The sequence below is a fragment of the Nocardia cyriacigeorgica NBRC 100375 genome, assembly GCF_000308555.1.
GTDB classification, from domain to species: Bacteria; Actinomycetota; Actinomycetes; order Mycobacteriales; family Mycobacteriaceae; genus Nocardia; species Nocardia cyriacigeorgica.
Window position 1 is genome coordinate 1 of the sequence record NZ_BAFY01000324.1, and the last position, 48,765, is coordinate 48,765.

The window sequence follows — 48,765 nt, forward strand, 5'->3', positions numbered from 1 at the left end:
CTGGGCCAGACGCCGCCGTACCCACGCTCGCGCTGACGCCCAGGCGGGCGAGCACCGCGCGGAACAGTCATGACGCCGCGCCGGGGACGCTCCAGCCTTGCCCTCGCCGCCGTGGCCGCGCTGCTGGTGACCGGCTGCGGGGCATCCGAGCCCGAGCCCGTAAGAGACCCCTACCCGGTCGATGGGTCGCTACCCGTGGTGGACACCTCGGGCTTGCAGCTGCCGACGCCGTTCGAGGAGCTGGAGGTCGTGGACCCCGGGTGGGACATCACTCCTCAGTACGCGGACGGGGTGTACCTGGCCGCCGGTGAACGCGACGGTGTGCTGGAGTTCACCGCCGTGGACGTCTACGGGGACGTGCTGTGGGCCGCGCAACGTCCAGCGAGCTGCACCGGGTTCGTCGTGACCACCGACGCGCACGGCCGAGCCCTCGCGATCCTGGGCGACCTCCAGATCACGGCCGATGCCCTGGCCGCGACGACTGCCACCGCCTACGACCTGACGACCGGGGAACAGGTCTGGGGTCCGGTCGAGGTGCCCGGCCCCTACCAAGGCCCCGGCCTGGTCTTCGCCGCACCTCCCGATGGCTTCATGGGCGAGACCGGCCCACGCGTCGCGCTCGATCCCACCACCGGAGACGTCGCGGCCGACGAGTCGAGCCCTGAAGGTATCCGCATCATCGGCGAGTACCACGGCATCGTGCTGCTCACCCACGAGGACGCTCTGATCGCGCGCGACACGGCCGACGATCACGAGCTCTGGCGCATCCCCCTCGCCGAGCACGGCTGGACAGCGGCGTCCATCAGCGCGTCCCTGCGCCCTGAACCGGGAGACGGGCTCGCGCTCATCGCCACCTCCGAGACCACCGGCGCGCTCCTCAACCTGGATCAGGGCAGCATCGTGAGCAGCACCGCCCGCGACGCCGCCGTAGACCCCACCACGGGGACCCTCGTCACCCTGGACGACACCGGCCTGCACGGCTACGACGCCGACGACCGACCGCTGTGGTCCCTGCCTGTTGCCGCCGAGACCACCATCGCCGCGATCGGCGGCGTCTTCCTCTACCTGCGAGAGGACGGGGCGATCCGGGTCCACAACGTCCTCACCGGCGATGTCGCCCAAGCCTACGAACCCGACGGCCAAGGACCGATCATCGTGCCCACCCACATCACCATCAACGGCGCTGCACTCCTCCTCCAGGAACGACGGCACCTGGTGGCGACGATCGCTGAGTCCCCTCTGAACGAGTCCTTCCCGACGTCCAGCCACGCGGGCATGTCGATCGTGGGCGCTCGGGTCGCAGACTCGACTTGAAATACCCCAGGGGGTATGAGACGGTAAAAATACCCCCCAGGGTATCGATGACATCGACGGAAGGATGAACAGTGCTCCTCGAACGCATCTACGACGAGGACCTGGCGCAGGCCGGGTACTTCATCGGCTGCCAGGCCAAGGGCGAGGCGGTGGTGATCGACGCGCGCCGCGACATCGCGGACTACCTGGCGCTCGCGGCCAAGCACGGCATGCGGATCGTCGCAGTGACCGAGACCCACATCCACGCTGACTACCTGTCCGGGACCCGCGAGCTGGCTGCGGCGGTCGGCGCCGAGGTCTACGTCTCCGGCGAGGGCGGCGCGGACTGGCAGTACGGGTTCGACGCCCGGCGTCTGTACGACCGCGACACGATCACGATCGGCAACATCACGATCCAGGCCCGGCACACGCCTGGTCACACTCCTGAGCACCTGGTGTTCCTGGTCACCGACGGCGCCTTCGCCAGCGAGCCCGGCTACCTCATCTCCGGCGACTTCGTGTTCGCCGGGGACCTGGGCCGCCCCGACCTGCTGGACGAGGCCGCGGGCGGGGTCGACACCCGCTTCGAGGGCGCGCGGCAACTGTTCACCAGCTTGCGTGAGGTGTTCCTGACCTTGCCGGATCACGTCCAGGTCCACCCGGGGCACGGCTCCGGCAGTGCGTGCGGCAAGGCGCTCGGCGCGCTGCCCTCGACCACGGTCGGCTACGAACGCGCGAACGCCTGGTGGTCGCGCCACCTGGCTGCCGACGACGAGCAGGGGTTCATCGAGGAGCTGCTCGACGGGCAGCCCGACGCGCACGCCTACTTCGCGAGGATGAAGAAGCAGAACCGCGAGGGTCCCGCCGTGCTGGGCGAGCGCGGCCCGGTGCCCGAGCTGGCCGTAGCGGAGGTGGCGCGGCGGCTGGAGGCCGACGAGATCACCTTCGTCGACACCCGCCCGCCGGCGCAGGCCCATCAGGGCACCGTTGCCGGCTCGCTCAACATCCCCGACGGCTCCAAGACCGCCACCTATGCCGCCTGGGCCTACGATCCCGAGGCCGACTCGCGTCCGCTGGTGCTGCTGGCCGAGGACCAGACCGCCGCCCAGGCGATCGCGGATCGGCTGCTGCGGGTCGGCATCGACCAGACCGCCGGCTACGTCACCACCATCGACGGGCTTCCCCGGTTCGTCCCGCCCCTCATCGAGCCGGCAGAGCTGGCAGGTTTCGATGCCGCGCTGCTGCTGGACGTGCGCCAGCGCGGCGAGTACGCCGCCGGGCACATCCCCGGCGCCACACAGCTCAGCGCCGCACGCGTCCTCTGGCACCAAGACGAGCTGCCGCGCTCCGGCACGATCGTGACCTATTGCCAGTCCGGGATGCGGAACACCGTCGCCGCGAGTGCCCTACGACGCGCCGGGCACGCCGTCGTCGAGCTCGACGGCAGCTATAACGCCTGGCGCGCATGGCAGGAGACCACCAGCGAGACCGCGCTGGCCTGACGCACAGCAGAACGATCGCATCCTCCGACGGGCGGTCGGCCCCAGCCCCTTCCATTCGCATCTCCGCTGCCCGCGGCCAGACCTGACGAGGAACCACCCCATGACCGATCCCTCCGCCGAGCTCCGAACGCTCACCGCCGAGGAGCTCGCCCAGTGGCGTCAGCTCCACGACGACCTCACGATCATCGACGTGCGGTCCCCGGCCGAGTTCGAGACCCTCCACATTCACGGCTCGTACAACGTCCCGCTGCCGCTGCTGACCGAACACGCCTCGGATCTGGCAGAGCGGCTCGGGCACCGCGCGGTACTCGTGTGCCAGTCCGGCAACCGCGCCACCCAGGCCCAGCAGCATCTCGCTGCCGCCGGCGTGCGGACGGCCAACGTGCTCACCGGCGGCGTGCCCGCCTTCGAGGCCGCTGGCGGCCAGGTGGTCCGCAGCGCAGCTCGCTGGGACATCGAGCGCCAGGGTGCGGTTCACGGCCGGGCTGATCGTCCTGGTGAGCCTGCTCGTGGCCGAGTTCCTCTGGCCGGAGTCCCGGTTCATCGCGTTCGCGCTCAGCGCCGGGCTCGTCGTCGCGGCGCTCACCGGCTCCTGCCTGATGGGCCGCATCCTCTCCCGCATGCCCTGGAACAAGGTCACGGCCAGCCCCACCGCACGGAGCGCGATCGCATCCATCCCGGTCGCGACCCAGGAACTGTGATGCCCTGGCGTGCTCCGACGTTCCGACGGCGTTCAACTGCAACGACCCCGCATCTAGGACCGGCATCGGCACGGTCGGCGTCACGACCCGCAGCACCAACCACGATGCCCGGTGAGCACGAGTGAGCGGCACCCTGATCCTCACCCTCGTGCTCGCCGTGGGTGTCGGGCTCGCGCTAGGGACGCTCGGCGGTGGCGGGTCGATCCTGACCGTCCCGCTGCTCACCTACATCGCGGGCATGCCCCCGAAAGAGGCCATCGCGGCCTCGCTGCTGATCGTCGGCGTGACCTCGTTGTCCAGCCTCGTCGTGCACGCCCGGCACCGTCGAGTCCGATGGCGCACCGGGCTCATCTTCGGAGCCGCTGGCATGGTGGGCGCCTTCGCCGGAGGACTCATCGGAGGCCAGCTCCCCGGTGCCGTGCTGATGGTGGCCTTCGCGATCATGATGATCGCCACCGCGATCGCGATGGTCACCAGAAAGCCCAGGCGCGACACCGACCAACCCACGGCCGATGCCGGGACCGAGCGCGCCCACTCGCTGCCGATGCTGCGGACCATGCTCGAAGGCATCGTCGTCGGCCTCATCACCGGGATCGTCGGCGCCGGCGGCGGCTTCCTCGTCGTCCCCGCCCTCGTGCTGCTGGGCGGCCTCAGCATGCCGGTGGCCGTGGGCACCTCACTGCTGGTGATCGCGATGAAGTCCTTCGCCGGACTCGCCGGCTACCTGACCACGGTGACCCTCGACTGGCCCCTGGTGGCCGCGGTCACTGCGATGGCCGTGCTCGGAGCGCTCCTCGGTGCGCGCCTGTCAGGACGCATACCAGCCGACGCCCTCCAGAAGGTCTTCGGCGTCTTCGTCCTGCTCACCGGAACGCTCGTGCTCGTGATCGAGCTGCCGCCGGCCTGGGCGATCGCCGCCGGAGGCCTCGGACTCATCACGGTGGTCCTCGTCCTCGTCTGCCGGCTGACCGCTCTCAACTGTCCCTTCGGCCTAGCCCGGCCGACCCCGGGCTGAACCACTTCACCTCACAACACACCGTCGCCGACCAGACTCCGGAGCCCCACCCTCATGACAACCATCGACCTCACCGAAGACGCATTCTCAGCCGCCATCACCGACCATCCCATCGTGCTGGTCGACTTCTGGGCCGCCTGGTGCGGACCATGCCGCAGCTTCGCCCCCGTCTTCGAGGCCGCGTCCACCGAGCATCCCGACATCCTGTTCGCCAAGGTCGACACCGAGGCCCAGGCATCCCTGGCCGCCGCCGCACAGATCACCTCCATCCCCACGCTGATGGGCTTCAAAGACGGCGTCCTGGTCTACTCCCAGCCCGGAGCGCTCCCGGCCAAAGCGCTCCACGACCTGATCGGCAAAATCCGCGACCTCGACATGGACCACGTGCGCGCGCAAATGCAGGCGTCCGACCCTCGCTAGAACAGGGAGCGCATCATTTCCGGGCTCAGAGTCGAGACATCGGCCGACACGCGGACGCGGGCGTCCGAGACTGCGCCCTTGCCGCTATGGGCCGCGATGCCAGTCGCCGGCGTGGCCGGGCTCGCGATGGATGCGGCGTTCCCCGCACTCGGGTGGTGGCCGCTGGCGTTCGTCTCGGTGACGTTGTCCCTGGTCACTCTCATCGGGCGACGGTCCTGGGGGGCGCTGCTGGTCGGGACAGTCTTCGGCGCAGCGTTCTGGTTTCCTCACGTGTCCTGGTCGGCGCAGTTTCTCGGGGAGCATCCGCTGAGCTGGGTCCCGTGGGTGGCCCTGGCTGGCGCGCTGACGATCTACACGGCTGTGCTGACGGTGCCGATCGCCCTCGCCTACCGATGGCTGCCGCGCCGGCGCAACGCCTTCGCGATGCGGCTGCTGGCGCTGCCGCTGCTGGTAGCGGGAGCCTGGACGATCCGCGAACTCATCATGGGCTCCTGGCCCTACGGCGGATTCCCGTGGGGACGGGTGGCGATGAGCCAATCGGAAAGCCCGATCGCTCCGGTCGCGTCATGGGTCGGCGTCTCCGGCCTGGGCTTCCTGATGGTCGCCGTGTGCGCCGCCGCGATCGAAGCAGTCCGTTGGATCGTGCGCGCGCAACCGGCACGCGGTAACGCCACCGAGCACCCGAGAACACCTCTCGCCTCGTGGGCGGCGTCGATCCCCGTGCTCGGTCTCGCAGCGGTGATGGTCCTGGTGCCGCAGTTCCCGACCAGTCACGCGGGCACCATCCGGGTGGGCGCTGTGCAGGGCAACGGCCCCGCCGCGTACGTCGATGAGCACGAACCGGGCGCGGTCCTGGAATCTCAGCTCGCCGCTTCCGCCCCTCTCGAAGACGAACAGGTCGACATCGTGCTCTGGCCCGAGGGCGGCGTCGACAGTGATCCCCTCGCCGACGAGGCCACCGCTCACGCGCTCGACGATGCAGCCGCCCGATACGACGCCCCGATCCTGCTCAACGCCGCCGCGGCAGACGGCCACCTCGTCTACAACACTTCCGTCCTCTGGACCTCGAACGGGCCGACGGCCGCGCACGCCAAACGCCATCCCGTCCCCTTCGGCGAGTACGTGCCCGACCGGTGGTTCTACGGCGCGCTCGTGCCCAGCCTGGTAGACCTCCTAGAACGCGAGTACGCCGCCGGCGTCGACACACCCGCCATCGAGGTCGACGGCGTAGAGGTGGGACTGGCGATCTGCTTCGACGTGGCCTTCGATGACGTCATTCACGAAGGCGCGCACAGCGGTGCCCAGGTGCTCATGTTCCAGACGAACAACGCCGACTTTCGCGACACCGATGAACACCTGCAACAGCTTGCGTTCGCGCGCATGCGCGCCATCGAGACCGGCCGCAGCGTCGTCAACCTCTCCACCACCGGCACCAGCCAGGTACTCGCCCCGAACGGCGCCACGCTGGCCGCACTAGCCGCGGACGAACCCGGACTCATGATCGCCGACCTTGAGCTCCGGGACGGGCTCACCGCCGCCGTCATGTTGGCGCAGTCGATCAATACGCTGATCGTCTCAGGCACTCTCGCCGGCTTTCTCGTCCTCGCCTTCCTCCTCCTGCGAGACCGTGCATCCTCGCGACACCATCGGGTGCTGGACTCCAGCCTACGAAGCAGCATCGGCCTGCACGAGTGCGCCGACGCGCATCGCCGAGAGCGCTTGTAGCGGAAGAACGCCGTTGCCGAGCGCAGCGATCTGCTGATTAGCCGTGAGTTGATGGATCGGATCAGTGATCCAACCACTGGGGAGACCCATCAACCACTCCACGAACTCGGGCGACGGCCGCGGTCCACTAGTCCTGTCTAGCAGCGCTGGCGCGATTCGTCCTGTCACATGCTCCCATCGGGCGATGGCGCGGGCGTAGCGTCCCCAGCGGCGAAGATGTCCTCGATCAGGAACCACAGCATCTCGGGTTCGCTGCTCTTGCTCTGCAAGCCAGCCGGCCCGTTTAGCGCGAGGTCGATGATCTGATGCGAGAGCGCGATCGTCCCCCGCCTCGCCCTCACCTGTTCCAGTGACTCGCCGCCACGAGTCGAGTCCGTGGCGAGCGGCGTCCTGAACAGTGCCCCGGCTGCGGGCGAGGATGAAGACGCGAAGCCTGGGATGAGGAGCGCCGACAAGGGACGCTGGTAGGCCGATCCATTGCGTGTCATACCGCAGGTCGGCCAGATCGCCGAGTACGGCGCCGACTGCCCGGAGAGGTCGAGCTGCGAGGTCTCCCAGACCCCACGGGTCGGGTTCCACTTCGCGAAGGGCTGCATCGCCGGGGGTTGCGTGGTCGGGATTGCTTTGCGCATCGTCGTCTTCTTCTAGGGGTGCGCGGACGGCGGGTGAGGACAGCAGGCCGCGCACGTTCTCGATGACGACGAGCTGGGGTTGCAGCGCGTCGATCGCGGCGGCCATGTACGACCAGAGCCCGGAGCGGGTGCCGGGCGCGAGGCCGGCGCGCTTGCCCACGGTCGAGACGTCCTGGCAGGGGAAGCCTCCACAGAGAACATCGACCGGCTCGACGGTGCGCCAGTCGATGGTGGTGATGTCGCCCAGGTTGGGGGCGTCGGGTCAGTGGTGGGCGAAGATGCGGGAGACGTGTTCGTTGTTCTCGGAGAACCAGATCGTCTCGCCATCCAAGGCGTGTTCGACGGCGAGGTCGAGACCGCCGTACCCGGAGAACAGTGATCCGACCCTGAGTGGGCGAGTCCGGTCGTGAGGGTCGTGCATGAGGGCTCCGGTTGACGGGTGATCCCGGTCGGACTTCACGCATGAGGTCACCACCGGGCTGGTCAGCGACCAGGTGCGCGACCACTCGAACCGCCACCGCTTGCCTCGTCGCCGATGCCGTGACCCGCGCGCGGCGCACCACCCCCGCGTACTTCGGAATCCGTGACTCAGGCGGCGCCGCCAGCTCTCGTTCGCCGGCCCACCGAGCCATCACACGTCTTTCAGACGAGGCCGTTTCGGGCTTTGTCGCATCTGATGCGACCGGTCTCGCGGGCTCACCTGCTCTCCGAGCGCGGCCGGAAGGAGCAGCCGAGGTGACGGTTTCGATGCGCGTGATGAGCGCGGGCGATGGATACAAGTACCTGTTGAAGTCCATCGCCGCGGGCGACGGCGACCGGAGCCTGAGCACGCCGCTGACCCGCTACTACGCGGAGGCGGGCACGCCGCCGGGCTTCTGGATGGGCTCGGGGCTGGGTCGTCTCGGGCACGGCGACCTGGTCGAGGGAGGGCAGGTCTCTGAAGCTCAGCTCGCGCTGTTGGTCGGGATGGGCCATGACCCGATCACGGGCGAGCCGCTGGGCCGCGCCTACCAGCAGTTCGCGTCGATCACCGAGCGGATCAAGCAGCGCGTCGACGCCCTCGACCCCGAGTTGGGGCCGGCGACTCGAGCGCAGGAAGTGGCCGCGATCGAGGCGGAGGAAGCCGAGCGCGGCACCCGCCGCGCAGTAGCCGGTTACGACTTCACATTCAGCGTGCCCAAGTCAGTCTCCACGATCTGGGCGGTCGCGGACGCCGGCACCCAAGCCCTGATCGCGGACGCCCATCATGCGGCGGTTGCAGAGCTGGTTGCGTTCCTCGAACGCGAGGTTGCCGCAACCCGCGTCGGTGCAACCGGGCCGGACGGCGCGGTTGCGCACGTCGACGTCGCCGGTGTCGTGGCCGCGGCATTCGATCACTACGACAGCCGTGCGGGCGACCCGCAGTTGCACACCCACGTCGTCGTCAGCAACAAGGTCCTGACCGTGCAGGACGGCCGCTGGCGGACCCTCGCCGGCCGGCCGATGCACTCCGTGGTCGTCGCAGTCTCCGAGCTCTACAACGCCGCGCTGGCCGACCAGCTCACCCGCGTCCTCGGCGTCGAATGGGAAGCACGCGAACGGGGCAGGGACCGGAACCCGGCATGGGAAATCGAGGGCGTGCCCGACGAGCTGGTGACCGAGTTCTCCACCCGGTCCCGACACATCGAGGCCGAGAAAGACCGCCTCATCGCCGGGTACGTCGCCAAGCACGGCAGGCAGCCCTCCGCGCGAACGGTGCTGAAACTTCGGGCGCAGGCGACGCTCGCCACGAGGCCGGAGAAGCAGGTCCGGTCGCTGGCCGACCTCACCGCCGAGTGGCGGCAGCGCGCCGGCCGGGTGCTGCGCCGGGACGCGAACGGCTGGGCGCGCACGTTCACCGCATCCACCGCAGACGCACCGCGGCGGGTGCTGCGCGCCGACGACGTGCCGCTGGATGTGGTGCGCGAGGTCGGGCAGACCGTGATGGAGACGGTGGGCGAGAAGCGTTCGACCTGGACCCGCTGGAACCTGCATGCCGAAGCATCCCGGCAGTTGATGGGGTGGCGGTTCGCCAGCATCCAGGACCGGGAGGCGATCACCGGGCTCGTGGTCGATGCCGCCGAGCACGCTTCGCTGCGGCTGACGCCGCCGGAGCTGGCGTCCAGCCCGTTGCAGTTCCGCCGCGTGGACGGCACCTCTCGGTTCCGGCCGCACGCCTCGACCCTGTTCTCATCCGAAGTCCTGCTGGCCGCCGAAGACCGACTCCTGGCGCGTGCCGCCACAACGGCCGGGCCGGTGGTGCCGTTGGAGACGGTTGAGAGGATCGCCCGCAAGCCCGACGCACGCGGCCGGGTGCTCGGCGAGGATCAGGCCGCGGCCCTTGCCGCGATCGCGGTCTCCGGTCGGGTCGTGGACGTGCTGGTCGGCCCGGCTGGGGCCGGGAAGACGACGGCGATGAACGGGCTCCGCAGGGCGTGGGAGAAGGAGCACGGCACAGGGTCGGTGATCGGGCTCGCCCCCTCGGCGGTCGCCGCGCAGGTCCTCGCCGATGACCTCGGCATCGCCACGGAGAACACGGCGAAGTGGTGGCAGAACCACCTCATGTACGGGACTACGTTCACGGCCGGGCAGCTCGTCATCATCGACGAGGCGAGCCTGGCCGGCACGATGTCGTTGGATCGGCTCACCCACGAAGCCGAGAAGGCCGGCGCGAAAGTCCTCCTGGTCGGCGACTGGGGCCAGCTCCAATCACCCGGCGCCGGCGGCAGTTTCGCCATGCTCGTGCACGCCCGCGATGACGCCCCCGAGCTGACCGATCTGCACCGCTTCACCAACGAATGGGAGAAGACCACCTCGCTCCAGCTACGCCACGGCCGTGCCGAGGCGATCGACGCCCTGATCGAGCACGGCCGGATCACCGGCGGCGACGAGGAAGCGATGATCGACGCCGCCTACACAGAATGGCGGGCCGATCTTGCCGCCGGGCGGGCGTCGATCCTGGTGACCGAGACCCACGCGACCGTCACCGAGCTGAACGCCAGAGCGCGGGCGGATCGGATCATCGACGGCACCGTAAACCCGACCCGCGAACTGCCGCTGCGCGACGGCACCGCGGTCTCCGAGGGCGATCTGGTCATCACCCGCGAGAACGACCGGCGGCTCCGCAACGGCCGAACCTGGGTCCGCAACGGCTCCCGCTGGACCGTCACCGGAGTTCGCGAGGACGGGTCGGTCATCATCCGCCCGGCCGGGCGCAGGTTCGGCGGCGGGATCGTCCTGCCGGCCGACTATGTGGCCGAGCACCTGGACCTCGGCTACGCGATCACCGCGCACCGCGCCCAGGGCGTCACCACCGACACCGCGCACGCGGTCGTCACCGCCACCACGACGCGGGAGAACTTCTACGTCTCCATGACCCGCGGCGCCCACAGCAACCACGCCTATGTCACCGTCGACCGAGAGGACGCAGAACACGCGGTGCCGCATCCCGGAGACAACCCGAACGTCACCGCTCGCTCGATCCTCTACGGCGTGTTGCAGCACATCGGCGCCGAGCTGTCTGCGCACGAGACGGTCGCTGCCGAGCAGGACCGCTGGGGCTCGATCGCGCAGCTCGCGGCCGAGTACGACACGATCGCGCAAGCCGCCCAGCACGACCGCTGGGCGACCTTGCTCGCCGCGTCCGGGATCACCGCCGAGCAGATCGAAGACGTGCTCGGCTCCGACGCCTACGGCGCGCTGTCGGCCGAGCTGCGTCACGCCGAGGCCAACCACCACGACCTCGACGCGCTGCTCCCGCGGCTGGTCGCCGCGCGGAGTCTGGACGATGCCGATGACATCGCCTCCGTCCTGCACGCCCGCGTGGCACGCGCCACCGCCCGGCCCGCCGGATCAGGCCGCACCCGCAAGGCCCCGAGGCTGATCGTCGGACTGATCCCGCACGCCGGCGGGCAGATGGCAGACGACATGCGGCGAGCCCTGGACGAGCGCCGCGAGCTGATCGAAGGCCGCGCCGACGCCGTGCTCCGCGGCTACCTCACCGATGAGGAGCCGTGGACGGCCGACCTCGGCGCGGCTCCGAGGGGCGACAAGCAGAAGGCGGCGTGGTGGCGTGCCGCTCGCACCGTCGCCGCCTACCGCGACCGCTACGGCATCACCGACGACCGGACCCCGCTCGGCCCGACGCCGGAGAGCACCAGCCAGAAGATCGACGCCATCCGCGCCCGCGCCGCCCTCAACCGCGCCCAGGCGATCGCTCACGAAGGCACGACGGCTGATGCGGTGCGGCCAGCGACCACATCACGCCCCGCACCGAGCTTGTGAACCCGTCCAGCGAGGGCGGCCGTCAGAGAGAGCGCCCCGGCGTGCCCGGCGACGGGTGCCGGTGCCCGAACTCGCGTCCGACCTCGGGCCGCGTCACAGTCCGGTCCGGGGTTCTGTCGGCGTCGAGTAGGTCGATCACGTCGCTGGGCTGGGTGACGAGCGAGGCGAAGCCTTGCTTGATGAGTTCGTTCGGCCCCGCGCTCGCGACGCTGGTCACCGGGCCGGGCACCGCACCGACGCCCCGGCTGAGTTCGCGTGCGGCGATGACAGTGGTCATCGACCCGGACCGAGGACCGGCCTCGGGGATCACGGTCGCACCCGAGAGCGCCGCCAGCAGGCGGTTGCGGGCCAGGAACCTGTGTCTGGTCGGTGCGGCTCCCGGCGGCAGCTCGCTCACCAGCAAGCCGACATCCCCAATGCGATTCAGCAGCTCGCTGTGCCCGGCCGGGTAGGGGCGGTCCAACCCGCCGGCCAGAACGGCGATCGTCTGACCGCTCGCGGCAAGCACGCTCTTGTGCGCGGCCCCTTCGATCCCATAGGCGCCACCGGAGACGACGACCCGTTCCTCATCGGCAAGACCCGCCGCCAGCTCGCCCGCGACCTGCTCTCCATAGGCGGTCGCAGCGCGAGCGCCCGTGATCGTGGCCCGATCGCTCAGCGCCGTCATCAAGAACGAGACCGCACCGCGAGTCCACAGCAGGTACGGCGCACGATCGCTCAGGTCGTTCAGGCCGGCGGGCCATTCCTTGTCGGCGGGGATGAGCGTGCCGAATCCATGCCGCTCCGCCTGAGCCATCTGATCCAGCAGGCCGGGTGTGACCCGCGCCGTCAGTCGTTCGCGCCACATCAGTGTGTCGGCGCGTGCCAGGCCGGGCACTTCGTCGTCGGACTCGATCAGCCGCAGCGTCTCGACCCCGCCGTGACGGGCCAGGACGTACCCCGTGATCGGGTCGTTCGGCTCGGCGATCATCGACAACGCGACCCGCGCCATCCGCTCACCCTGCACCTGCTCCGCCAACGTGGCCATGATCGGTGTCCTCTCGCTCCAAGGTCACCGACGAGGTACACGCCCGCCTGCCGATGGGGTTCCCTCTGCCATAGGACAGTCGTAAACTCGGTAGCGAGGCAGGTTCAGCAAACTATGCGGGTCCTTCGGGACGGCCCTTCGCGGGCACTCGGTTCATAGCCGCCTCCACGACGGAACACCGTCGCGCTATGACGAGGAAAGAGGCCTGCAATGCTCCGGACGTCCGTGGCGCTCAGCGCACGAGGCTATGGCGTACTCCGCTACGCACCCACGAACCTGCTGCTCAACGCGATCCGCACACGGCGCGGCCTGAAGTGGGGCGTCCCCGCGATGCTGCTCGCCGGGGTCTACTTCTACGCCGCGGCGATCTGCACCACGATCATCAACGACGGGGGTCCCGGTTGGCTCTACCTGCTGGTCCTGGTGTTCGTCTGGAACGCCTTCAAGTTCCTTTGGATCGGCCCCGTCAGTCTAATCCAGCTCATAAGTGTCCGTGCGGGGGAGCGTCGCGAACGGCAACCGGTGCCGTCCTCGCGGTGACGCGCAGGCGAGCCCACCGCGCCATAGGGCACTGACCACGACACAGTCGCATTCGGTTGGCGCGTCCCTTCACGGTGTACCGCATCGATTCGGCGTGTCGATGGCTCTGTGATGTCGTTACGAGTAGTATCCGTTACATGCAGGACTTCACGAGCCTGAGCGACGCGGGCCTCACTGACGTTGATCGAGCGCTGCGTCATGAGCGGCTACGTCGCCGTAAGGCGTGGCGTAACTGCGAGCGCTGCGATCAGGCGTTCCTCGGGCGAGGTGATGCGCGCTTCTGCTCGGCTCGCTGTCGAGTCGCCGCGCATCGAGCGGGGAAGGAGTCCTGATGAGTGACACGCTGCGGGTTGTCGCGTCACGTCGGTACGGAACGCTCTCGCCGCTCCGCTATCCGGGAGGAAAGGCGGCGCTCGCTGGCTTCTTTGGCGACATCATCGATGCTCTCAGGGTCGAGCGCGCACGTTATATCGAGCCATATGCCGGTGGCGTGGGAGCTGGGATTGCGTTGCTCCGTGAGGGCATTGTCGAAGAACTGGTTATCAACGACATTGACCCTGCGGTGTACGCCTTCTGGAAATCTGCGGTCGGAGACAATGCCAGCTTCGTTGAAATGGTTGCGTCCGTCCCACTTACGATCGCTGAATGGCAGAAGCAGCGAGAGATATACAGATCGCGCGATGAGCGAGATGCACTCCGCCTCGGGTTCGCCTTCTTCTTTCTGAACAGGACCAATCGTTCAGGGATTCTGAATGCCGGAGTTATCGGCGGTCAGCGGCAGGAAGGGAGATACAAGATTGACGCCCGCTTCAATCGCGAAACGCTCATCGAACGATTGACTGCGATCGGAGGCTTGGCCGATCAGATCACGGTCTCAGACCTTGACGGCAGGACAGTGATCCAGCGTTACGCTCAGGACGATCGAGCATTTATGTACATCGATCCGCCCTATGTTCAGGCGGGGTCTCAGCTCTACCTCAACGCGTTCGACGGGCGCGATCACACAGCCCTCGCGGCGATCGTCAATACGGTGGAGAAGGCGCACTGGCTCATGACGTATGACACGGCTCCACTGATTGAGAAGCTGTATCGCGAGCACTTCCAATGCCGCTTGGAACTGACCTACTCCGCGCGGTATCCGGGGCAGGCCGAAGAACTGCTCGTTGCATCGCCCGCGGTCGCCGGTGTGGTCAAGGCGTTGCAGGGGCAGACTGTAATGGCGGACGCAACAAGCGCCTGAGCAGCGGATTGACCACCTTCCACGCCTGCCGAACGTCCTCTGCGGTCACTGACGCATCTGCGCTGTGCGCGATGAGATTGAACCACTGGATAGAGCCATGTTTGTGGGCGTTTCCCGACTGTATGGCGCCGATGGTCGATTTGAGAGTCTTCTCCGAGCCATAGGTTTGCGCGACCACTTTGAAAACCGCACTCAACTCGCCTGTCGCGGGCGTTGCAGAGCCCTCGAAATGGACCTTGATGGTGGCTTCGAGAACAGAGCGCAATAGGATCGCGGACGCGATAGGCAAGTTTCCCAGGTTGATCCGTCGTAGCTCGAAGTAGCGCAGTTTGAGGTTCAGTGGTGCGTTCTCGTAGTCGAGGCCAGACAGATCGAGCGTGTCCTTTGTGTCTGGATGGTTCGGTCCACGGCTTCCTGCTCCGCTCGGAGGCTCAGGCTGGGGTGGCGTTGCCCCGCCGGTCGCGCTACCGGGACCGCTTGGAGGCATTCCGTGGCTGACACCTTGCGACGGTCCAGGCGGAGTCGGTGGTGCGGGCGCGGCGGGTGATGGTGTCGGCGTTGCTGTAGTGGGTACACCGTTGAGACGGTCCACGAACGGCTGGTAGGCGTCATCACGCTTCTTGAGCTCCGGAGAGCGGGTGTTGAGCCTTCCAGCGCGAAACTCCCCGACTAGATACTCCAATGCACCGAGCTTCTTCTTTGGAAGTTTCGACGCGATCTTTTCGGGAGTTGAGGACCGAGGAAGCAACATGCCGTCTCTATCGAACTCCACCCCGATCGCAGCCGCGATGTCCTTACTTCGGTACGCGTACTCAAAGGCCGACATCGCCAAGTCGTCGCTGGCGGCGTACTGCCGGAGGGTGTGATCGGAGAATGGCGCAGCGGCAAGGAAGCGTCGCATCACAGCCATCTTCATGAACCTTGCGACCTCGACATCGGGGTACTGCGCCTTGACGTCCTCCACAGTCGTCTGGTCGTCCACGAGTGAGTAGTAGAAGGTTGCTTGTTGGTCGCGGCTCCACCGCTTCTTGGAGATGCCAGTGTGCAGTCGGGCAACGTGCGGGGCGGCGGTCGCGCGATCAGGCGCCACGATCACGCGGATTCGCTCGGGGAGGTTTTCTGCCTCGACTGCGTACCGCTTGAGCAGTGAGCGAACCTCGGCTTCGTGACCAGGCACGATCGTCGGGTCGTAGAGAGCCTTGAGTGCGCTGACGCGCCGGTTGCCTTCCAGGACGATGTACGAAGGCGGCTCGTCCCGTGACTCCGCCGCGATCACGATCGGCACCTCGTTGTCGAAGTAGCCGTCGCGAAGGATCAGCCGCGCCGCGCCGAGGACGTCCTCGGAAGCGAACAGATACTTCAAGGCTCCGGCTTCATCGTCGCGACGAGTCGGGATGCGGTAGTTCTCCAGGTCGAGCAGGAGCCGGCTCAGCTCGACCTCCACGATGGGTAGCTGCTCGTAAGCCATGTCCAGCCTCGTCTCGATGATCCGTCCGGCGATCTACGCCCTCGGTGCCGAACGGACGAGAGCTGTCGTTCAGTCCTAACTGTAGCCGCGCTGTTTCGCGATCGGGCTGAGACACGTCGAGGCGCATCAACCGAAGCTCCTCTGACGCGCGAACGCACGAACTGGTTGCCATAGGCGCCCGTGACGTCGTGACAGTTCTCGACGCGGGCAGGCGCCCAGGCACGGGACCACGGTCATGCAAACCATGCAGCCTGCCGGCGACGCCGCGTGGTCGCGTGAACTGCGGAACCAGACGGAAACGAGGCCGAGCTGCCACTTCGGACGCTTGTACGGAACCTGTCGTCGCGTGTCTTCACGGGACGGCCATGGTGCGTCGCCGCCTGGTACTGACCACAGTCCGTGGGACGATAGGCATGGGAGCCGCCGGTTCCGAGCGGGAGAAGGTCCGTTGATTCACGCTCATCGTCCCGTTGCGAGCCGAGCGCTCAGCTTGCATCGGGGGGTATGCAAGGAGTAGCCAATGAGGGTCGCGCGCATCCGTATCGGACGTTTCCGGGGTTATCGCCATGCAGCGCTCGTGGTGCCAGAGAACATGGTGCTTGCAGGTGAGCCGCAGGCGGGCCGCACTGACATCGTCGAGGCCCTGCGCCGGGTTCTCGACGCCCGCAGTACTCGGTCCCGCGTGAATCCTCTCGACGTCTACCGACCTGCTGACGGCGATGAAGAGTCCTTGACGGAGGTAGAGGTGACTCTTCTCGACCTCGGGGAGGACCTCGAAACTCTTCTCAGCGAGAATCTGGAAACGTTCGACCGGGCAACCGGGGAGATCGCCACGCCAAGCAACGCGGGCGACGCGGTTCTGGGCGTACGTCTGTGCTATCGCGCACGATATGACCTCGATACGGACACCGGCGAGCACTGGGTCGATTACCCGGCGCGAAGTGATCCCGCTGCCGGTGTGTTCAAGAAGGCGAGCCGGATCGAGCGTGAGTCTCTGCCTGTCCAGTTCGTTGACAGTGCGCCGGCTCTCCAGCTGCGGGCAGAGGGAGTCCTGAGAGCACTCCTTGCTGATGCCGATCCTGGTGGCCTGGACAGCGCCCTCACCGATCTGGATTCGGCCGTCCATGCTGCAACCGGGTCGTTCTCTGAGACGGAGGTGGTCACTAGCGTTCTGGATAAGGTCATTGATTCCGGACCGCAGACTCTCTTCGGTATCGATGACTCCGCCGACATCAGTTTTCTGGCGGATGACGGTTCTATGGCTGCCCTCCTCAGAGCGCTTCAACCAGCGATCTCGATGGGTGCGGCCGGGGCCCTTCCCGTCCGTTCCCAGGGGTCGACTCTCGAGAGTGTGCTCTCGGCCGCTGAAGCCATCGCAGCCGCGCGAGATGCACAATCAGGCGTCGTCATCATCGGCGATGACTTCGGAGATCGCCTTGACGCATCGTCATCTGAACACATGGCGCGGCTCATCCACGTAACGGCAGGGCAAGCGATCCTCACAACGCGCCGTCCTGAGGTAGTACGAGCATTCGATCCCGGTGAGCTGGTTCGGCTCACGGTCAGCCACGGCGAGAGACGACAGCACCAGCTCTCTGCAGTCACGGACAAGACGGGCCGAGTCAACCGGAGGCTCATCCTGGAGCAGCTTCTCGCAGCGCTGAGCGCGAGAACCGTTGTCCTCCTGGAGGGGCCGCTCGATGTCGAGGGGTACGGCGCGCTCGCGTCGCGGCTCTTCCGGAAGACGAACGAACCGCACCACAGCCTCCCCGCTAACGGCATCCGCCTGGTCGCCCCGCCAGGGTCAGACGGAGGAGTTACCCGGCTCCCAGCCATTGCCGAGATCGCCCTTGAACTCGGATTCCACGTCCGAGCGATCGTCGACAATGACAAGCCAGGACACGAAGATCCAGCAGTCGGAGTCCTTGCAGGAATGATCGAACAACTCGTCGTGCTTCCCACTCGCACCGCCGTGGAGGCCGCACTCATCCGCGGCGTACCCGGAGATCAGCTCCGAGAGACGGTCGAGACCCTGGAAGACTTCGGCATGCCCGCCCTGCCACCCGATCTCGGCGACGACGACATCGCGGACCACCTCATCGCGACGAAAGTGATCAAGAAACAGGGGCTAGGGGCAGCCTGGGCTCACGCACTGACACGACAGCCGCCGATCGCGCGGTCCGCGATCGAAGCAGTCTGCGGCGATACGCTCGGACGCATCGACATCCCTGATCTACCATGACATTCGCCCCGCAGAACCCGGAGCAGCAGCGAGTCGTAGCGACGCAGGCCGAACTCACTGTCGTGCTCGGCGGAGCGGGTGTCGGAAAGACGACCAGCGCGCTCGCCGCAGCTCACGCCCATCTTGAACGAGTAGCAGAAAGCGAACCCCACGATCGGGTCCTGTTCCTCTCGTTCTCTCGTTCCTCGGTGGCGCGCATAGCCTCCCGCGCAAACGAGATTCTCGGCCGCCGAGGCTCCCAGGTGGACATCATGACGTTCCACTCGCTCGCGTTCTCCGTGGTCCGGAGATTCGGGAATCTGGTCGGACACGGCGACGCCGTCCTCGTCAGCCCCGCTCGCGAGAAGCTCGGGCTGGCCCAGCACGAGATCGGATACAGCAGGCTCATCCCGCTCACACTCGAAATCGCTCAGGCCGCACCTGCTGTCGCAGAACACCTTCGCACCCGATGGGGCCTCGTAATCGTCGACGAATTTCAGGACACCGGCGATGCGCAGCAAGACCTCCTTCAGCTGATTGCCCGCGACAGCAGGCTGATACTGCTCGGCGACCCGAACCAGTGCATCTACACGTTCCTCGCCGAAGACGGCGTCAGAGTGGAGCGCATCGATGAAGCCTGCTCGGCCGCTGGGACAGAGAACACCATCCTGCTGCCAGAAACCTCCTTCCGAGACCCCTCCGGGATCATCCCGGCCGTCGCCAACGCCATCAGGGGACGCCTGTTCGACTCAGAGGCCATCGCGGCCGCCATCCAGGACGAAAGACTGGTCATCCAAGACGGAATACCACTCTCCGACGAGACCAGTCACGTCGCACGGGTCGTTAGCGAGTTAGCCGCGAAAGATATGGGCGTGGCAGTATTCACGCACCATAACGACATGCTCGCGGCTCTCTCGGATGCACTTGAAGCCGACGGGATCGAACATGAAGTTGCCGGTCTCAGTGACGCGCTCGCCGCCGCCCTCGACGCCCAGACTGCGATGGCGCGATTCCACACCGGCGATGGCACCTGGGGAATTGTTCTCGAAGCGATAGCCGTGTTCCTGACGAGCGCGCAACGTGGGCAGAAGGCGCCCCCCATCGCGTACCAGGTGATGAACGGTTCAGGCCCCACGACCCTGCAAGCTCGCCTGAGCGCTCTTCGAGAGCGTCTCTCCGAGGCGGGGTCCATTCGGGAGGTAATCGAGGTAGCGGCGACGGCACACGACGCGCTCGGACTACCGCAGAAGTCGGGCGCCTGGCAGCAAGCAGCAACCCTGCTCTCGGTGATGTACGCGCGAGCGGCACGCACGAGCAGCGCCCGCGATGACCGTCAGATGGTTGCAGCGATCTGTGCGGAAGCTCGTGAGGCGAGTTACGCGGCGCTCACGGACTCGGCGCTGAGCCCGCGAGAGGTTCAACTAATGAACCTCTACCAGACGAAGGGACGCGAGGCCGACGCAACCGTCGTGGTGTTGCGGGAGGGAGACTTCATGGGCTACGAATCAGAACCGTTCCCCACAACAAGTCGGCTCCTCTACGTGGTCTTCTCCAGAGCCAGACACAAGATCGTCGTGCTGCTCGTGGGCAACAGGTTCCACGCCGCCGTAGCGCCTCTCGCGGCTCTGGCCGCGAACTGAGCTTGCCTACGAGGGGGACCAGAAGGGGACCAGAATCATGCAATCCATGCATCCCGTGACGTGTTCTGCATGATCTGACGCCCGGAATCACGCGGAATCCGGGCAGGCCGAAGCCGTTTGGACGCCTGGGGGTCAAGTGGTCGCAGGTTCAAATCCTGTCAGCCCGACCAGAAAACCCCTTCCGACCTGGGTCGGAAGGGGTTTTCTCGTTGTTGGGGCCGGTTCGCGGATTAGAGCGTTCTCACAGAAATCTCACGTTTCACCCCGCCGCCGCGCGCCCGCTCTTCAGGGGGGCTGCCCGGTCCCTGCGGGTTGGGAACCCGGTCGACGGAGTCGGTTCGTCTGCCCTCTGCTCAGAGCGCGGCGATGTCAGGCAGGGGCCAGCTACCGGTGTAGTAGTCGGCCGTGGGGGCGTACAGACGGAACAGCACCAGAAAACCGCGTCCGGGCACGGTCTTGATCCAATTCTGTTCGCTACTGCCGGGTGGCAGCTTCGGGCCGAAATGCACATCTGTCGTGCCGTCCGGGTGGATGGTCGGATTCTTCAACGAGGAGATCGACGGCCGCCGGGTGTCGGTGGTGACGAAATGGAAGTCCTCGGCGTCATAGGCCGAGGCAGACCAGTACGCCAGAATCGGGGCCTTGGGCGGTACCCGCAGCACGTACTGCTTCGACCCGTCGAGGTAGGCGCCGGAGGAATCGCGGAAGCTGGTCAGATAGGCCGCACCGGAACCGATCGGTGGTGTGGCCCCCGGGTGGAGGAACTTCTGCATCGCGAATCCGAAACGAAACAGGGCGGCGCGCTCGTCTATCTCGGTCAGTGGACCGCGCTCCTGTGTGTGAGACTGCAAGCCGGTTGGACTTCTCCAGTGCGTCGCCGGGTAGGTGCTCGGGCGTTCCACGCGGGGATTGAATTCGAGGTTGGCGACCATCTTCCGGCCGGTGTCGGCGGCGCGAACCAGAATCGCTTTCGTGCGATCGTCCGGCTGGAATTCCCGTCCGGACTCGATGCCCAATGGCGCGAGCATGCCGAGCATGATCCGATCGCGCTCTTCGGGATGCTCCCGGGCGACCCATTTCGCCATGAGAGTGAAGTAGTCCAGACCGTGTGGAGTCAGCCCGTCGTAGTCATCGAAGTTCATCGGACGGAATCGGGGCGCGGGCGGGTTCGGTACCTCGGCATAGGCGAACATGTTCGTCTTCTGCAGGCGCGCGGCGGCGTCGGCGACGTTCTCACCCCGGTTGCGCACCGCGCGCAGGAACAGCATTCCGGTGTTCGTCTTCGAACGACACACGAAGTATCCCGTATCGGGCAGTGGGGCAGTGTGGCCGGGCGGAACAACCAGATATCGGCCACCGCGTCCACCATCGGGACCGGTACCACCGACGTCCTCGATCGGTCGCTGCCAGGCGTCGAGCAGCACCCCGTACTGGCCACCGCCAGGAATATCGACCACGAGTGGCCCGGTAGCGGAGAGGTCGAAGTAGGCAAAGGAATAGACGACGTCGTCATTGCCGGTCTGCAGCTTCTGGTTGACCTGTTGGAGCTCGTTGAAGATGAACAGCTCCAGAGGTGCGATACCCAGTCGCCGTGCGCCTTCTGCCATAGCGGCCAGCCCGACCAGCGGCTGCGCCCAGATGTAGCCCTGGACCGCCCGCTGATAGTCCAGCTCGTCGTACAGTTCGGCGGCGGTGTCGGCGCTCGGGTAATTGATGGATTCCAGTTCGAACGCCGAGTCGCCGGGTTCGTTCGAACCAGTCTGTGGTGCACTGGTTTTCACGCACGCGACAGCCGCGGTCGCGGTGCCTGCGGCAAGTGCGGTACTCAGCAATGTTCTGCGTTTCATCGATCGACCTCAATTGTTGGTGCGGACGGGTTTCGGCATCGGGTAGGTGCCGTCGAGGAGAATTCTGGGAACTACCGGTAGAAGGTTCGCCATATCGAAGGTCAAGGTGTAGCGGTGGTCGCCATCGAGGGTCTGACCCTGGCTGTCGTCGAACTGGAAGGCGATCGTGTGCGATTCGTAGGGCACCGGGGTCCCCCAAGCCACGTCATCGGCGCCGGCTTTCGCCACATAGTCCAGATCGTCGAAGAACAGGCTCGACTGTAGCCGCCAGCCGTTCATATCGATCTGGCTGTCGGCGAACGCCGTGCGCGCATTCTTCCTGGCCCGGTCGAATCCACGGTTCAACTGGTCTATCTGCGAATCGGAGAGCCCATTCGGATCGAACGTTTCGCCTGCACGCAGCCCGAGCGATTCCAGCCGTTGCAGGGTCTGCGTTTCCTTGACCGAGTCGGTGCGTTTGGTGATGCTCGGGTCGTTGATCGCCAGGCTCAGCAACTGGAGGTAATCGACCGCCGTCATCGACCTGCCGATATCTGCGATTTCCGACATACGGGGAAATGCCTCATAGTCGGCCTTGACCACCGGCTGCTGATCGAGGGGCGGAATCCGGCCGCCGTGCTCGGCCCACACACTCAGCGGCACCGCACCCACGCCGGTCACGACCGAACGCGCGGCGGCGAGGTCTTCCTCGGTACGAGTGGTCACCTCGACGCGCGTGGCGAGCACGAACGAATCAGACGTCGCCCGGATGATATTCGTTCCCGCGAAGCCAGGCGGCAGCTCACCGCGCCACCGTGGGCCGACGACCAGATACCGCTGGTCGGCGTCGGCACCGAACTGCGAACCCGCCGTGAAGAACCAGTCGGCATTGTGGTCGCCGAGTTGGACGCTCCAATACCGGTCGTCGGGAACCCGCGGCGTCTGGATCACGACCGGTTCCTCGGAGACATCGAAGAAGCCACCGCTGTACAGCGTCGATGCGTTCACGGTGGTGGCGAAGCGCATGCTCGCGTCGTAGAGCTGCACATCCGGCTTCAATCGATTGATGCCGCGATAGGCGGGTTGGCCTTCCTGCTGGGTGAACACGTACCGGAGTTCATAGAACCCGGCAATATTCAGACCCCAGTAGAAGGCATCCTCGGACAGCTGCGCAATCGCTTCATCGGATAAGCCGGGGTCGATCGGACCGGACGATTCATTCTCGCTGTTGGCGCAGCCCGCCACCATCAGTCCGAGCAGAGCCACAATGAAGAGGGCCAGCTTTCTCGTCAATACATTCGGCATGTCATTCCTTGATCAATCAGGGTTAAGTCGCATCGACTTAAACTCTGGGCGCGAAGGAGGCACGTCCCTCCGCGCACCCCTTGTCAGCAGGGACTGGAGACGGCCGTCGCCACGCCGGATATCAGCGTCTCTACCGCGCGGCGCGCGCCACGAGAATCCGTCTCCCCCAGTTCGAGTCGCTCCTCCAGGTCGGCAAGCACCGAGGTGACGATGCGGTTCATTTGATGAAAGCGCTCCGTCCGCTCGGCCTCGGGCAACTCCGCCAGCAGGTCATCGAGCAAGCGGTAGACCCGGAACGCTCCACTGACGTGGTCGTCGCCGAAATCCTCGATCTGCCGCCGCATCTCGGTGAGATGGCGATTGAGGAACCGCGCGTAGGCGTTGGCGCCACCGGATACCACGACAGCCTCGCCCAATGGCCGGATGAACGCATCGACCGAGCTGTGCACCGTATGCTCGGCACAGAGGTCGAGCAGCTCGTTGCGACGCATATTCAACGGCACCATGCGCAAGTCGTACAGTGCGCGCAGCAACGCGTGCTTGTTCTGGAAATGATATTGAACAGCCGAATTGTTGCGCTGCCCGGCGGCCGCCGAGATCTCGCGCATCGAGACGTGGGAAACCCCCCGCTCCGCGAAGAGTCGCTCGGCCGCCAACAGAATCCGCCGTTGCGCATCCGAGAATTCGACTCCCCGCGTAGCTCGCCACATGGCGACCCTTTCGCTAATGCACCCTGACTTAACGTTGGAGGTTCAGCATAGCGCCGCAGGCGGCCTCGCGGCGCCGAAACCTACTTCGGCTGCGGTGCGGGACGGAAGGGTTCGTTGATCGTGGTCTGGTATTGCACGAATGCCGCGATCGCGACCGGTGCGCCGACCATGATGGAGCCCGCCATCATGCCGATCGGCGACATCGCGCCCGCACCGATCAGACATCCGGCCAGCGGCCCCGCACCGAGCAGGGTCGCCAATGGACCGGTCAGTGCCGCACCGGCCGCTCCACCGAGCAGGCATCCGATCAGCCCCGATCCGACCGCGCCGACGATGGCGCCGACCGCCGCACCGACAGTGATGGTCTGCGTCATCCGGTTCCAGGCCGCCTGCTCGCGTTCATAGGGCGACCGCCACGGCGCACTGTCCTGGAAGGGGAGCGCTACCGGCGCATATCGTGCCCGCGCGGGGTCGAGAATCGGCGTCAGCGACGCCGTGTTGCCCTCGATCGCCACGTCGACCGGAAAGGCGATGTCGTCGATGTTCACTTCCAAGGGGACACCGGCCAGGATCCGTCCGTCGTTCGATCGGATCTGGAACTGACCGCTGTCGACGATGAGCTGCCCGGCGTCAACGGTGATGACGGCGGCGGCGCCATTCTTATAGGCCTTGTAGTTGACGCCGGGAACGATGCCGACATCGAGCACCCCGGATTGCGTCGAACCCTCCGATTCGGCGGGCGCTCCAGGGGCGGCGCCGGCGGCGGGGCCGGCGAAGGCGAGCGCGGCGAGCGCCACGCCGGCGGCACCGGCCATTTTTCGGATATGCACAGATCTCTCCTCATCTCGTGAAACACCGCGTCGAGTGACGTGGTGTCGGGCCGTCGTGGTCGGCCGACGACCAACCTGCCGGTCGTTGGGGTCACAGCGGCTCGGCCTGCTGCTCCGGCCGAAAGTCGCAGCGGGTGCGGGTGTAGATGGTCGGCATGGATTCGTCGCAGTGCACACACGCCGATCCGGTGCTCGTATCGGCCCGGATGCGGCGCAACAGATTCGGCTCTCGCAGCAATGCCCGGCCCATCGCGACGAAGTCGAAACCCTCCGAGATCGCTTGCTGCATTGTCGTGCTCAGCGATACCTCCGATGCGGTGACTGCGACTCTCATCCACGGCGGTATCGGCAATCTCTCGGGTTAAAGCATGATGACTTAGATGTGACCCACGCCGCAAGCTCATCCCGCTCAGCAGTCAGATTGCCCAGTACGCCGAGGTCGACGCATCTCATCAGCCACGGCGAAATGCCGTAGCCGACCACTGAGCGGGAAGTAGCTTGCGATCCAGGTCACATCTAAGGCAGCATGCTTTAACCCCATACAGGCCGGGCTTTGCGATGCGAACCCGTTCCCAATCCACCACTGCGCCCGGTAAACGAGCTGAAAGTCCCACGCCCACTTCGTATCCGAAGAGCGAGAGCGAATGTGCACACAGATTCTAAGACGAGTCGACTTAATCGAAAGGTCCCACCGATGAATCAGCTACCCCGACCGGTTCCACGGGGCCCGAGGCGGCATCCGGTGCGGATAGTCGCTGTGTTCGTGATCGTGGCGCTCGGCGCCGTGATCACAGCCTGCGCGGACGACCGTGTGTCCGCATCGTCATCCGGGACGAGTACCGATTCACCGGCGATGCCGCCCCGCAACCCCTGGCTCACCGACAGCGCCTACCCCATCAGCCACGTCAACCCAGCGGCAACGGACTCGGCCGCACTGGCCGGACCCGAGGTGGGCCGGCAACTCACCACATCGGATGTGCGCACGTCCCCGACGGTGTTCACGTCCAACCCGACGGTAAAGAAGGCCGGCACCGATTCGGTCATCTTCGCGGCCGGCGCACACGGCATCGATAAGTTCTACGCCACCGACGGCGTATTCGAGCCGGTCGGGTTCCTGCCCTACCCCGGGCATGAGGATGCCGCGGCGCGTGCCGACTCGACAGCGATTGCCGACCTGCTGGCGCGCACGGATGAGGCTTACCGCGCCAAGGATGACGCGCGGCTGCTCGCGCTGAGCGAGGACGCCGCTGCCCTGGGATTCAACCGGGACAATATCGCCAATGGCGCCTACAACATGATCGACCGCGACGGCTTCCACTACGCGGCGATCTCGGGAATGCGGATCATCAAGTCGACCGACGACAACGATCCGCACAAACCACTCCGCATCGACAAGGTCGTCGAGCTGAGTCGCATCCTGCCCGCCGGGTTGCCTGCGAATGTCGTGGCCGCGGTGTCGGATCCCGCCGCCAAGATCGTCGCGTTGGGCATGACCTATGACGGCCATATCGTCGCCGCAGCATCGGCGGCCCTGTTCCTGCTGGATCGTGACCTCACCATCAAAGCTGTGCTGCCGTTTCAGGGCGAGCAGATGGAGAACAATGTCGCCATCGACGAAACCGGCATCTATGCGGTCACTTCCCGTCACATGATGAAGGTGGTGTGGACCGGTTCCCGGCTGTCGACCGACGAAGCCGACGGTGGATGGGTGTCCGACTACGACACGATGTCTCCGGATCAGGCGCGTGCGGCCGGCGCATTGACGCTGTCAGGCGGTTCGGGGACCACACCGACGCTCATGGGCTTCGGCGACGATGCCGACAAGCTGGTCCTCATCTCCGACGCCAACCCCGACGGACCCAACCTGGTCGCATTCTGGCGGGACCGAATTCCCGAGGGATACACGCCACAACCAGGTGCGCGCTCCCCGCGCATTGCCGGACAGATCCCGATCGACGTCGCCGAGGTCACCATAGAACTGTCTCCCAATGTGGTCGGGTACGGAGCGCTGGTGGCGTCGACCGCCTATCCCGATCCGGTTCGCGATATCTGGGGCAACGTCTTCACCGCGGGTGTGACCCGGCCCGCGCCGAAGGGCCTGCAGAAATTCGTCTGGGATCCCGACAGTGATTCCTTCGCCAAGGCATGGGCCAACCGCGAGGTCGATAACAGCGATGTCATCGTTCCCGGCGTTTCGGCGGTCACCGGAATGATCTACGCCGCGAACAAAACCAACGGCACCTACGAGATCACCGGCGTCGACTGGAACACCGGCGAAACGTCGGCGCACTGGCCGTTCCCCGACGACAGCCGGATGTGGAACTGCTTCGGCGGCATCACCGCAATCCTCGACAACGGAGACCTGCTGGTCGGGGGCCTCTTCTCCATCAAGCGAATTCATGCCGGACCCGCATAGGTACCACCATCCGATTTTCCCACCCGACAGGAGACCACACGATGAGCGGACGCCTCAACGGCCGCGTTGCCCTCATCACCGGCGGCGCGTCCGGCATGGGGAGCTGCACACGCCCGGGCATTCATCCGGGAGGGAGCGCGGGTCACCATCGCGGACATCGCCGATGATGCGGGCCGCGCGCTGGCCGATGAGCTCGGAGCTGCCGCGACGTATCTGCACCTCGACGTCACCCGCGCAGGGCATTGGGAAGCCGCAGTAGCCGAAACACAACGCATCTTCGGAAAACTCGACGTGCTCGTCAACAATGCGGGAGTTCTCGACGGCGGACCGTTGGGAACCTATACCGAACGTCAGTGGGGGCGTGTGCTCAGCGTCAATCTCACCGGTCCGTTCCTGGGAATATCCGCTGCACGTGATGCGCTGATCGCGGCCCGACCGGCCTCGGTGATCAATATTTCCTCCGCCGCGGGCATCCAGGGTGTCTCCGGCATGCACGCCTACACCGCCTCCAAATTCGGTCTCCGCGGTCTCACCAAGTCCGCCGCCCTCGAACTCGCGTCGCACGGCGTCCGCGTGAACTCGGTGCACCCGGCGGAATCCTGACCCCGATGATCGCCGGCGAAACAACGGGCGCCCCGGCCATCAACCGAGCCGGCGACACGCTCCGACGCCTCGGTCTCCCCGAAGAGGTCACCGACCTCGTGGTCTTTCTCGCCGCCGAAGAATCCAGCTACTGCAACGGTGCAGAATTCGTCGTCGACGGCGGCATGACCGCCGGATCCACCTTCGGTTGATCAGATCGGCCGCCCCGCAGCACGGCGCTCGACGTCGTACACAATTCGCACGGTACGGTGTCCCAGCCAACTCGGTCGTACTACACGCACGGCTCGGTCGAGTTCGAGATCTGTTGCCATGGCCTGAATCATCGCGCGTTGTCAGCCCACCCTTCAGCGGCGTCGAATGCGGTGCACCACAAACGGCTCGAGATCATCAATGGCCGACTCCGGGTCGCTGCGATGATTCCAGCGAAACATGGCGATAGAGACCTCTTCGGGTGTGAAATCGATGATGGAGAAGCCGTTCTCCTCGATGGGGGCAACAATCTCTTCGGCCCGGAGGGTCGTCGATGGTGTCGGGAGAGTGCCGCGGAACGACGAGGGGAAACCAGGTCCGCCTGTGCCGGGTGTGCCACAGCACAGGGAGACAACCGGGTTGGCGGACAAATCGTGCCCGCGAGTAGCGCTGATGGTGCCGAGGGCGGATGCGTGCAGGTCGCCGCTGATGAACAGGGGGATACGGTCGGCGCGGGCCGAGGCGGCAGTGATCAGGCGGTCGTGCTGGTCGTGCCATCCACTCGGCCAGAATGGTTTGTCCATCTCGGCATGCAGCTGTCCGTCGTCGCCGAGGACATCGGGGTACCACTCGAGAAACTTGCCGGCTCCCCACAGAATGGGCGAGCTGGGCATGTGTGCGTAGTGCGCGGCGTCGGTACTTCGGGTCCGTTCGATCAGCCACCGTTCGATCGGCTCCGGCACCATCCGCGCGTCGGGGTGGCCGTCGCGGCCCGTTGCCCCGTTATAGTCGGGCTGATTCGGGTCACGGGTGTTGTTGGCCAGCCCTTTTGCGTTGTAGATCCAGCCTTCGAAGAGGTTGCCATAACGCAGCACTCCGAAATCCGGTGACAGTCCTCGGTCGTCGGCGAATCCGCTGGGCATGTCGGCATCGGTGAACAGCTCCGGATAGTAGAACTGCTGGGTGCTCCTGGCCGCGTCGACCATGAATGGGTCCGGCGGGAACGTCCGCAGATGGGGTCCCGCCTCATCGTTCTCGGTGTAGTCGTGGTCGTCCCGGACGAAATACACTGGAGTGGACCGCCAATCGACGCCGTAGAGGTCCGCGATCTGCGGCCCGAAGTCGCGTTTGAGGATCGGCTCGTTGACGGTGCCCTTGATCGGCAGTCCGCGATCGAAATACCCGCCACCGATCACCCCCGCCTGAGGCGAGCTGCCCTGAGCCAGCCCGCTGGGCATGGATCTGATGTCCCAGTACACGTGATCACCATTGGCATGCAGTGCATCCGGAGCGAATGACAACGCCCGGGCGAGTAGTCGCCGCTTGATCCGCAGTGGCTGGAATTGTGGCGCCACGGGTGGGTAGCCGGACATCGGCGCGAGGAATGCCTCTGGGCCGCCGGCGCACGTGATGGCAGCTAGCCGGAATCGCCGCGGTGCGGCGCTCGGAGCCGGGAAGGTGCGTAACGGCCACGGCGACGTGAGGGGTGCGCCCGCGACGTCGGTAAGACGCAATGTGTACTGACGGTCACTTTCCAGTCCACCGACATCGAAGGCGAAGCACTCGCCCGCCGTGTCGGTCATCGCGCCCGGCACGGGGACGTCATCGACTGTGAGCAGTGGCGGCTGGGCTATCGGTGCGTGCAACGACACCTTGATGAGGAATCGGTCATGGGAGGCCGTCGGCAGGATATGCCGGACGGGGCCGGGATCGAAGCCCGCGCCCTCGGCGCGCGCCGCCGGAGTCCGCACCAACGCCACACCCGCCGTCCCGGCCGCGATCGCTCCGGACCGCGTCAAGAAACGTCGGCGACTCCATCCGGTTGGTCTCTGCACTACTACTCGCCCTTCTTTTCTCAGCCTTGCCAACTTAGACATGATATACATGTTTATACGTTGTATCTACCATTTGGATGACGCAGCATCACCCCCGTGCTCCACTCCAGCCCGCTCGGAGATGGCGCGGATCGATGCCGCCGCCGGACCGCACTCGGCACAGAGGTCGGCCACATGTGCGAGAACGGCGGGCACAACCTCGTTCGACCCAGCGGAGCCATGGCGCGCGACGTCCCTTGCACGTCGTGTAGTCACACGACTACAGTAGTGGATGTTGCTGTAGTCAAACGACTACAGAATGTGTCGACAGAAAGAAGACCACGATGCCAACCACAGGCGTGAAGGACCCCGCTGCCGACTTCGCTGCCCGCCCTGTGCGGCTGCCGGGCTACCCGGTGTTGTCGGGCCCGTTCACCTACCTAGCGGCCGAGCGAGACCGGCTCGCAGCACGAGACTGGGAGTACTTCGATGCGCGCCAGGTGGGCGCGACACTCGGGGCAGAGATTTCCGGAATTGATCTGACCGCAGAATTGCCGAACGCCGCGATCGTCGAACTTCGCCAAGCCCTTCACGAGTACAAGGTGCTGTTCTTCCGCGATCAACCGATTACGCCACAGCAGCATGTCAACTTCGCCCGCCGGTTCGGCACATTGGAAGTCCACCCATTCATCCCTTCCAACACCAGCCACCCCGAACTGGTGCGGTTCGAGAAGAGCGCCCAGGTCAGCGGATTCGAAAATGCCTGGCATCACGATGTCACCTGGCGCGAACAACCGTCGATGGGCGCCATCCTGCACGCCATCTCGGTACCCGCCCTCGGGGGTGACACCCTGTTCTCCGACATGAACGCCGCCTACGAGGCCTTAGACGACGCCACCCGCGCCCAGGTCGAAAACCTCGACGCCGTACACGACTTCACCCGTGCGTTCGGCCACCTTCTCGACGACGAGCGACGCGCGAAAATGACTGCCGAACACCCCCCGGTCCGGCATCCGGTGGTGTGCACACATCCGGTGACCGGTCGCAAACATCTGTTCGTCAACAGGATCTTCACCGACCGCATCGATGGTATGGACCTCGATGAGGGCCGCGCGTTGATCGACCGGCTGTGCCGCACGGCCGATGCGCCGGAGCATCAGGTCCGGCTACGTTGGGAGCCGGACACCGTGGCTTTCTGGGACAACCGGGCGGTCCAGCACTACGCAGCCAGTGATTACTGGCCCCAGATCAGGGTGATGGAGCGTGCATCCATCATCGGCCCACGACCCGTTCGCTGAATGACCATCGACGGCGAGCAGGCGGCGCGAACCGACACCGCATCCACGACAGGTGCAGTCGCCTCAAAGCTCCTGGGCCCCAACAGTAGGAGGCAGTTCATCGATGCTGCCGCCCCGGTTGTGGCATTCCTTGCCGGCAATCACCTACTCGGCCCATTGGCCGCGGTCGTACTCGCCGTCGCCGTCGCCGTCACACTCTCGGCGTGGCGGCTGTGGCGCGGCGATTCGGTCAAGATCGTCGGGGCAGCTCTCGCTGCGGTCACACTGCATTCCGTACTGGTGGTTGCGACCGGCGAGGGCCGAAGCTACTTCCTACCCGAACTGTTCGGTTCCTTGGCCCTCGCCATTGTGTTCGGCGTGACGGTGCCCTCGCGCCGGCCGTTGACCCTGCGCGTGTGCCAACGCTTCCGCATCCATTCGCTGGCCTCGGTAGCCGTTCACAAGCACCGGCTCCTCACCATTCTGTGGACGGTGCAATGGCTGGTGCATGTCGTCGTGATCGCGCCCTTGTATGCCGCCGACCAGGTCACCGCGCTCGGTATCGCGACCATCATCCTGGGCAAGCCGTCGGTAATTCTCGCTATCGCGGCCTCATGGTGGTGGCTTCGTAAACACGCCGCATCTGCTTCCCACCTGATCCAAGACTGATCTCGTCCACCACCCCGGAGACTATCGGATAATCGATGAACGAACCCCTGGAGAACCACACCAGACCATGCGCGAGCGGACGCCATTCACGGTCTGATCGCTATCGGCCACTTGTCGCGGTGGTCGCCATACTCACAGCCGCCGCGGTGCTGGCGGTCGGATGCACCGCCGACCCGGCGCCGCCGCACGAGGCAGCCGCCCCGAGCTCGCCACCGGCCAACCCTTGGCTGGCCGAATCCGAGTACCCCATAACCCATTTCAATTCTGCCGCCACTGACGCCTCAACGGTGACCGGCCCTGAAGTCTCCAAAGAGTTATCACATTCGGATGTGCAGTACGTCGCCACCACATATTCGAGCAATCCGACCGTGAAATACATCGGTGACGACCGAATCGTGCTGGCGCCGAGCATGTACGGAATTCACAAGATACGTGCCACCGGCGACCGGTTCGAGGAGATCGACTTCCTCCCCTACCCCGGTATGCAGCCGCCGGACCCGGCGCTCGTCGACAGTCTGATCGACGCGACCGACGCCGCCATCGCAGCCAATGACGACGCTGCTCTGGTCGGCCTTGCCGGACAGGCCGAGGCGGCGGGAATCAGCTACGCCAAGATTCCGAACGGCGCCTATAGCATGATCGACAAGGATGGGTACCACTACTCTGTCATCGAAGGCGGTCGCGTCCTGCGCACCACCGACGACAACCTCGTGGACGGCCCGTTGCGGTACGACAAGGTCGTCGATCTGCGCACCGCTCCCCTCCCGGAAGGAACGCCGCCCGATGTCGCTGCCGCAGTACGGCAGCCCGGCGCTCAACTCGTCGGGATGGGCATGACATTCGATGGTCACGTCGTCGTCGGATCGAGTTCTGCACTCGTCGCCATGAACCGTGATCTCGACATCGTGTCGGTGCTGCCCTTCTCGAATGAGCGCCTCGAAAACAGCTTCGCGATCGACGAGACAGGCATCTACGCCGTGACATCCCGCCGGATGCTCGAGGTCGCTTGGACAGGCGAGAAGCTATCGATCGCCGAGGAAGACGGCGGTTGGGAAGCCGACTACACCCGGTCCGATCCCGCGATCGCCCAGGCCGCAGGATCATTGACCCGTTCTGGCGGCTCCGGTACCACGCCGACGCTCATGGGATTCGGCGACGATGAGGACAAACTGGTCCTCATCTCTGATGCGAGTGCTGATGGACCGAGCCTGGTCGCCTTCTGGCGTGACGAGATTCCGGCCGACGCGGACGACAGCGGGACCGACGCACCGCCGAGCCGCATCGCCGGCGAAGTAAAGGTGGACGGCACCGACGTCACTCTCGAGCTGTCCCCCACCGTATTCGGCCAGGATGTCCTGGCTACGACTACGGCGTATCCAGAACCCGCTCCGAGCGTATGGGCCAACATCTTCGCGCCCGGTGCCACGCGCGCCGCACCTCGAGGGATGCAGAAGTTCCATTGGAACAGCGCGGACAACACCTTCGAAAAGGTGTGGGAGAACACCGAAGTCGACAACAGCGACATCACGGTTCCGTCGGTTTCCGCGGATGGGAAGATGTTGTATGCCGCCAGTAAGCGCGACGGCAAGTACGAGTACGTCGGAATTGATTGGAATACCGGAGAAATTGTCGCGCGGTGGCCGATGCCGGATGCCAGCCGGAAGTGGAACCTGTTCGGAGGCATGATCACGCCGATCGGAGGCGGCGACTTCCTCGCCGGCGGCTTGTTCTCGATCAAGCGCGTCTCGGCGGGATCGTGACCATCGGGCAGAGGTGACTGCCGCCGATCAGGTCGCTGATCCAGAGACGATCGACTAGTTCCGCACCAGATAGGTCCCGGCCCTGGCACCCAGGGCCGGGACCTATCGCAGTTCGAGGAGGGCCGCATCCTGCGACTCCGAGATCAGCGCGATCCCGGAAACCGAAAAGGCAACCATATCCGCTACTGTAGTCGCATGACTACGAATCCGGAGGGTAAAGGTTCTGATAGCCCGGGACCGCTCGGTCGCGCGGAGGTCGTGTCCGCTGTGCTCGAGCATGCGGCCGACCTGTTCGCCGCACGAGGCCCGTCGGCGACCTCGATCCGCACCATCGCCGAACGAGCCGGGGTCAACCATGGGCTCGTCTTCCGGCACTTCGGCGCCAAGGACAACCTGGTCGCCGCGGTCCTCGATCACCTATCGGTGCAGAACGCGGAACTCACCGACTTTCAGCTGCTGTCGCTGGACGATCCGCGAATGCGGCGGCACTGGCTGGTGCTGGCGCGCTGCATACTCGACGGGTATCCGGTGGGACAGATGCAGAATCGGTTCCCGGTCGTCGACCGCATGATCAGGGCAGCGCGGTCACACCACTCCAGCGAAGACGGCGCAACGATGGCCGTGGCACACGTCATCGCGTTTCAGCTCGGCTGGCAACTGTTCGCACCGTTCCTGCGCTCCGCGACGGGGCTCGACGACATCCCGGCCGATCGTCTCCGGCAGGCCATCGACACCGAAGCCGTACGAATCATGCGTGGCGACGCATCAGCGTGATCGGTCAGCGGCCTGCCGTCACGATGACGACGACCAGCGACGAGACGGCGACCAGTGTGCAGGCCGCGGCGACCACAGCAAGGACAACCGGGGCGGATCGCGCATAGTGTGCGCGCAATGCGTGCGTACGCCATGCTCCGGCCGAGGCAACCAGCATCAGCGCGCACCCCATCGCACCCACGATCACGGCCACCCACGTCGTCGGCTGCCGTGTCGCGGCATGCAGGAGTAGCAGCGAGGTGGCCATGGCGGCCACAGTGGTACGTTGCCAGGCCAACGCTGTGCGTTCGGGTTGCAGACCTGGATCACGCCGGCTCATGCGGCCACCATCGCTACAGCGGCGACCACACAGATCGCGGTGATGATTCCCGCCAGAATCACCAGGGAGATCGAATGCGGGAGTGGGTTGTTGCGCCGCATCGCGGCGTCGATGCGACGCCATCGCGGATACGCCGCCGCGGCGACCAGTCCCGCTGACGTCGCGCATGCGGTCGCCATTACCGCGCGCACCGTGGGCGTAGCGAAATCGTGCACCAGTTCATGCACCGCGACTCCGCCTGCCAGCAGTGCCAGCGCAGTGCGGATCCACGCCAGGAAGGTCCGTTCGGCGGCCAAGGTGAATCGATAGTCGACATCCGGACCGGACGCCATGCCCGAAGCGGGTTCGACGATATGGGAATTCAGTGCTGACACAGGCTCATCCATGGTGTGCGGAGTTCGACTCGGGTTCGTGTGGTGCCGCGCGCAGAGGCTCGCGGAGAAACATCTGTGTGCGAGGTGGCCCGGCGCCTGCGGGCCACCTCGCGGGTATGGTCAGCCCTTTCCGCTCCCGCTGCTGCTACCGCCGCCGCCGGAACCGGTGGAGAGCTTCGGGATACGAAGTCGGCTGTCGGGCACCCCGGCACCATTGGTGCCCTGGCCTTCCTTCGAGTACTTGCTGTCGCCCGGTGCCGCCATCACCGTGTTCAGGTAGTTCCAGGCGGCGTAGGCCGCCGCCGCGCCGCCACCGAGAACCGTCCCGGCGAGGGCTCCCCCGCCGGCGAATACGCCGACGATGGGCAGCCCCGCCAGCAGGCAGCCGACGGCGATGACCGCACACGATGCGACCGCGACGACGGCGCCGATGACCGCGCCGCCGATTGCCCCTGCGAGCGGACCCAGCATCAACGCCGTACCGAGCGTGCTGAGGCTGTCGTTCGCCGCCAGTTGCTCTTCCAGTGGCGACGCGACGTGCTCGGCGTTGGCGAGGTCCGGGACCAATTCCAGGGTCCGGCCGTTGCCGGAGATCGTCTGCTGAACTCGATAGCGCTGGTTGTCCAATTGGAACGCCAAGGGGATCTGTCCCACCGGTTGGCCACTGTCATCGGAGACGGTGATCGAGTTGCCATCCGCGGCCACGGCGAACGAACCTGCATCGATGGTCGTCCTGACGTGGTGGCCCGAGGTGTCGATCCGGAATTCCGATTCCGCAGCGGTGCCGACCGGATCGGCCGAGGCGGGCGTACCCGCGACCGCGCACGCAGTCGTCAGCGCTACCGCGGTCAGCGCCGCGAAGGCATTTCTGCGCATATTCATCGCACTGCCTCCGCCTCGGGCGCCCGATCCTGAAAGGCCGGCAACTGATCGGCGTACTTGCTGGCGCCGGGTGCCGCTTGCAACGTGGTGTAGTAATTCCACAGTCCGGCAACGAGTCCCGGCGCACCGCCGAGCATCAGCCCGGCCAAGCCACCGACGCCACCGAGCAGAGTCACGATCGGCACGACGGCCAGCACGCAACCGACCGACAGCACCACGCACGACGCACCCGAAACCGCAAGCCCGGCGCCGACACCGATGACCGCGCCGACAATCGTGCCGATGAGGCTGCCCGCGGACAGGCCGAAACTGACCGAGTTGATCAGATCATTCATCGCGAGCTGGTTCTCCAGCGGCGAGGCGACCGGTCGTGCTGCCGTGACCGAACCGTCCGCGGCGACCAGCTGCGGTGTCAGGCGGACTTGGCGACGGTCGTCGGAGATGGCCACGGCGATCGGGTGGCGCCGGCCGTCGAGGACATAGCTCAACGGAACCGAATCCCGCACTGCGCCCGCGGCATCGTGCAATGTCACCGTCTTCGTATCCTCATCAACAGCAAATCCTCCTTCGGCCACGGTCGCGACGACGGAGTTGTCCTCCTGCACCGCCCGGTAGCTCAGTTCGGTCGCCGCAGCCGCGGCCGGACCGGCCACTGCAACCGGAGATTCGGTCGCCGCCGGTTCGGCCGACGCCATTGTTCCCGCCCCACACTCAGCGCCGCGGCCAATATTGCGGCAGATGTTGCTCGTCGAATTGTCATTCTTCCTCATCGTTTCACGATCAGGCCGCCGGTCATTCAACCGAGAAGGGCATGGGTGCCCGGCAGACCATAACGGAGCCAAGTGATTTCAACCTCAGCTGGCGCGCGCTACTGCGTAGGCTACGACACCACCAGAACATTCGGATCGATTTTTCGAAATCTCATCCCGACAAAATTCTGGACCAATTTTCCCGGTGAAACGACCAGTAGACGCATCACCTTCGGTGATACGCGAGAAATAGCGCAATAAAGTTATGGGCAGCTGAACGACAATTCTGCGGAGCAACATCGCCGACCGCAGTCGGACGTATGAAACTTCCGATTCAGCCCGAAAGCAGTGGTGCGACCTCGCCGGCCACCGACAACACCTCCGTCGAACGAGCGCAGCGAAATCCGGTATGACCGGCGGCTCCATCCGGGGTGTTCGACGAACGGGCCGCGACCCGGTAGCGGAAGCAGTACGAGTCGTGACACATATGCGAACCTCCACGGATCACTTTGGCGTCACCCGTCTTCGGCCCGGCAGGGTTGATAATCGGCGGGCTTCCATGCTCGGTCGTCCACCAGTCCGCACACCATTCCCACACGTTGCCGCAGGTGTTGTACAGACCGAATCCGTTGGGCTCGAATGCATCGACCGGAGCTGTGCCCCGATACCCATCGGCAGCGGTGTTCTTCGCAGGGAAACTACCGCGCCAGATATTGCACCTGTAGCGCCCTCCTTGATCGACTTCGTCACCCCACGGATATCGCTTCCTGGACAATCCGCCCCGAGCTGCGTACTCCCATTCCGCCTCGGTAGGCAGACGATTGCCGGACCATGCGCAAAACGCCATGGCGTCGTTCCAGGAGACATGCACAACGGGATGGTCGCCGCGACCGTCGATATCGCTTCCAGGACCTTCCGGATGACTCCAGGTAGCACCGCGCACCCCGCACCACCATGGCGTGCGCTCCGGCCGCGGCGACTCCCGGCGCACCGCCGCCGGTAGGAATCCCGCGAACACATACGACCAGCCGATCGTCTCCGCCTCGGTCACGTACCCGGTGTCGGCGACGAATGCGGCGAATCGGTCGTTGGAGACCGCGTGCGCATCCATCAGGAAGGGGTCGATCCGGACGGTGCGCACCGGCCCTTCGCCATCGCGCGGATATCCCGCCCCATCGTCGGTGCCCATGCGGAATTCCCCTCCAGGCAAGGCGATCATGGTGTCGATCGAATCCCGGCCACGAGTGGCCGGCGCCGCCACCGGGCGCACTGCGGTGGTTGTTTCCTGGCGCGGCGGCGGACAGCACGTGCGGCGGCCGGTGTCGATATCCATCGCCTCTCCTACCTGTGCGACTTGCGGCGGGCAGGTACCGGACCGGTCGCGACGGTCCTCCATCCGGCCGCCGACCGCCATACCACTTGTCGAATGCATACTATGTCACTAGTGCCATAGACCGTCAATGGCTTCCGACCGCCGATCATCCAGCCTGCGGAGCGGGCGTGGCCGCGACCGTGCCAATGGTGGCAGCGACTTCCGGGCCGCCGAACGAGGCGACCAATGCCGCCTGGTCGGCTTTGGCGCGTCGGTCCACTTCGACCGGATCGACGATGCGATCCAACTCGGACTCCAGATCGGCCAGCACTGTCGCATAGGCCGGGTCGGCGGCCAGGTCGTGCGCCTGCTCGGGATCACAGCTCATGTCGAACAGCTCAGGATCGAATCCCACATAGTGATGCAGAACGTAGTGACCCTTGCGGAGCAGGAACGCCGCGGTAGGGGCGCCCATGGCGTGATATTCGCTGAAGACGACACGATCGGGTTCGTCTGCGCCCCGGGCTGTTTCGAGCAGTGACCGACCCGGCCGATCGTCGGCCGGAATCGGCACACCTGCGCCGTCGAGAATGGTCGGATAGCAGTCGACCAACGATACCGGCGTCCGGCTGACCTTGCCGACCGGAATGTCGGGGCCGGACACGATCATCGGGATGCCCGCCGATTCCTTGTACATCAATGACTTCCCCCACAATCCACGACTTCCGACGAGGTCACCGTGATCGGAGGTGTAGACGACGATGGTGTCATCGGCCAGGCCGTTGCCGTGCAGGGCGTCGAGGATGCGGCCGATGTTGTCGTCCAGGTAGCTGACCAGGCCGTAGTACGCGGCGGTCGCCCGGCGGCATTCCTCCTCGGTGTTGGCGTCGTCGAGTCCGGGCAATGTCGCCGCATAGGTCTCGACCCACGGATGCCGCGGGTGTCCCTGATCGGGCCGCATACCGGCGGCCGGCAGCAGGTCCTGGTCATAGAGGTCGAAGAACTTCGGCGGCGCCAAATACGGAAAATGAGGGGCGACCAGCCCGACGTAGAGCACCCAGGGCTCGGTCCGCGCGGCAGGTTCGGCCAGCCACTGGCAGGCACGCTCGGTCACCGACGCGTCGTATCGCGTGTAATCACTGTCGGCACCGCCCGATATCGACACCATCATCGGCGCCTGCTCGCGACGCGGTAGCGGGTCACGCACCGAACCCCACACCTGCCCGATGCCGTCCTTGATATGCATCGGCAGCTGCTGGCGGTCGAAACCGGTGGGGTCGGACGCATTGCGGTAGTGCAGTTTGCCGATCGACTCCACTCGCCGGCCTGCCTGTTGCAGTGCGTGCCCCCAACTGTCCACGCGCCCGTCGTAGGCGATCGCGTTATCCCAGTAGTGAGTGTCGTGGGCATACCGTCCGGTCGCGAATGCCGCCCTGGACGGAACGCAGATCGGACTGTTGCAGTAGGCCTCGGTGAATCGCGTGCCGGCCGCGGCGAGGGCGTCGAAGTTCGGCGTCAGCACCGTCTCGTTGCCTGCGCACCCGAGAATATTGGGGTTGTGCTGATCCGACACCAGCATCAGAACGTTGCGGGGTTCTCCGCTCACCTGTCCACCTCCATGTGAATCACTCCGTACGAGCAACTTCTCAATGTGTACATATGGTCTATCTATAGATAGATAGATAGATAGTACAGACCAAGTCCTCGGACGCCGAGTGCGGGCCCGCGCGACGGAGCGGGCCGCCCGAGTCGGACGACGCGCCGAAGGTGCTGACCTCGTGTAACACCGCCACATTCCGCAAAACCAGCGATGCCACGCCTCCGCGGGGGTTACCGAACTTGCAGTTTCATAGGAAAGACTTCATGTACATAGTTGGATATTTAGTCCACCATGGTGGGGTGACCGCATCATCGAAACACCCCCTGATCCACAACGCTCGCCATATCGCAGACGGCGGCGCCCCGATTCTCGGCTTCCTCGTCGGTGACCATGTCGCAGGTGTCCGGGGCGGGGTCCTCGTCGCACTCGCCATCGCCGCGGCACTGACGGCCGTTCGACTGCTGCGCCGGGATTCACCACGGACGGTTTTCGCCGCGGTGGCGGTCGTGCTGGTGTTCTCGATCTCGGCCGCCCTCACCGGCGAGGGCCGTGGATTCTTCCTACCGAGCCTGGTGTTCAATTCCGTTATCGCGGTGGGCTTCGGCGCGAGCGTGCTGATCGGCACACCGTTGAGCCTCCAGGTCGCCAGATACTTCGGATACGAGCCCTCCGACACCGCCGATGCCGACCGTCGCCGGGCACTGCATCGACGCATCAGCCTCGCCTGGGCCGGCTACGGCGCGCTGCACGTGGCGATCATGTTTCCGTTGTATCTGGCCGACAACACGGTGGCGCTGGGGACGATCGCGGTCTTCGTGAACAAGCCGGGCATGGCCGCGATGCTGGCGCTGACGGCGGTATGGATTCGCCGGGCGAGGCCGGCCGAGCCCGCCACGCCGCGCTGACACGCGCCGACTCCATCCCCTCGTCTATGGTTGTACTCTCTGTATATCCACAGCGAACAGACCTGAGGTGTCCACATGCGAACTCGCCAGCCTTCCCCCCCGTCCACACGACGCGGTCGGCGGGTGCGGGAGACCAGGCGCCGGTTCATGCGCGCACTGGCTGAACTGTCGTTGGAGTCCGGATACGCCGCTGCGACAATTGATCAGATCGCCGAGCGCGCCGACCTCGGCCGCGCGACGTTCTACACCCATTTCCGGGACAAGGACGATCTGCTCGCCCAGATGGTGGCCGAGCTGCGGGAGGATCTGGACGCGCGGATAGCGGATGCGGCCAAGCCCGATGACGTGGGGTTTTCCGGGGCCGCGTTGACCGCGCTGTTCGAACACGCTGCCGCCGAGCCGCAGATGTATCGCCTCGTGCTGCGTGGTACCGGCGACGGCCTGCCGCTGCGGGAACTGATGGAGATGACCGCACGGACAACCGAGCAGCTGTGGTCGGACCGGGCGAAGGAGTTCGGCTCGACACCCAGGGTTCCACTGACAGTCGCGGCGTGGGCCTGGACCGGCCAAACACTCACGCTGCTTCGCTGGTGGCTCGAGGCCGAGACGCCGTACGACCCGAAGCACATGGCGACCATGGCCCGTGATATCGCGCTGCGGGGGCACCTGTGGGCGCAGGGATTCTCCCCCTATGACGAGGCCGAGGTGCTCGGCCGAGCGGGACACAGCTGAGCACCTCGGATCCGGTACCTGGTCAGAGTGCCGCGAGTTCGGGCGCCAGCTCACGTAGCACCGAGACCGGCGCGACCCCGGCACCGATGGCCGCGAACCGTGCAACGACACCATGCAGATCACCTTGCGGTACGGACCGAGTACCTCCGGCGATATCGGAGGCTGCGTACTCATGGCCCGCGGACGGATTCGGTTGAGAATCGCAGTCTGATCATGAACTCCGGCTGCTGGCGGCGGCGCGCCCGGACTCAACGGCCTCCGCGCGCAGGCGACCGCTGACGATGTCTGCCCGGAGTTCTTCGAGCCGTTCGACGTACTTGATGATTCCGGCACTCCCCCATTGGAATAGCCGCTGGTCGATCGCACCCCCGAGCTCGGCGTCGAAGGGAAATGGTGTCGAAGATGGGAGCTCGGGCGCGAGCGTCCGATCACGCCCGCGGTCCCGCGCGACCTGCGCACGGCGCGCGGCGACTTCGGTATCGATGAGCCGCACGACCTGTTCCTCGGTCATGAATCCGGCGAAGCTCAGCCGCGCCACGAACTCCCGCTCGGTAAACCATTCCGGCGGGTTGTAGGGACTGGAGAGCCAATCCTGGAGAACCGTCATACCTTCGGGTGTCACATAGTAGGTCTTGGCGTCCTGCGGCCCCGGCCGTGGATCCACCTCGAACCGGACCCAACCCTCCTCCGTCATCTTGTTCAGAGCGCGGTACACCTGGCTCATCTGCGTGTTCGCTCGCAGGGACCGCCCGCGCGTATCGAAGTACTTCTTCAGCTCATACCCGGTGGACGGTCGCCTACCGAGGACGCCGAGCAGCAGCAGCTCCAGTTTCACCCAATCGTCCTTTCGCGCACCCACCGCAGATTATTCCACTAGTTGGGTACCGAGTCGCCCGCCGATCCGATAGGCGTGTCAATGTCACCGCCGATTCGTCAACGACGAAATCCGGCCTCACGTGCTACTGGCAGCAGGGAGTTCGACGTCGATCGCGTTTCTTCCAGACTGACCCCTGTTGCAGCGGCCCCGACCGCGCGTCGCCTGCCCGATTGCCAGACTGTAGTCAAACGTCTACACTAACCGCAGCTTCGCAGTCACCGGGCCGCCTGCACGCGCCCGTATCCGTGCCTGACAGCCGTGGTCGCGGTCGGCGGATACAGCAGCGCGACGGTGTCGATCCTGAAGCCGACATCGTGCGGCGCCCTGGTTCGCCGTGCGGCGCATCTGATCGATCTCGTTGACCCTTTCCCACCCGCACTAGGAGTTCTCGTTGCAGAACGGATTCCCACCGATGGTCGTCGCGCTCGCGGTTGCTGTCGGGCTCGTACTTCCGACACAGGAAGCGGCGGCGGCTCCCCCCGAAGCGCCTCACCAGTGCCAGTCGGGTGTATCCGATGAACCGCCCTGCAATCCGTACCTGGCACCGGACGGCGGAACCCACCGGGACGGGTACCGCCAACAGTCCTACCCCTACCCGACCGCCCCGGACGGGCAGTATCGTGCCGAGCACGCGTTTCTTCCCGGGGTAGTACCGATCTGGGCGTATGAGTCGACGCCGTACCCCAATGGCGAGCGGGTCATCTGGGCGTCGATGTCGGGGACCAACCAGGTGGTCAAGCTCGACCAGAAGAGCCTGCGCACATACGCGACGACGCCACCGGTCGCCGCCTCGGCGAGTGTCGGAACCGCCTATTACGAACTGAATTCGAACAACCAGGTCATTCGGATCGCCGACCGGGCGGTCGAGGCATTCGGAGACGTCGACCCGGCGATACCTTCCTCGCCGATCCGCAGCGTCGCCCGATACTCGATTCCGGACGAATTCTTCTGCCGGGCAGAGCAACTGACCGGCGTCGCACATACCTACGACGGTCGCCTCGTGGTGGGAACAGAGTTCGGCGACATGATCGTGTTGCCCGCCGATCCGACGGAATGGCAGACAAGTGGCGTGCTCGCGCACTATTCCGTCAACGGACCGCGCTGCGACGACCCTGCCGTGCCCGAAGCCGATCTCGAACAGCTCACCAACAACTTCGCCGTCGACGAGGACGGTGGTATATATCCGGCCACGACCGCGGCGCAGTACCGATTGGATTGGGACGGTTCGGCCCTGGCCGCAACGTGGCGGACCGAGTATCAGACCTCCCCGACGCCGAGCGCAGTCTCGCTGGGACGTGGTACCGGATCGACACCGACCCTGATGGGAACCAGCGCCCAGGAGGATCGCTTCGTCGTCCTGACAGACGAGCAACCCGTCCGGAACCTAGTGCTCATGTGGCGAGACGAGATTCCCGCCGATTGGACACCCATCGCCCCGGGCCGGGACCCACGCATCGCCTGCGAAGTCGAGATCGACTTCGGTGACGGCCGAACCCGCACAACCACCGAGCAATCTGTCGCAGTCGCCGGACACTCCGCCGTCGTCGTCGACAACCAGCTACAGAACGACGAGCGGTACGCGGCGATGCCCCGATACAACCGCGTCGCCGCCAGCGGGCTCGCCGGCGGCGATCCCGCGCAAACGGCGCACGGGGTCGCGCGGGTCGACTGGGACCCGCAGACCCGATCGTGTCGCACCGTGTGGGAAAACCCGACAGCCAGCTTCCCCAACGGGGTTCCGATGATCTCCCGCGGTTCGGATGTGGTGCTCGGCAATTCGCTTCAGGTTCAGCCTGATGGACGTGCGGTATTCGGTGTCCACGCGCTCGATCTGGGCACCGGAGAGTCCCGGTGGTTCGTGCCGGGCGCTGCGCAGGAGTGCGCACCTGGTGTGGTGGCGGGGTTGCTGGCAACCGGCACATCGACCGTGTCCGGCGAGATGGCGAACAATGTCCCCACACTGACCGGGGGCAATGCCTGTGAGAACGGTTTCTATTCCGGCATGACAATGGGATCCGACGGCAGTATCTACACCGGAACTATCGCCGGGATCTCACGGTTCGCCCCCAAGGGATAGCGCGCCGGCCGGAAACATCAGGTCTCGCGAGCTAGCGGAATCGTCGCGGGCACTCGGCGCGCTGATCGCGGAGTCGCTCGCGACGACGGCGACCGAGTAGCGGCCGGGGCAGGAAAGCGGCCGAAGGTTCCCGTCCACCGGGAGACGTTGTTGGGAGCCTGTCGCATCGAACTTACTGTGACTCCGGCCACTGGGACGCCCCAGTAGGGCCGAACCGATATCCAGTAGGGAGTCCCTATGAACCTGATGAAGTCTCGCCTGTTCGCGATGATCGCCACGGTCATCGCGGCGGTGGCGGTGATGGCCGCCGGTGCAGGTAGCGCGGCCGCGGCACCGCAGACCGGGGAAATGTTCCTCACGTTCGTCCGGCACGGCGAATCGGCCGGCAACAATTCCGGGCTGATCGACACGTCGGTCCCGGGCCCCGAGCTGACCGAGAAGGGGCGGGCGCAGGCCGCTGCGGTCTCCCAGCTGCTGGCCGATTGCAAGTTCGACGGCGTCTACGCATCGACGATGGTGCGGACCCAGCAGACGGCGGAGCCGACCTCGCAGCTGTGCGGTCATTCCACCGTCGTCGAAGAGGGGCTGCACGAGATCGAGGCAGGCATCTACGAGGGCACCCCCGAAAAGGATGCGCGCGAGGGCTACTTGGCCGCACCGATCCAGTGGCTGCAGGGCAACCTGGACGCCAGGATCCCCGGCTCGATCAACGGCCACGAGTTCAAGAAGCGCATGGATAACTCCCTGCAGGACATCAAGGACCGCGGCAGCAAGCGCGCGGTGATCTTCTCCCACGGCGGCGCCATCATGTTCTGGACACTCATGTCCGTCTCGAACCCCGATATGAGCAAGCTGCAGACCGACCCGCTGCACAACACCGGCCGCGTGGTCGTGAAGGGCACCCCGGCGAAGGGCTGGAAGCTCGTGTCGTGGGACGGCCACCCCGCCGGCTGAACCCGCCATCTCGGCGTGCCGACCGCCCAGAACCGCCACTGACGCCGTCGGGGCACACAATCTGAACCTGCGACCGCTTGACTCCCAGTCAAGCGGTCGCAGGTCGTAACCCCTTCAGCCCAACGCAGGAGAATTGCCCTCCGGCCTGCACCGGAGGGCAATTCTGTAGTTCGACGATACGAAGTCTCGGGTACGCGGACGGCTGCCCAGCTCCTTCGGAGCGGACCTGTTCGAACGTCTAGCCTGGAGCCCTATCGCGGTGCCATCGAACCGCCCTTTAGGCATTCGGCCGCATAATCCATCGAACCGTCGTCAAAGATGCCGGTCCCGGGTTGATAAAGGTCCAGTCAGCGCAGCCCACCAATTTCTTGTCACCGCTACCCGAGGGCGGCCGTATGGGTCGACCGAATTCGGATAAGGGTTGGGTTGCTGATCGACGGGATTCACCGGCGTAGTCGCGACGGCGGACCGACCCGTTAGTGGCGCCGGCGCGAGCCCGAATCCACGCCTCCGAGGGCGAAACCGCAGAAGCGCAGCACCGCCTATGCCTGGCCGACCGGGCAGCGGAAGCGGCCGACGACCACGAACCACCCGAGGCCGGCTACTGGTACACCCCCGGATTCGTCGGCCTCCAACGGGCCATAGTCCTACGGGTGCTCGGACAGGAAGATAGAGCGAGAGACGAAGTACGGGCCGCAGTGGACGCGTTACCAGAGGCGCACCGGCGCGCCGCGTGGGCGACGAAGTGGAGACGAGCGGCGGACGGTGTGACCGACATACCGCGCTGATAGGAGAGGCGTGGAGACTCCCAGCAACACGACTCCGAATAGCCCGCACCAACGTTTGAACCGACGCTGATTCTCTCGCCGCAACACGACCTCTATACCCACGATCGTGGCCTAGTGTTGGCCATGCTCGACCGCCATGGACAGATACGAGTCTGGTAGACAGACTATTTCAACCACTCGTACCATGGCCGAGCAGATCGCCGGTGTACAGGACGCATAGCAGGGGCAGCCCAGCATGATCGATATTTCGGTTTCACCGTCGTTTGAAGTACCCTACGATGCCTACGCGTTTCCCCGTTCGGTTACTCCTCGGGGCCAACTCAGCTTTGGGACCGACGAGCTGGCGCACGCACTCTTCGCCACGGGACGGGCACCCGGTGAGCAGCACAGATACGGCAGAGCATCGACCTGGGAATGGCTGCATCGAACGTCTCTTATCCCGGCGTATATTCGCCGTCGACCTGGTGGGGCTCTTACCCGTTCGCGACTGGCGACCGAACTCGATCGGTCCGAGCTCGTCGGCCTCTCCTACGCCCTAGGAACCGCGATGACAGCGATATTCTGCCGCCAAGTCTTGAACGTAAGCCACCTGCTACATATCGACCGCTACGCGTCGACGTACGCAGTCGGATTCACCAAAGGCCGCAAGCGTGCGGACCTGATCGGCCGTGCTCCCTCAGGATGGGTTGTGGCCGAAGCGAAAGGGCGTTCACGCGCCATGGAACGCACGCTCCGCCGCAAGCTGGTCGAACAGAAGCGTTCTGTGCTGTCGATCGAGTCCACCCCGCCCTCGCTCGCGTTGGGATGCGTCGCCTCATTCCCCGATGGGCGGGACATGATCGTTCAGGCTTTCGACCCAGAGGAGCCCGACGTGGATGCGATATCTCTCGACGAGTTGACGCGAGACCAGTACCTGTACGCGTATTACCTTCCCCTTATCAACACCATCGAGTCCGGCGATCGCATCGACCGCGGGTCAGCAGCGACACCATTCGAGCAAGCCGACTTCGGCAGGTTTCGCGTACAGGTCGGACTCATGAGAGAGATCGCCGATCTAGTCAGGGAGTCCACCTCGCCATGGCGCCTCACCGGTTTCAGCGACCAAGTCGACGCGCATCTCGCATCAGCTCGGGAACGCGGAATCACCATGTTTTCTGACGGATCTCGTATTCGAACAGACTGGACAGAAGTCATGCAGGCAGACTGAGCTGAGCAAAGTCACAGCGTCGCAGTCGATTCGCGAGCTAATCGTCAGAGCCCCCCACGATTAGCGATCACCGTCCGACATCACAATTCTCGCTCGCTGTTCCACGATTGGCGAACTCGTAGTCGGGAACCTGAGGATGACGGCACCGCCCTTCGGCGCGCTCCCTTATGGTTGACACGGATTCAATCCTTGCCAAGTCACGGCCTACTGTTGTCGAGGCCGCGGCTGCGCGGTGAAAAATCCACTTTACGGGGCCGCGCCGGGAAGAAGCCGGACCTGCCCGACCGCCCTCTCGCTCAGCTGAAGACGTAGTCCTTCAACGGAAAATGCCCACTGCGCCACGCAGCTTCAACGGTCGACGCAGGCCGCAATGGCACGTCCCCGTGCTTGTCGAAGTAGTAACTGTTGGCGGTGGCGCAACTGTCCTGCCAGAACACTTGGCCGCCACGGCGGGCGAGCATTTCGCGGAAGTAGCGGTCGTTGGCTTCCTCGGTGACTTCGATGCGGGCGGCGGCGGTGGCGCGGGCGTGGTGCAGGCAGCGCAGGATGTGGCGGGTCTGGTTCTCGATGAGGGTGAAGTAGGACGCGCCGTTGTAGCCGTAGGGGCCGATGATGGAGAAGAAGTTGGGGAAGCCGGGGACGCTCACACCTTCGTAGGCTTGCAGGCGGTTGTGGTCCCACCAGGTTTCGAGGTCGCGGCCGCCGATGCCGTGCAGATCGTAGGTGGGCATATTGCCCGATTCCATGACTTTGAAGCCGGTGGCGAGGATGAGGACGTCGGCGGTGTGTTCGGTGCCGGACTCGACGCGCACACCGGTGGAGGTGATCTCGCTGATCGGTGTGGTTTCCAGGGTGACGTTGGATCGGTTGAAGGTCGACAGGTAGTCGTTGGAGAAGCTGGGGCGTTTGCAGCCGAGCGCGTATTTCGGGGTCAGCGCTTCCCGCACGACGGGGTCTTTCACCTGGCGACGAAGGTGGGCCAGTCCCGCGCGTTCGCCGATCGCGGCGGTCGGCAGGGAACGGTGGTAGTGGGCGGCGAGCGGGAAGGTGAATTCGACGTAGGTCTGGCTCACCAGCCGGGTCAGGGTGCGGCCACCCGGGATTCTCATCGCCAAGCGCACGGGCAGCGGCAGCGGCATATCGGGGCGCGGCAGGCACCAGATCGGGGTGCGCTGGAACACCGTCAGATGCGCTACCCGCGGAGCGATCTCGGGTATCACCTGCACGGCCGAGGCGCCGGTGCCGATGATCGCGACGCGCTTGCCGCGCAGGTCCTGGCTGTGGTCCCAGCGGGAGGTGTGCATCGTGACGCCGGCGAAGCTGTCGATCCCGGCGATGTCGGGGAGCTTGGGCCGGGTGAGCACGCCGGTCGCGCTGATCACGAAACGCGCGGTCAGGTCGGCACCGTCGGCGATGTGCAGGATCCAGCGATCGCCGTCCTCGTCGAAGTCCGCGCCGGACACGGTGGTGCTGAAACGAATTCTGGGACGCAGCTGGTATTTGTCGACGCACGATTCGGCGTAGGCCTTGAGTTCGTGCCCCGGCGCGTAGACCCGCGACCAATCGGTGCGCTGTTCGAAGGAGAACTGGTAGCTGAACGACGGAATATCCACGGCGACACCGGGATAGGTGTTCCAATGCCAGGTCCCGCCGACGCCGTCGGCGTCGTCGACGAGCAGGAAGTCGTCGAACCCGGCGTTGCGCAACGCGATCGCCGCACCGATGCCGGAGAACCCGGCACCGACGATGATGATCTCGTGATCGACGGCGGTGGTCATGCGATCTCCTTCGACCGAGTGGGCAGGCCAGCGGGGACGAGTTCGGGCGGGTTGTGCGTGCGGCCCGGGCCGGCTACCCTGCGCACGATATGTCCGTCATCCTCGGCGTAGACGATGATGTCGACCCGGTGCTCGATCCCGTCGACGGTGCGCACACCCAGCGGGACCAGTCGCGCGATCGGCCAGGTCACCAGGGTGCAGTGCGGTTGCCCGAGGGTGCGGTAGTAGCTGTTGTGCACCACGACCCCGGCCGCCTCATCGGGGGTGAGCCGGTGCCGCAGCCACGAATCACGCACCTGCAGACGTAGATTG

General features: G+C 65.5%; 39 protein-coding genes and 4 pseudogenes. 23 read left to right on the top strand and 20 right to left on the bottom strand.

What is annotated here, in order from left to right:
- Positions 1-69 precede the first annotated feature (69 nt).
- The 7 genes and pseudogenes from RJ05_RS29630 to lnt all read left to right on the top strand — a co-directional run bounded on the left by RJ05_RS29630 (position 70) and on the right by lnt (position 6,656).
- The gene (locus RJ05_RS29630; RefSeq protein WP_138445558.1) at positions 70-1,314 is read left to right on the top strand and encodes a hypothetical protein; all 1,245 of its coding nucleotides are present in this window, start codon (positions 70-72) and stop codon (positions 1,312-1,314) included.
- 71 nt (positions 1,315-1,385) lie between these two features.
- Complete coding sequence (locus RJ05_RS27695) at positions 1,386-2,795, top strand: MBL fold metallo-hydrolase (RefSeq protein WP_036542718.1); 1,410 nt, start codon at positions 1,386-1,388, stop codon at positions 2,793-2,795.
- 100 nt (positions 2,796-2,895) lie between these two features.
- A pseudogene (locus RJ05_RS32600) lies at positions 2,896-3,150 on the top strand (rhodanese-like domain-containing protein); the annotation flags it as partial.
- 112 nt (positions 3,151-3,262) lie between these two features.
- Positions 3,263-3,496 (top strand): YgaP-like transmembrane domain, encoded by a 234-nt coding sequence (locus RJ05_RS32605; protein WP_218871006.1) that lies wholly within the window; start codon positions 3,263-3,265, stop codon positions 3,494-3,496.
- 121 nt (positions 3,497-3,617) lie between these two features.
- Entirely contained in the window at positions 3,618-4,511 is an 894-nt protein-coding gene (locus tag RJ05_RS27705) for a sulfite exporter TauE/SafE family protein (protein ID WP_036542721.1), read from the top strand.
- Positions 4,512-4,565: 54 nt separating this feature from the next.
- Positions 4,566-4,931 carry a thioredoxin gene (gene trxA, locus RJ05_RS27710; RefSeq protein WP_036542724.1) on the top strand — a complete coding sequence of 122 codons (366 nt, stop codon included), beginning with the start codon at positions 4,566-4,568 and terminating at the stop codon, positions 4,929-4,931.
- A gap of 78 nt (positions 4,932-5,009) precedes the next feature.
- Complete coding sequence (gene lnt / locus RJ05_RS27715; protein ID WP_211357605.1) at positions 5,010-6,656, top strand: apolipoprotein N-acyltransferase; 1,647 nt, start codon at positions 5,010-5,012, stop codon at positions 6,654-6,656.
- A gap of 164 nt (positions 6,657-6,820) precedes the next feature.
- Here the strand turns inward: lnt and RJ05_RS32610 are convergent, their stop codons facing one another.
- The 3 genes and pseudogenes from RJ05_RS32610 to RJ05_RS32620 all read right to left on the bottom strand — a co-directional run bounded on the left by RJ05_RS32610 (position 6,821) and on the right by RJ05_RS32620 (position 7,709).
- Positions 6,821-7,288, bottom strand: coding sequence for a hypothetical protein (locus RJ05_RS32610; RefSeq protein ID WP_187326295.1), 468 nt, complete (start codon positions 7,286-7,288; stop codon positions 6,821-6,823).
- Between the two features lie 46 nt (positions 7,289-7,334).
- Positions 7,335-7,535 (bottom strand): annotated as a pseudogene (locus RJ05_RS32615) (DNA cytosine methyltransferase); the annotation flags it as partial.
- Between the two features lie 15 nt (positions 7,536-7,550).
- Positions 7,551-7,709 carry a DNA cytosine methyltransferase gene (locus RJ05_RS32620; protein ID WP_187326294.1) on the bottom strand — a complete coding sequence of 53 codons (159 nt, stop codon included), beginning with the start codon at positions 7,707-7,709 and terminating at the stop codon, positions 7,551-7,553.
- Positions 7,710-8,023: 314 nt separating this feature from the next.
- Here RJ05_RS32620 and mobF point away from each other — a divergent pair, with 314 nt between their 5' ends.
- The gene (gene mobF, locus RJ05_RS27735; RefSeq protein WP_036542730.1) at positions 8,024-11,590 is read left to right on the top strand and encodes a MobF family relaxase; all 3,567 of its coding nucleotides are present in this window, start codon (positions 8,024-8,026) and stop codon (positions 11,588-11,590) included.
- A 22-nt stretch (positions 11,591-11,612) separates the two neighbouring features.
- Here the strand turns inward: mobF and dprA are convergent, their stop codons facing one another.
- A complete protein-coding gene (gene dprA / locus RJ05_RS27740; protein ID WP_036542732.1) occupies positions 11,613-12,617 on the bottom strand; it encodes a DNA-processing protein DprA in 1,005 nt (334 codons plus the stop codon).
- A gap of 210 nt (positions 12,618-12,827) precedes the next feature.
- On the opposite strand from dprA, the gene RJ05_RS27745 reads away from it, so the two are divergent.
- Together RJ05_RS27745 and RJ05_RS27750 are read left to right on the top strand one after the other, a co-directional pair.
- Complete coding sequence (locus tag RJ05_RS27745) at positions 12,828-13,157, top strand: hypothetical protein (RefSeq protein ID WP_026529636.1); 330 nt, start codon at positions 12,828-12,830, stop codon at positions 13,155-13,157.
- A 331-nt stretch (positions 13,158-13,488) separates the two neighbouring features.
- Positions 13,489-14,397: a DNA adenine methylase gene (locus RJ05_RS27750; RefSeq protein WP_036542736.1), complete on the top strand. Its 909-nt coding sequence runs from the start codon at positions 13,489-13,491 to the stop codon at positions 14,395-14,397.
- On the opposite strand, the gene RJ05_RS27755 is transcribed toward RJ05_RS27750, so the two are convergent.
- Entirely contained in the window at positions 14,348-15,865 is a 1,518-nt protein-coding gene (locus RJ05_RS27755; protein WP_026529634.1) for a hypothetical protein, read from the bottom strand. The two genes, RJ05_RS27750 and RJ05_RS27755, sit on opposite strands and share 50 nt — an antisense overlap.
- Before the next feature lie 520 nt (positions 15,866-16,385).
- Between RJ05_RS27755 and RJ05_RS29640 the strand changes: the two genes are divergently transcribed.
- Both RJ05_RS29640 and RJ05_RS27765 read left to right on the top strand, forming a co-directional pair.
- Positions 16,386-18,107, top strand: a complete 1,722-nt coding sequence (locus RJ05_RS29640) for an OLD family protein (protein WP_051619731.1) — start codon at positions 16,386-16,388, stop codon at positions 18,105-18,107.
- Positions 18,104-19,726: a UvrD-helicase domain-containing protein gene (locus tag RJ05_RS27765; protein ID WP_036542739.1), complete on the top strand. Its 1,623-nt coding sequence runs from the start codon at positions 18,104-18,106 to the stop codon at positions 19,724-19,726. The genes RJ05_RS29640 and RJ05_RS27765 overlap by 4 nt, the downstream gene beginning before the upstream one ends.
- A 353-nt stretch (positions 19,727-20,079) precedes the next feature.
- Here RJ05_RS27765 and RJ05_RS27770 read toward each other — a convergent pair whose 3' ends face one another.
- From RJ05_RS27770 to RJ05_RS27790, 5 genes are all read right to left on the bottom strand, one after another.
- The gene (locus RJ05_RS27770; protein ID WP_081597590.1) at positions 20,080-21,573 is read right to left on the bottom strand and encodes a DUF1214 domain-containing protein; all 1,494 of its coding nucleotides are present in this window, start codon (positions 21,571-21,573) and stop codon (positions 20,080-20,082) included.
- Positions 21,574-21,582: 9 nt separating this feature from the next.
- Positions 21,583-22,857 carry a DUF1254 domain-containing protein gene (locus tag RJ05_RS27775; protein WP_051016998.1) on the bottom strand — a complete coding sequence of 425 codons (1,275 nt, stop codon included), beginning with the start codon at positions 22,855-22,857 and terminating at the stop codon, positions 21,583-21,585.
- Between the two features lie 83 nt (positions 22,858-22,940).
- A complete protein-coding gene (locus tag RJ05_RS27780) occupies positions 22,941-23,567 on the bottom strand; it encodes a TetR/AcrR family transcriptional regulator (protein WP_036542745.1) in 627 nt (208 codons plus the stop codon).
- 80 nt (positions 23,568-23,647) lie between these two features.
- Complete coding sequence (locus RJ05_RS27785) at positions 23,648-24,397, bottom strand: DUF8020 domain-containing protein (RefSeq protein WP_036542746.1); 750 nt, start codon at positions 24,395-24,397, stop codon at positions 23,648-23,650.
- 91 nt (positions 24,398-24,488) lie between these two features.
- Positions 24,489-24,731: a hypothetical protein gene (locus RJ05_RS27790; RefSeq protein WP_181062433.1), complete on the bottom strand. Its 243-nt coding sequence runs from the start codon at positions 24,729-24,731 to the stop codon at positions 24,489-24,491.
- A 519-nt stretch (positions 24,732-25,250) separates the two neighbouring features.
- On the opposite strand from RJ05_RS27790, the gene RJ05_RS27795 reads away from it, so the two are divergent.
- Both RJ05_RS27795 and RJ05_RS27800 read left to right on the top strand, forming a co-directional pair.
- Positions 25,251-26,813 carry a hypothetical protein gene (locus RJ05_RS27795; RefSeq protein WP_036542795.1) on the top strand — a complete coding sequence of 521 codons (1,563 nt, stop codon included), beginning with the start codon at positions 25,251-25,253 and terminating at the stop codon, positions 26,811-26,813.
- A 41-nt stretch (positions 26,814-26,854) separates the two neighbouring features.
- Positions 26,855-27,607, top strand: a pseudogene (locus RJ05_RS27800) (SDR family oxidoreductase).
- Between the two features lie 153 nt (positions 27,608-27,760).
- Here the strand turns inward: RJ05_RS27800 and RJ05_RS27805 are convergent.
- On the bottom strand, positions 27,761-29,200 hold the full coding sequence (locus RJ05_RS27805) for a hypothetical protein (RefSeq protein WP_138445559.1): 1,440 nt from the start codon (positions 29,198-29,200) through the stop codon (positions 27,761-27,763).
- Between the two features lie 563 nt (positions 29,201-29,763).
- Here RJ05_RS27805 and RJ05_RS27810 point away from each other — a divergent pair.
- The 4 genes from RJ05_RS27810 (at position 29,764) to RJ05_RS27825 (ending at position 33,899) form a co-directional block, all read left to right on the top strand.
- Complete coding sequence (locus RJ05_RS27810) at positions 29,764-30,717, top strand: TauD/TfdA dioxygenase family protein (RefSeq protein WP_051017000.1); 954 nt, start codon at positions 29,764-29,766, stop codon at positions 30,715-30,717.
- Positions 30,718-31,365, top strand: coding sequence for a DUF3159 domain-containing protein (locus RJ05_RS27815; RefSeq protein WP_036542757.1), 648 nt, complete (start codon positions 30,718-30,720; stop codon positions 31,363-31,365).
- Positions 31,366-31,400: 35 nt separating this feature from the next.
- On the top strand, positions 31,401-33,125 hold the full coding sequence (locus tag RJ05_RS27820) for a hypothetical protein (protein WP_138445560.1): 1,725 nt from the start codon (positions 31,401-31,403) through the stop codon (positions 33,123-33,125).
- 195 nt (positions 33,126-33,320) lie between these two features.
- Positions 33,321-33,899, top strand: a complete 579-nt coding sequence (locus tag RJ05_RS27825) for a TetR/AcrR family transcriptional regulator (protein ID WP_081597591.1) — start codon at positions 33,321-33,323, stop codon at positions 33,897-33,899.
- Between the two features lie 4 nt (positions 33,900-33,903).
- On the opposite strand, the gene RJ05_RS27830 is transcribed toward RJ05_RS27825, so the two are convergent.
- From RJ05_RS27830 to RJ05_RS27855, 6 genes are all read right to left on the bottom strand, one after another.
- Complete coding sequence (locus RJ05_RS27830) at positions 33,904-34,218, bottom strand: DUF202 domain-containing protein (RefSeq protein WP_081597592.1); 315 nt, start codon at positions 34,216-34,218, stop codon at positions 33,904-33,906.
- Positions 34,215-34,592, bottom strand: a complete 378-nt coding sequence (locus RJ05_RS27835) for a YidH family protein (protein WP_306306404.1) — start codon at positions 34,590-34,592, stop codon at positions 34,215-34,217. The genes RJ05_RS27830 and RJ05_RS27835 overlap by 4 nt, the downstream gene beginning before the upstream one ends.
- Positions 34,593-34,712: 120 nt before the next feature.
- Complete coding sequence (locus RJ05_RS29645; RefSeq protein ID WP_138445561.1) at positions 34,713-35,474, bottom strand: DUF8020 domain-containing protein; 762 nt, start codon at positions 35,472-35,474, stop codon at positions 34,713-34,715.
- Entirely contained in the window at positions 35,471-36,274 is an 804-nt protein-coding gene (locus RJ05_RS27845; protein ID WP_138445562.1) for a DUF8020 domain-containing protein, read from the bottom strand. The genes RJ05_RS29645 and RJ05_RS27845 overlap by 4 nt, the downstream gene beginning before the upstream one ends.
- 283 nt (positions 36,275-36,557) lie before the next feature.
- Positions 36,558-37,556, bottom strand: a complete 999-nt coding sequence (locus RJ05_RS27850) for a formylglycine-generating enzyme family protein (RefSeq protein ID WP_051017025.1) — start codon at positions 37,554-37,556, stop codon at positions 36,558-36,560.
- 145 nt (positions 37,557-37,701) lie between these two features.
- Positions 37,702-39,141 carry a sulfatase family protein gene (locus RJ05_RS27855; RefSeq protein ID WP_036542771.1) on the bottom strand — a complete coding sequence of 480 codons (1,440 nt, stop codon included), beginning with the start codon at positions 39,139-39,141 and terminating at the stop codon, positions 37,702-37,704.
- A 293-nt stretch (positions 39,142-39,434) separates the two neighbouring features.
- Here RJ05_RS27855 and RJ05_RS27860 point away from each other — a divergent pair, with 293 nt between their 5' ends.
- The gene (locus RJ05_RS27860; protein ID WP_036542774.1) at positions 39,435-40,040 is read left to right on the top strand and encodes a DUF3159 domain-containing protein; all 606 of its coding nucleotides are present in this window, start codon (positions 39,435-39,437) and stop codon (positions 40,038-40,040) included.
- 147 nt (positions 40,041-40,187) lie between these two features.
- Positions 40,188-40,772, top strand: a complete 585-nt coding sequence (locus RJ05_RS27865; protein ID WP_051017008.1) for a TetR/AcrR family transcriptional regulator — start codon at positions 40,188-40,190, stop codon at positions 40,770-40,772.
- A gap of 211 nt (positions 40,773-40,983) precedes the next feature.
- Here RJ05_RS27865 and RJ05_RS27870 read toward each other — a convergent pair whose 3' ends face one another.
- Positions 40,984-41,607 carry a PadR family transcriptional regulator gene (locus tag RJ05_RS27870; RefSeq protein WP_036542811.1) on the bottom strand — a complete coding sequence of 208 codons (624 nt, stop codon included), beginning with the start codon at positions 41,605-41,607 and terminating at the stop codon, positions 40,984-40,986.
- 754 nt (positions 41,608-42,361) lie between these two features.
- Here RJ05_RS27870 and RJ05_RS27875 point away from each other — a divergent pair.
- The 3 genes from RJ05_RS27875 to RJ05_RS27885 all read left to right on the top strand — a co-directional run bounded on the left by RJ05_RS27875 (position 42,362) and on the right by RJ05_RS27885 (position 46,675).
- On the top strand, positions 42,362-43,726 hold the full coding sequence (locus tag RJ05_RS27875; protein ID WP_104360779.1) for a hypothetical protein: 1,365 nt from the start codon (positions 42,362-42,364) through the stop codon (positions 43,724-43,726).
- 237 nt (positions 43,727-43,963) lie between these two features.
- Complete coding sequence (locus RJ05_RS27880; RefSeq protein WP_051017015.1) at positions 43,964-44,680, top strand: histidine phosphatase family protein; 717 nt, start codon at positions 43,964-43,966, stop codon at positions 44,678-44,680.
- Between the two features lie 1,335 nt (positions 44,681-46,015).
- On the top strand, positions 46,016-46,675 hold the full coding sequence (locus tag RJ05_RS27885) for a hypothetical protein (RefSeq protein ID WP_138445563.1): 660 nt from the start codon (positions 46,016-46,018) through the stop codon (positions 46,673-46,675).
- A 296-nt stretch (positions 46,676-46,971) separates the two neighbouring features.
- On the opposite strand, the gene RJ05_RS27890 is transcribed toward RJ05_RS27885, so the two are convergent.
- Positions 46,972-48,453 (bottom strand): flavin-containing monooxygenase, encoded by a 1,482-nt coding sequence (locus tag RJ05_RS27890; RefSeq protein ID WP_036542785.1) that lies wholly within the window; start codon positions 48,451-48,453, stop codon positions 46,972-46,974.
- Positions 48,450-48,765 (bottom strand): annotated as a pseudogene (locus RJ05_RS29650) (hypothetical protein); the annotation flags it as partial. The gene RJ05_RS27890 and the pseudogene RJ05_RS29650, both read right to left, overlap by 4 nt.

Bases quoted from the DNA above. Each gene is read 5' to 3' on its own strand.
- RJ05_RS29630 (WP_138445558.1), top strand. From the start codon at position 70: ATGACGCCGCGCCGGGGACGCTCCAGCCTTGCCCTCGCCGCCGTGGCC.
- trxA (WP_036542724.1), top strand. From the start codon at position 4,566: ATGACAACCATCGACCTCACCGAAGACGCATTCTCAGCCGCCATCACC.
- RJ05_RS32610 (WP_187326295.1), bottom strand. From the start codon at position 7,288: ATGCGCAAAGCAATCCCGACCACGCAACCCCCGGCGATGCAGCCCTTC.
- RJ05_RS32620 (WP_187326294.1), bottom strand. From the start codon at position 7,709: ATGCACGACCCTCACGACCGGACTCGCCCACTCAGGGTCGGATCACTG.
- dprA (WP_036542732.1), bottom strand. From the start codon at position 12,617: ATGGCCACGTTGGCGGAGCAGGTGCAGGGTGAGCGGATGGCGCGGGTC.
- RJ05_RS27745 (WP_026529636.1), top strand. From the start codon at position 12,828: ATGCTCCGGACGTCCGTGGCGCTCAGCGCACGAGGCTATGGCGTACTC.
- RJ05_RS27750 (WP_036542736.1), top strand. From the start codon at position 13,489: ATGAGTGACACGCTGCGGGTTGTCGCGTCACGTCGGTACGGAACGCTC.
- RJ05_RS27755 (WP_026529634.1), bottom strand. From the start codon at position 15,865: ATGGCTTACGAGCAGCTACCCATCGTGGAGGTCGAGCTGAGCCGGCTC.
- RJ05_RS29640 (WP_051619731.1), top strand. From the start codon at position 16,386: ATGAGGGTCGCGCGCATCCGTATCGGACGTTTCCGGGGTTATCGCCAT.
- RJ05_RS27765 (WP_036542739.1), top strand. From the start codon at position 18,104: ATGACATTCGCCCCGCAGAACCCGGAGCAGCAGCGAGTCGTAGCGACG.
- RJ05_RS27770 (WP_081597590.1), bottom strand. From the start codon at position 21,573: ATGAAACGCAGAACATTGCTGAGTACCGCACTTGCCGCAGGCACCGCG.
- RJ05_RS27775 (WP_051016998.1), bottom strand. From the start codon at position 22,857: ATGCCGAATGTATTGACGAGAAAGCTGGCCCTCTTCATTGTGGCTCTG.
- RJ05_RS27780 (WP_036542745.1), bottom strand. From the start codon at position 23,567: ATGTGGCGAGCTACGCGGGGAGTCGAATTCTCGGATGCGCAACGGCGG.
- RJ05_RS27790 (WP_181062433.1), bottom strand. From the start codon at position 24,731: ATGAGAGTCGCAGTCACCGCATCGGAGGTATCGCTGAGCACGACAATG.
- RJ05_RS27795 (WP_036542795.1), top strand. From the start codon at position 25,251: ATGCCGCCCCGCAACCCCTGGCTCACCGACAGCGCCTACCCCATCAGC.
- RJ05_RS27810 (WP_051017000.1), top strand. From the start codon at position 29,764: ATGCCAACCACAGGCGTGAAGGACCCCGCTGCCGACTTCGCTGCCCGC.
- RJ05_RS27815 (WP_036542757.1), top strand. From the start codon at position 30,718: ATGACCATCGACGGCGAGCAGGCGGCGCGAACCGACACCGCATCCACG.
- RJ05_RS27820 (WP_138445560.1), top strand. From the start codon at position 31,401: ATGAACGAACCCCTGGAGAACCACACCAGACCATGCGCGAGCGGACGC.
- RJ05_RS27825 (WP_081597591.1), top strand. From the start codon at position 33,321: ATGACTACGAATCCGGAGGGTAAAGGTTCTGATAGCCCGGGACCGCTC.
- RJ05_RS27830 (WP_081597592.1), bottom strand. From the start codon at position 34,218: ATGAGCCGGCGTGATCCAGGTCTGCAACCCGAACGCACAGCGTTGGCC.
- RJ05_RS29645 (WP_138445561.1), bottom strand. From the start codon at position 35,474: ATGAATATGCGCAGAAATGCCTTCGCGGCGCTGACCGCGGTAGCGCTG.
- RJ05_RS27850 (WP_051017025.1), bottom strand. From the start codon at position 37,556: ATGGATATCGACACCGGCCGCCGCACGTGCTGTCCGCCGCCGCGCCAG.
- RJ05_RS27865 (WP_051017008.1), top strand. From the start codon at position 40,188: ATGCGCGCACTGGCTGAACTGTCGTTGGAGTCCGGATACGCCGCTGCG.
- RJ05_RS27875 (WP_104360779.1), top strand. From the start codon at position 42,362: ATGTCGGGGACCAACCAGGTGGTCAAGCTCGACCAGAAGAGCCTGCGC.
- RJ05_RS27880 (WP_051017015.1), top strand. From the start codon at position 43,964: ATGAACCTGATGAAGTCTCGCCTGTTCGCGATGATCGCCACGGTCATC.
- RJ05_RS27885 (WP_138445563.1), top strand. From the start codon at position 46,016: ATGACAGCGATATTCTGCCGCCAAGTCTTGAACGTAAGCCACCTGCTA.
- RJ05_RS27890 (WP_036542785.1), bottom strand. From the start codon at position 48,453: ATGACCACCGCCGTCGATCACGAGATCATCATCGTCGGTGCCGGGTTC.